The sequence below is a fragment of the Olsenella uli genome (assembly GCF_016900775.1).
GTDB lineage: Bacteria > Actinomycetota > Coriobacteriia > Coriobacteriales > Atopobiaceae > Thermophilibacter > Thermophilibacter uli_A.
The window spans coordinates 1-47,894 of record NZ_JACJKN010000019.1 but is presented as its reverse complement, the minus strand read 5'-3'; the positions used below and the strand labels follow the sequence as shown (position 1 = coordinate 47,894).

Annotated in this window: 37 protein-coding genes and 1 riboswitch; of the genes, 31 read left to right on the top strand and 6 right to left on the bottom strand. The window is 69.5% G+C overall.

Annotated elements, in window-relative coordinates:
* From H6A23_RS10200 to H6A23_RS10185, 4 genes are all read left to right on the top strand, one after another.
* The coding region (locus H6A23_RS10200) for an N-acetylmuramoyl-L-alanine amidase (RefSeq protein ID WP_204832067.1) at positions 1–1,056 on the top strand (1,056 nt) is incomplete at its 5' end.
* Between the two features lie 244 nt (positions 1,057–1,300).
* Positions 1,301–1,771: a MarR family winged helix-turn-helix transcriptional regulator gene (locus tag H6A23_RS10195; RefSeq protein ID WP_286165953.1), complete on the top strand. Its 471-nt coding sequence runs from the start codon at positions 1,301–1,303 to the stop codon at positions 1,769–1,771.
* Positions 1,768–3,561 carry an ABC transporter ATP-binding protein gene (locus H6A23_RS10190; protein WP_353653061.1) on the top strand — a complete coding sequence of 598 codons (1,794 nt, stop codon included), beginning with the start codon at positions 1,768–1,770 and terminating at the stop codon, positions 3,559–3,561. Before H6A23_RS10195 ends, H6A23_RS10190 begins: the two co-directional genes overlap by 4 nt.
* Entirely contained in the window at positions 3,554–5,437 is a 1,884-nt protein-coding gene (locus tag H6A23_RS10185) for an ABC transporter ATP-binding protein (protein WP_204832066.1), read from the top strand. Before H6A23_RS10190 ends, H6A23_RS10185 begins: the two co-directional genes overlap by 8 nt.
* Before the next feature lie 418 nt (positions 5,438–5,855).
* Here H6A23_RS10185 and H6A23_RS10180 read toward each other — a convergent pair whose 3' ends face one another.
* Entirely contained in the window at positions 5,856–6,086 is a 231-nt protein-coding gene (locus tag H6A23_RS10180) for an FmdB family zinc ribbon protein (RefSeq protein WP_204832065.1), read from the bottom strand.
* Positions 6,087–6,553: 467 nt separating this feature from the next.
* Here H6A23_RS10180 and H6A23_RS10175 point away from each other — a divergent pair, with 467 nt between their 5' ends.
* Both H6A23_RS10175 and rpmB read left to right on the top strand, forming a co-directional pair.
* Entirely contained in the window at positions 6,554–7,912 is a 1,359-nt protein-coding gene (locus tag H6A23_RS10175) for a thiamine diphosphokinase (RefSeq protein WP_204832064.1), read from the top strand.
* Between the two features lie 101 nt (positions 7,913–8,013).
* Complete coding sequence (gene rpmB, locus H6A23_RS10170; RefSeq protein ID WP_072371255.1) at positions 8,014–8,202, top strand: 50S ribosomal protein L28; 189 nt, start codon at positions 8,014–8,016, stop codon at positions 8,200–8,202.
* 241 nt (positions 8,203–8,443) lie between these two features.
* Here the strand turns inward: rpmB and H6A23_RS10165 are convergent, their stop codons facing one another.
* A complete protein-coding gene (locus tag H6A23_RS10165) occupies positions 8,444–9,595 on the bottom strand; it encodes an amidohydrolase (protein WP_204832063.1) in 1,152 nt (383 codons plus the stop codon).
* Between the two features lie 77 nt (positions 9,596–9,672).
* Positions 9,673–9,843, top strand: a riboswitch (Lysine riboswitch).
* 6 nt (positions 9,844–9,849) lie between these two features.
* Between H6A23_RS10165 and H6A23_RS10160 the strand changes: the two genes are divergently transcribed.
* The 18 genes from H6A23_RS10160 to ffh all read left to right on the top strand — a co-directional run bounded on the left by H6A23_RS10160 (position 9,850) and on the right by ffh (position 29,346).
* Positions 9,850–11,121, top strand: coding sequence for a diaminopimelate decarboxylase family protein (locus tag H6A23_RS10160; protein WP_204832062.1), 1,272 nt, complete (start codon positions 9,850–9,852; stop codon positions 11,119–11,121).
* Positions 11,122–11,164: 43 nt separating this feature from the next.
* Positions 11,165–12,055 (top strand): 4-hydroxy-tetrahydrodipicolinate synthase, encoded by an 891-nt coding sequence (gene dapA / locus H6A23_RS10155; protein WP_204832061.1) that lies wholly within the window; start codon positions 11,165–11,167, stop codon positions 12,053–12,055.
* Entirely contained in the window at positions 12,048–12,767 is a 720-nt protein-coding gene (gene dapB / locus H6A23_RS10150) for a 4-hydroxy-tetrahydrodipicolinate reductase (protein WP_204832060.1), read from the top strand. The genes dapA and dapB overlap by 8 nt, the downstream gene beginning before the upstream one ends.
* Positions 12,768–13,333: 566 nt before the next feature.
* Entirely contained in the window at positions 13,334–14,035 is a 702-nt protein-coding gene (gene dapD, locus H6A23_RS10145) for a 2,3,4,5-tetrahydropyridine-2,6-dicarboxylate N-acetyltransferase (protein ID WP_286165952.1), read from the top strand.
* Positions 14,036–14,385: 350 nt separating this feature from the next.
* Positions 14,386–14,733: an Asp23/Gls24 family envelope stress response protein gene (locus H6A23_RS10140; RefSeq protein ID WP_204832058.1), complete on the top strand. Its 348-nt coding sequence runs from the start codon at positions 14,386–14,388 to the stop codon at positions 14,731–14,733.
* A gap of 34 nt (positions 14,734–14,767) precedes the next feature.
* Positions 14,768–16,438, top strand: coding sequence for a DAK2 domain-containing protein (locus H6A23_RS10135; RefSeq protein ID WP_204832057.1), 1,671 nt, complete (start codon positions 14,768–14,770; stop codon positions 16,436–16,438).
* A 5-nt stretch (positions 16,439–16,443) separates the two neighbouring features.
* Positions 16,444–18,606: an ATP-dependent DNA helicase RecG gene (locus tag H6A23_RS10130; protein ID WP_204832056.1), complete on the top strand. Its 2,163-nt coding sequence runs from the start codon at positions 16,444–16,446 to the stop codon at positions 18,604–18,606.
* Positions 18,603–19,220 carry an RsmD family RNA methyltransferase gene (locus H6A23_RS10125; RefSeq protein ID WP_204832055.1) on the top strand — a complete coding sequence of 206 codons (618 nt, stop codon included), beginning with the start codon at positions 18,603–18,605 and terminating at the stop codon, positions 19,218–19,220. The genes H6A23_RS10130 and H6A23_RS10125 overlap by 4 nt, the downstream gene beginning before the upstream one ends.
* A 3-nt stretch (positions 19,221–19,223) precedes the next feature.
* A complete protein-coding gene (coaD, locus tag H6A23_RS10120; protein ID WP_204832054.1) occupies positions 19,224–19,733 on the top strand; it encodes a pantetheine-phosphate adenylyltransferase in 510 nt (169 codons plus the stop codon).
* Positions 19,734–19,879: 146 nt separating this feature from the next.
* Positions 19,880–20,377 carry an ATPase gene (locus H6A23_RS10115; RefSeq protein ID WP_204832053.1) on the top strand — a complete coding sequence of 166 codons (498 nt, stop codon included), beginning with the start codon at positions 19,880–19,882 and terminating at the stop codon, positions 20,375–20,377.
* 2 nt (positions 20,378–20,379) lie between these two features.
* Complete coding sequence (locus H6A23_RS10110; protein ID WP_204832052.1) at positions 20,380–20,961, top strand: YceD family protein; 582 nt, start codon at positions 20,380–20,382, stop codon at positions 20,959–20,961.
* Positions 20,962–21,084: 123 nt separating this feature from the next.
* Complete coding sequence (rpmF, locus tag H6A23_RS10105; protein WP_075280041.1) at positions 21,085–21,264, top strand: 50S ribosomal protein L32; 180 nt, start codon at positions 21,085–21,087, stop codon at positions 21,262–21,264.
* Positions 21,265–21,450: 186 nt separating this feature from the next.
* On the top strand, positions 21,451–22,440 hold the full coding sequence (gene plsX / locus H6A23_RS10100; protein ID WP_204832051.1) for a phosphate acyltransferase PlsX: 990 nt from the start codon (positions 21,451–21,453) through the stop codon (positions 22,438–22,440).
* 71 nt (positions 22,441–22,511) lie between these two features.
* The gene (locus H6A23_RS10095; RefSeq protein WP_204832050.1) at positions 22,512–22,751 is read left to right on the top strand and encodes an acyl carrier protein; all 240 of its coding nucleotides are present in this window, start codon (positions 22,512–22,514) and stop codon (positions 22,749–22,751) included.
* A 12-nt stretch (positions 22,752–22,763) separates the two neighbouring features.
* A complete protein-coding gene (rnc, locus tag H6A23_RS10090; protein ID WP_204832049.1) occupies positions 22,764–23,492 on the top strand; it encodes a ribonuclease III in 729 nt (242 codons plus the stop codon).
* A gap of 16 nt (positions 23,493–23,508) precedes the next feature.
* Complete coding sequence (gene smc, locus H6A23_RS10085; RefSeq protein ID WP_204832048.1) at positions 23,509–27,048, top strand: chromosome segregation protein SMC; 3,540 nt, start codon at positions 23,509–23,511, stop codon at positions 27,046–27,048.
* The gene (gene ftsY, locus H6A23_RS10080; RefSeq protein WP_204832047.1) at positions 27,049–27,948 is read left to right on the top strand and encodes a signal recognition particle-docking protein FtsY; all 900 of its coding nucleotides are present in this window, start codon (positions 27,049–27,051) and stop codon (positions 27,946–27,948) included.
* Positions 27,949–27,957: 9 nt separating this feature from the next.
* A complete protein-coding gene (ffh, locus tag H6A23_RS10075) occupies positions 27,958–29,346 on the top strand; it encodes a signal recognition particle protein (protein ID WP_204832069.1) in 1,389 nt (462 codons plus the stop codon).
* A 179-nt stretch (positions 29,347–29,525) separates the two neighbouring features.
* On the opposite strand, the gene H6A23_RS10070 is transcribed toward ffh, so the two are convergent.
* Positions 29,526–31,052: a L,D-transpeptidase family protein gene (locus tag H6A23_RS10070; protein ID WP_204832046.1), complete on the bottom strand. Its 1,527-nt coding sequence runs from the start codon at positions 31,050–31,052 to the stop codon at positions 29,526–29,528.
* 127 nt (positions 31,053–31,179) lie between these two features.
* Between H6A23_RS10070 and H6A23_RS10065 the strand changes: the two genes are divergently transcribed.
* On the top strand, positions 31,180–31,995 hold the full coding sequence (locus H6A23_RS10065) for a TrmH family RNA methyltransferase (RefSeq protein WP_204832045.1): 816 nt from the start codon (positions 31,180–31,182) through the stop codon (positions 31,993–31,995).
* A 431-nt stretch (positions 31,996–32,426) separates the two neighbouring features.
* On the opposite strand, the gene H6A23_RS10060 is transcribed toward H6A23_RS10065, so the two are convergent.
* The 3 genes from H6A23_RS10060 to H6A23_RS10050 all read right to left on the bottom strand — a co-directional run bounded on the left by H6A23_RS10060 (position 32,427) and on the right by H6A23_RS10050 (position 38,045).
* Complete coding sequence (locus H6A23_RS10060; RefSeq protein ID WP_204832044.1) at positions 32,427–33,407, bottom strand: hypothetical protein; 981 nt, start codon at positions 33,405–33,407, stop codon at positions 32,427–32,429.
* Between the two features lie 690 nt (positions 33,408–34,097).
* Entirely contained in the window at positions 34,098–35,999 is a 1,902-nt protein-coding gene (ftsH, locus tag H6A23_RS10055) for an ATP-dependent zinc metalloprotease FtsH (protein ID WP_204832043.1), read from the bottom strand.
* A gap of 153 nt (positions 36,000–36,152) precedes the next feature.
* Positions 36,153–38,045 carry a fructose-1,6-bisphosphatase gene (locus tag H6A23_RS10050; protein WP_353653059.1) on the bottom strand — a complete coding sequence of 631 codons (1,893 nt, stop codon included), beginning with the start codon at positions 38,043–38,045 and terminating at the stop codon, positions 36,153–36,155.
* Between the two features lie 216 nt (positions 38,046–38,261).
* On the opposite strand from H6A23_RS10050, the gene H6A23_RS10045 reads away from it, so the two are divergent.
* From H6A23_RS10045 to H6A23_RS10020, 6 genes are all read left to right on the top strand, one after another.
* Positions 38,262–40,358, top strand: coding sequence for a leucine-rich repeat domain-containing protein (locus tag H6A23_RS10045; protein WP_204832041.1), 2,097 nt, complete (start codon positions 38,262–38,264; stop codon positions 40,356–40,358).
* Positions 40,359–40,762: 404 nt separating this feature from the next.
* Positions 40,763–43,618 (top strand): isoleucine--tRNA ligase, encoded by a 2,856-nt coding sequence (gene ileS / locus H6A23_RS10040; RefSeq protein WP_204832040.1) that lies wholly within the window; start codon positions 40,763–40,765, stop codon positions 43,616–43,618.
* Between the two features lie 3 nt (positions 43,619–43,621).
* Complete coding sequence (lspA, locus tag H6A23_RS10035) at positions 43,622–44,134, top strand: signal peptidase II (RefSeq protein WP_353653058.1); 513 nt, start codon at positions 43,622–43,624, stop codon at positions 44,132–44,134.
* A gap of 73 nt (positions 44,135–44,207) precedes the next feature.
* A complete protein-coding gene (locus tag H6A23_RS10030; RefSeq protein ID WP_204832039.1) occupies positions 44,208–45,236 on the top strand; it encodes an RluA family pseudouridine synthase in 1,029 nt (342 codons plus the stop codon).
* A 49-nt stretch (positions 45,237–45,285) separates the two neighbouring features.
* Positions 45,286–46,581 (top strand): glycosyltransferase family 2 protein, encoded by a 1,296-nt coding sequence (locus tag H6A23_RS10025; RefSeq protein WP_435793494.1) that lies wholly within the window; start codon positions 45,286–45,288, stop codon positions 46,579–46,581.
* A gap of 168 nt (positions 46,582–46,749) precedes the next feature.
* Positions 46,750–47,894, top strand: a 1,145-nt coding sequence (locus H6A23_RS10020; RefSeq protein ID WP_204832037.1) for an ABC transporter transmembrane domain-containing protein, incomplete at its 3' end; no start/stop codon positions are given.

The following is a 47,894-nucleotide window of genomic DNA, read 5'->3' as shown; positions in this document are numbered from 1 at the left end:
GAGGACGGTAAGACCTACGTCTACCTGGCCGACAACGACGGGCGCCTCGCGGGCCCCGGCTGGGTGGTCTCCGACGCGTACGGCCAGGGCCTCCAGCGCTACTGGGTGGACGCCACTACCCATGGCGCGAAGACGGGCTACTTCGTTGCCGAGGGCTCTGCCTACTTCGGCACCGAGGCCGGCTACGTCCTGCGCGGGACGAAGCGCTTCGAGCTCTCAAGCTCCGGAAAGTTCGTGCAGGTTGCGGACAACGATGGCAAGCTGATTGAGAACTTCGTCTCAGGCGCTGGCTGGCAGGTGACGGGCGCAATGACCGAGGGAGCCCTCCAGCGCTACTACCTCACGAGCTTCGACGGTCACCTCTATGCTGAGGTTGACCTCTTCGAGGCCGATCTTGCTGGCAAGAAGAGCCTCTTCTATGGCGACGAGGCAACGGGTTATGTCGCGCGTAACGAGCGCGTCTCCGTCAACGGCAAGACCTACACGAGCGATAACGACGGGCGCCTCATCGTGGCCACCGTTCGCGTCTACCTTGACTCTGGCCACGGCGCGAGCGGCGGTGCGGGCTTTGACCCCGGCGCGAGCGGCTCGGGCTATCAGGAGTACAAGCTCACCGAGGAGCTCGTCAAGATGGTGGCCGACATCGTCCGCAGCAAGTATGGCCTTGACGTGGTGACGCACGGCGACACCAACTACAGCGATCGCCAGGACGAGGCCGAGGCCAACGAGTGCGACTTCCTCGTTTCCATCCACTTCAACAGCTTCAACGGGAGCGCGACCGGCTCCGAGAGCTACATCCACAGCGCGCATGCCGCTCCCGGCTCCGCCGAGCTTCAGGACATCATGCACAAGCATCTTGTCAATGGTACGGGTCTCTACGACCGCGGCCAGAAGCAGGAACAGTTCGCCGTCGTCGGCGGTGACATCCCCGCCGTCCTTCTCGAGATCTGCTTCATTGACAACTCGAGCGACATGGCCCAGTACCAGGCGCGCAAGCAGCAGATTGCCGAGCAGCTTGCTGCAGGCATCTGGGAGTACGCGCAGCGGATTTCATAACGGCAGCCCTGTCGGGCAACTCGAGCGGTAAAAAGGCGGCGCGATTTCATGAATCGCGCCGCCTTTGGCAGGGCCACGTGATTAACGCGCACTCGCGCACGTCCTTCTCGGCATTTGCCCTGTTGGGCAGCTCGGAGGCGTGCGCGAGTGCGCGTTAATGCGGACGCGCCGCCCCGCTTGACAAACGTCCGAACTCGGACTAACCTTGCCTTCCGCACGTTGGGAAGCACGACGGAGCGGGGCCATGGAGACAAACAAGCCCGAGGTCATGAGCGCACGAGAGCTCGACGTCCTCTACCAGAAGACCGACAAGGTCTACTACGAGCTCGCGCGCGGGTGCGGGCTCTCGGAGACCGCGTATTGGATCCTCTACGCGATCGAGGTCTCGGGCGGCAGCGCCACGCAGGCTCGCATCGCCGAGGAGTTCTCGTACTCGCGGCAGACGGTCAACTCCGCGCTCAAGACGCTCGAGGCGCGCGGGCTCGTGGAGCTGGCCTCGTCCGAGGGCGACCGACGCTCCAAGGTGGTGTCGCTCACGCCGGAGGGCCGCGCCTTCGCGGACGAGCGCATCGTGCCCGCCATCGAGGCCGAGGACCGGGCGTTCGGCACGCTCCTTCCCGAGGAGCGCGCGGAGTTCCTGCGCCTGGCAGATGCCTACGCGCGCGCCATAGACGACGAGCTCACCAGACTGAGGGAGAGGGGAGCAACCGAGTGAGCAAGAGACAGAGGAGGCGGGACTACAGCAAGCGCACCTCCGCGCGGCTTCTGCTGAGCCTCGTCTCGCCGTACAAGGGGCTTCTCGCCGCCATCTTCGCGGCGGCGATCTGCGACATGACGGGGATGCTCTTCATCCCGACGCAGCTCTCCGCCATGGTGAACGTCGCCGTCAACACGCGCGACATGTCGGCCCTCATGGGGCACGGCGTGGCCATGCTCATCGCCGCCCTCGTGGGGTCGGGCGGCTACCTCACCACCGTCTTTCTCGCCTCGCGCCTGTGCGCCAAGGTGGGGCGCGACCTGCGGACGCGGGTCTACGACGCGTCGCTCGCGTTCTCGGGCTCGGACTTCAACGCCTTCGGCACCGGCTCCATGATCACGCGCACGCTCTCGGACGCCAACGTGGTGCAGCAGACGCTGCTCATGTCCATCCTCATGATCTTTCCGGTGCCGCTCGCGTGCGTGATCGCGGTGGCGCTCGCGTTCTCCACGGACGTGGTCATGGGCTGGGTGCTCCTGGCCGTGACGCTCGTGGTCATCGGCATCTGCGCGCTCGCCGTGGCCAAGTCCGCGCCCATCTTCACGCGCCTGCAGGGCTTCATCGACAACATGAACACCCGCCTGCGCGAGTCCATCACCGGCGTGCGCGTAATCCGCGCCTTCGGCAAGGAGGCTCGCGAGCGCGGCCGCCTCGGGGAGACGTTCGAGGATTTCGCCACCAACGCCATCCGCGTGAACCTCGTCTTCGCGCTCACGGACTCCATCACGTTCTTCCTCATGAACGCCGTCGAGGCCGCGATTATGTGGGTCGGCGCGGACCGCGTGGGCGCCCACGCCATGCAGATCGGCTCGATCAGCGCGCTCGTGGAGTACGCGATGCTCATCATGATGTTCCTCATGATGGCGCAGTTCGCCATCCTCCAGGTGCCGCGCGCCCTGGCGTGCCTTACGCGCGCCGCCGAGGTGCTCTCCCGCGAGCCCGAGATCGAGGACGACGATGCCCCGGCGCGGCTCGCGCCCGCGGCGGGGGAGGGCGCCCCCGGGGACGAGGTCGCGCGCTTCGACCACGCGAGCCTGCGCTTCTCCGACGCCGACGAGGACACGCTGCACGACATCTCCTTCACCCTGCGCCGCGGCCAGACCACGGCCATCATCGGCAACACCGGCTCGGGCAAGTCCACGGTGGCCAAGCTCCTGCTGCGCTTCAACGACGTCACGGGGGGCAGCCTCGCGTTCGAGGGCGTAGACGTGCGCCGCCTCTCGCAGGACGAGCTCCGCCGTCGCATCGCCTACGTGCCGCAGAAGGCGTGGCTCTTCTCGGGCACCGTGGCGGAGAACCTGCGGCATGGGGACGCGGGGGCGGGCAACGACCGGCTCTGGCACGCGCTCGACGTGGCGCAGGCGGGCTTCGTGCGCGAGCTTCCCGAGGGGCTGGGGACGCGCGTGGCCCAGGGCGGCACCAACTTCTCCGGCGGTCAGCGCCAGCGCCTCGCCATCGCTCGTGCGCTCGTGCGCAGGGCCGACCTCTACGTCTTTGACGACTCGTTCTCCGCGCTTGACTACAAGACCGACGCCGCGCTGCGCCACGCGCTCGCGGGAGAGCTCGCCGGCGCGGCGACGCTCATCATCGCCCAGCGCGTGAGCACCATCCACGACGCCGACCAGATCGTCGTCCTGCACGACGGCGAGGTCGTGGGCCTGGGTACCCACGACGAGCTCATGGCCGGCTGCCCCACGTACCGAGCCATCGCAGAGTCCCAGTCCAGGGGGGAGGACGCCCATGCCTAGCAGCGAGAAGAACGTCGAGCTCGACGAGCTCGCAGAGCTCGAGCGGGGGAAGACGCCCTCCGGGCGCGACGCGGCGCCGGACGCCTCCGAGGAGGGGCTCGAGGTGCCCGAGGACGCGCTCGGGACCGCGCGGCGCCTCTGGGACGCCGCCCGCGGGCAGCGCTGGCGTCTCGTCGTGGCCGCCGCGTGCTCCGTGCTCTATGTGGCGGGGTCGCTTGGCGCCACCGCCTACAGCGCGGGGCTCATCGACCTGCTCTGGGGCAACATCCAGGCCACCTTCGAGACCGGGGCCCCCTTCGTGGTGACGCTCGAGAACGGCGGCCTGCAGATCCTCACGTTCCTCGGCATCTGGACGGCCGCGTGGGCGGCCTACACGGTGCAGGTGCTCGTCATGGCGAGCTTCGCGGAGCGGCTGAACCTCGGCCTTCGCCGCCGGATCGGCGAGAAGCTCTCGCGCCTGCCACTCGCCTACTACGACGCGCACCAGCCCGGGGACACCATCAGCCGCGCAACCAACGACCTCGACAAGGTCTCCGAGGTGCTGCAGCGCGGGCTCCTCCAGCTGCTCATCGCCGTGTGCATGGTCGGCGGCGCCGTCGTCCTCATGGCGACCTACGACCTCATGCTCACGGGCGTGTTCGTGGTCTTCGGCATCGTGGCGAGCGTGGCGACCAAGCTCGTGACCGCGCGCACCCTGAAGCTCGCCGCCGCCCGCCAGGCCGCCCTCGGCGACCTCACCGGGCGCGTGGAGGAGGCGTACTCGGGCCGCGCCGTCATCAAGGCCTTCGGGCGTGAGGACGCGAGCCTCGCGGAGGTGGCCGAGGCCGCCGAGCGCCTCGCCGAGACCTCGGGCGACGCCGACTTCGTGACCAACGCCATCGCGCCCGCCATCCGCCTGCTCATGCGCCTCTGCCAGGTGACCATCGGCCTTCTCGCGGGCGGCATGCTCGTGATGGGGCAGATCTCCGTGGGCGTCTTCCAGGCGTTCTTCCAGTACGTCATGCAGGCGTCCGAGCCCTTCACGCAGCTCGCCCTCACGGTGAACATGCTCCAGGGCGCGCTTGCCGCAGCCGAGCGCGTGTTCGCGTTCCTGGACGAGGACGAGGTCGTGCCCGACCCGGCGGTGCCCGCCGAGCTGCCCGAGCCCGTGCGCGGCCGCGTGGCCTTCGAGCACGTGCGCTTTGGCTACGCGCCGGACCGCCCGCTCATGCGCGACGTCTCGCTCGTGGCCGAGCCCGGGCAGAAGGTCGCCATCGTCGGCGCCACGGGCGCGGGCAAGACGACCCTCATCAACCTGCTCATGCGCTTCTACGAGGTGGACGGCGGGCGGATCACGCTCGACGGCGTGGACACCCGCGAGCTCACGCGCGCGGAGCTGCGCCGCCAGTTTGGCATGGTGCTGCAGGACGCCTGGCTCTTCGAGGGCACCATCGCGGAGAACATCGCCTACGGCAAGCCCGGCGCCACGCGCGAGGAGGTGGAGGCGGCCGCTCGCGCCGCGCACGTGGACTTCTTCGTGCGCACGCTCCCGCACGGCTACGACACGATGCTCTCCAACGACGCTGAGAACATCTCTCAGGGCCAGCGCCAGCTGCTCACCATTGCGCGCGCCATGCTCACCGACCCGGCGATCCTCATCCTCGACGAGGCGACCTCGAGTGTGGACACCCGCACTGAGCAGGCCATCGTTCGCGCGATGGAGGCCATCATGGAGAACCGCACGAGCTTCGTGATCGCGCACCGGCTCTCGACGATTGTGGACGCCGACCTCATCCTCGTGATGGAGAAGGGTACCATCATCGAGCAGGGCACGCATGCGGAGCTGCTCGCCGCGGGCGGGGCGTATGCGGAGCTCTACCGGTCGCAGTTCGCATAGCGGGGCCCCGGCGTCGTCGAACTGGGGGTTATGGCAGAAATCAGTTAGCCATAACCCCAGGAGTCGCAACGCATCGGGAAGAACGCCCTGTTGGCGTCCGACGGCGATTGCCATGGCTCCCCAAACAACAACGTGGGGCATCGCCCGGCTGCCACGTTCGAGCGCCTGCTCCGAGGCCGGGTCGCGCTCGGGATGAAGCGTGGCCCCTCAATGGATGTGGCCCCCAGCCTGCGGAGAGCTCGCTGGATTCCAGCGAGCTTTCGATTCGGCACGTCTCCTTCTCGTTCTGTCTGGTATGACGCTCACTCATCGAGGTCTCCCTGCGGTCGGCACGTGCCTGCGGCCGAGCGGCCGACAAACGACGAGCGCGACCGTCGGGACGGTCGCGCTCGTCGCATCTCCGCGTTATTTGGCGGGGCTAGTCGCAGGCCCCGCAGCTCTCGCACTTCTCGCTCTTGGGCGCGCCGCCCTTGTTGCGCTGGTCGGTGTTGTAGAAGCCCGAGCCCTTGAAGACGATGCCGGAGGGGTCGAAGACGCGCTCGGCCTCGCGACCGCAGCTGGGGCAGCTGACCTTGGGGTGTGCACTCATCGGGTGCTCGACCTCGAACGTCGCGCCGCACTCAGGGCAGTGATAGTCATAGCGTGCCATGGTTTCCTCCGTGAAGCTCCAGATGTCCAAACGCATGTTACTTTACCCAAACTCGCAGCTCGCATGCTCGGCGTTTTGCCCGTACACGCGCTTCTCGCAAACGGCGGACGCATGACACGGGAACGTCTTTCGCGCAGTCAGCCCCTTGGTGCGAAAAGGCGGCTCGATTCCGCGCAGTCAGCCCCTTGGTGCGAGCAATTTCCGGGTTTGCCAAGCATGGCGGGCCTCTGGGCCAGAAGAACCCCAGCTGGCTGGCGGGCGAGAGGGGATGTGTGGGCGAAAGGGCCGGAAAGTGCTTCGCACCAAGGGGCCAACTGCGCGTTGCGGGCTCATTTTTTTCGCACCAAGGGACCAACTGCGCACGATTCGGCGTCGGCGTGCCACGATTCAGTGGCGCGCCCTCTGGGCGCGGGCCCCTCAGCTTGCTATCATGCGCCTGTGAGCTCATTCGAACGGACGGGGGAGCAATGGAGATCACGGGCGCGATCTTTGACTGTGACGGGACGCTCGTCGACTCGATGGGGATGTGGTCGCACGCATTCGTGTGGCTCTGCGAGCGCTACGGCGTCGAGGGGGTCTCGATGGAGCGCGTCGAGTCCATCTCGCTGCGCGACGGCTGCGCGCTTCTGCACGACGAGTACGGCGCGGGGTCCTCGGTCGACGAGGTCTACGAGGCCATGTGCGCCCACGTGCGTTACGCCTACGAGCACGAGGTCCCGCTCATGCCCGGCGCCCGCGAGTTTCTTGACGAGCTGGCGGCGGCGGGGGTTCCGATGGTCCTCGCCTCCTCGACGCCGGTCCGCGAGCTGCGCTGCGCGCTTGCGGCGAACGACCTCGCGGACTACTTCGCCGACGTTGTGAGCACCGAGGACGTGGGCGGCCGTGACAAGGAGTTCCCGGACGTCTACCTCGAGGCGGCTCGCCGCCTGGGCACGCCGCGCTCGTCCACCTGGGTCTTCGAGGACGCCCCCTTTGGGGTGCGGACCGCGCGTCGCGCGGGCTTTCCCGTCGTCGGCCTCATGAACGACCACGACGGCCGCCGCGAGGAGGACGTCCGCCCGTGGTGCGACGTCTTCGTCCACGGCTACGCCGAGCTCTCGCTCGCCCTCCTGCGCGACTACGAGCGCCCCGCCCGCGCGGCGGGGGACCCGCTTCGCGCGCTCGTGGTGGCCGGCTCCCCGGAGCCGAGCGCGCCTGCCCTCGTCGCCCGGCTCGCCGAGGCGTCCGACTACGTCATCTGCGCCGACGGCGGGGCGGATGCCTGCCGCGCGGCGGGCGTCGCCCCCGACGTCTTCTGCGGCGACGGCGACTCCGCGTCCTCCGTCGCCGAGGCGTGGGCGTCCTCTGCCGCCCGCACGTGCGTCTCCTTCCCCTCGGAGAAGTACGCGACCGACCTCGCCCTCGCGCTCGACTGCGCGCACCACGAGGCCTCCCGGCACGAGGCCCCGCTCGCCCTCACCGTCACCTGCGCCTCGGGCGGCCGCCCGGACCACGCGCTTGCCGTCGTGGGCCAGCTCGCCAGCTCCGGGGCGGCGTCCGCGCGCATCGTCGAGGACGGCTACGAGATGAGGGTCGTCTCCGAGGCGGGGGAGCGCGCGTGGAGGCTCGGCCCGGATGCCGTGGGGCGCACCTTCTCCGCCGTCGCCGTGGCCCCCGGCACGCGCATCGACGAGCGCGGCATGCGCTGGGAGCTCGACGACAAGCCGATGGGCCTGCTCGACGACCTCGGGATTTCCAACGTGGTCACCAGCCCGGACGCCGAGGTCGTCTGCCGCGCCGGCGCCGTGGCGGCCTTCCTGCTCGACGCGACAAAAAAGCCACAATAAGTTGGGGTTTCTTGTTGCAGCCGCCACCGCATGTGCTATATTCGTACGGCTATGAAAGATGCGGGCGCGAGAGAGCGCCGCGCCCCCGAGGAGGTACGAGCATGTCCAAGGTCTGTGAGTTCTGCGGCAAGCACGCCGTTGCCGGTCATTCCATCAGCCACTCCCACCGTGTGGTGAACCGCACGTTCAAGCCGAACATCCAGCGCGTCACCGTCGTCGTTGACGGTCACCGTCGCAAGGCCAACGTCTGCTCTCGTTGCCTCAAGTCCGGCAAGATTGCCCGCAGCTAGTCCTGCGCACATCGAACGAGCAAGGGGAGGTCGCCTCGGCGGCCTCCCCTTTTGCGTGCATGTCTGAGCCCCTATCGCCCGCATTCGCGAGTGCCCTCCACAAGTGCGCCCGCACTCGCGTGAAAAAGGCGAGAAGTGCGGCCTGAAACCCCGGCGGGGCGTACGAGTGCGGCCACAAGACCGCTCGTCCGACCGCACTCGCGAGTGCCCCCAAGCGCCCCTCCCGGGCCCCGGGGCCGCGCTACGCCATCCGCAGCAGCCGCCGGTACGTCTCCACCCCCGCAAGCAGCACCCGCTCGTCGAAGTCGAACGTGTCCGCATGGAGGGGCGTCCCCGTCCCCGTGCCGAGCAGCAGGAACACCCCCGGCAGGCACCGCTGGTAGAACGCGAAGTCCTCGGCGATGAGCAGCGGCTCCTCGACGCGCGCAATCCCCGGCAGCGTCCGCTCCACGAGCGAGAAGAGCGCCGCGTCGTTGGTCACGGGCGGGTAGCCCTCGGAGAAGGTCAGCTCCACCGAGCATCCCTCGGTCCTCGCGGCGCCCTCGGCAAGCGTGCGCAGCGCGCCTCGCGCGCGGTCGAACATCTCGTCCGAGAAGACGCGCAGGCTCCCCTCGGCCCGTGCCTCGCCGGCGATCGCGTTTCTCACCGTCCCGGCCTCGAGCCGCCCGAAGCGCAGCAGGCAGGGCTCGCCCTTCTCGCGCGCGAGCCGCCCGCACATGGCCTCGGCCGACGGCACGAAGCGCGTGACCGCGGCCAGCGCGTCCGCGCCCTCCTGCCAGCGGGCGATGTGGCTCGAGCGCCCGTGAAAGCGCGCCGTGGTCTCGCTCGAGCGCGCGAGGAGCGGGCCCGGGCGGGAGGCCAGCGCGCCCGCGGGCAGGTCGGGCCAGAGGTGGAAGCCAAAGATCCGCGTGGCGCCCACGCGCCCGAAGACGCCGCTCTCGCAGACGACCCGCGCGCCGCCCGTGGTCTCCTCGGCGGGCTGGAACACGAGAAGCACGTTTCTCGGCAGGTCCTCGGCGCGCGTCCCCGGCTCGCGGCCCGTCATCACGCGCCCCACCCACGCCGCGGCGCCGAGCGCCATCGCCATGTGGCCGTCGTGCCCGCAGGCGTGCATGCGCCCGGGATGCTCGCTCGCGTACGGGGCGCCCGTCGCCTCCGCCACGGGCAGGGCGTCCATGTCCGCGCGCAGGGCCACCGTCTCGGGCCGGCCGAGGTCGAAGTACGCGCAGAGCGCGCCCGGGCACGGCTCCCACACCTCGCAGGAGAGCCCGTCGAGCACGCCCCGCACGTAGGCCGTGGTCTCGGGCAGCTCGAAGTCGAGCTCGGGAATGCGGTGCAGGTCGCGTCGCCAGCGCGTGAGGGCGGCGAGCTCCGGGTTCTTCTCGTCAGGCATGGGTCCTCCAATCGTTACGAGAGTATATCAGCCGCGCATTTCCGGGCGTGCGCGGGCGCGCTCGTGCTAGAGTGACCTCACTCGATAGAGGCGCGGGCGAGAAGATCCGCGGGGCAGCCGGCAGGCGTCACGACCCCGCGGGGAGGCGAGCCCGCCGAACTCGGCGCCCGGGCGCGGGCGCGGGGTGGGCCTGCGGGAAAGACCCGCAGGACTGTCTGCATGAAACCTGCAGGAGCGCTATCAAGGGAGCTTGCATGACGTGCATGAAGCAGCCTTTTGTGGCCACCGACCAGCTCGTTGGCATCGCCGAGCGGTACCCCACCCCCTTCCACCTGTATGACGAGGCCGGCATCCGCAGAAACGCGGAGGCGGTGCTCGACGCCTTCTCGTGGAACCCGGGCTTCAGGGAGTACTTCGCCGTCAAGGCCAACCCCAATCCCGCGCTTATCAAGATCTTGCTGGAGTACGGCTGCGGCTGCGACTGCTCCAGCTACACGGAGCTCCTCATCGCCCGCGCGCTCGGCGTGCCGGGCGAGAAGATCATGTTCTCGTCCAACGACACCCCGGCCGAGGACTTCCGCCTCGCGCGCGAGCTCGGCGCCATCGTGAACTTCGACGACATCTCGCACATCCCGTTCTTCGAGGAGGTCGCCGGGCCGGTGGCTGAGGTCGCGAGCTGCCGCTTCAACCCCGGCGGGCTCTTCCGCCTGGCCAACGGCATCATGGACAACCCGGGCGACTCCAAGTACGGCATGACCGAGGAGCAGCTCTTCGAGGCGTACCGCATGCTCGTGGGGCGCGGCTGCACCACGCTGGGGCTGCACGCGTTTCTCGCCAGCAACACCCACGGCAACGACTACTATCCCGCGCTCGCGCGTATCCTCTTTGGGCTGGCGGTCCGCCTGCGCGATGAGACCGGGGCGCACGTGGGCTTTGTTAACCTCTCCGGGGGCGTGGGCATCCCGTACCGGCCGGACGAGGAGCCCTGCGACATCCGCGCCATCGGCGAGGGGGTGCGGCGCGCCTTCGAGGAGGTGCTCGTGCCCGCCGGCATGGGTGACGTGGCCATCTACGCGGAGATGGGTCGCTTCATGATGGGCCCCTACGGCTGCCTGGTCACGCGCGCCATCCACGAGAAGAACATCTACAAGGACTACCTCGGCGTGGACGCGAGCGCCGTCGACCTCATCCGCCCCGCCATGTACGGCGCCTACCACCACATCACCGTGATGGGGCAGGCGGGCGGCCCGGACAAGTCCTCGTGGCCCGCCACGCGCACCTACGACGTCACGGGCTGCCTCTGCGAGAACAACGACAAGTTCGCCGTGGACCGAGAGCTTCCCGAGGTCGAGCGCGGCGACCTGCTCGTCATCCACGACACCGGGGCCCACGGCTACTCGATGGGCTACAACTACAACGGCCGGCTTCGGTCCGCGGAGGTGCTGCTGCGCGAGGATGGCTCCTGCGAGCTCATCCGCCGCGCCGAGAAGCCCTCCGACTACTTCGCCACCCTCGTGCAAAAGTGACCGTCCCCTTGCACGCCCCTTCGTACAGGAGAAAGGAATCGCCATGGACATGACCAACCTGACCGGATCGATCGTCGCGCTCGTCACGCCGTTTTCCGAGGACGGCTCCGTCGACTTTCCCGCGCTCGAGCGCCTCGTGGACTTCCACCTGGCAAACGGCACCGACGGCATCCTCGTGCTCGGCACCACCGGCGAGTCCTCCACGATGACCGACGAGGAGGACCTCGAGGTCGCCCGCTGCGTGGTGGAGCGCGTGGCCGGCCGCGTCCCCGTGATCGGCGGCGCCGGCTCCAACGCCACCTTCGAGTCCGAGCGCAAGGCCGCGGGCCTCGTGAAGGTGGGCGTGGACGGCCTCTTGCTCATCACGCCGTACTACAACAAGTCCAACGAGGAGGGCATCTACCGCCACTTCACCGCCGTCCTCGACAAGGTGGACGTGCCGTGCATCCTCTACAACATCCCCGGCCGCACCGGCTGCTCCATCAGCGAGAAGAACCTCGCACGCCTTGCCGCCCACCCCAACGCGTGGGGCCTCAAGGAGGCCTCCGGCTCCATCAGCTACGCAACCATGGCCGCCCGCTACCTCACGGACGACTTCCGCATGTTCTCCGGCAACGACGACATCGTGGTGCCGCTCATGAGCCTCGGCGCCAAGGGCGTCATCTCCGTGTGGGCCGACGTCGCGCCCGCCACGGTGCACCAGATGTGCGCGGACTTCCTCGCCGGCGACGTCGCGGCCGCGCGCCGCGCGCAGCTGGAGAACCTCGAGCTCATCCACGCCCTCTTCTGCGAGGTCAACCCGATCCCGGTCAAGTGCGCCCTCGCCGAGATGGGCATGATCGGCGAGCACTACCGCCAGCCGCTCTGGCAGATCTCCGACGCCGGCCGCGAGCGCCTCGTCGCGGCCATGAGGGGGGTCGGTCTCCTTGGCTAGCGCGATCGTCATCGGCGGCGCCGGGCGCATGGGCCGCCTCGTGCTGGAGGAGCTGGCCGCCCGCGGCTTCGAGCTTCTCGGCTCCTATGACGTGGATACCGTCGACGAGCTGGATGAGGCGGCGCCGGCGGCGGACGTGGCCGTGGACTTCTCCGCGCCCGCGTCGCTGCCGCACACGCTGGCCTACGCCCGCCGCACGGGCGCGGCGGTGGTCTCCGGCACCACGGGCCTCTCGGAGGGACAGCTGGGCGAGCTGCGCGCGCTCGGCGAGACGAACCGCGTGATCTGGGCGTCCAACTACTCGCTCGGCGTCGCGGCCCTGCGCCACGCCACGGCGCTCGTGGCGAAGGCCCTGCCCGACTGGGACGTCGAGATCGTGGAGACCCACCACAACCAGAAGGTCGACGCGCCCTCCGGCACGGCAAAGGCGCTGCTCGCGGCCATCGATCCGGAGGGGGGGCGCCGCGTGGTGAACGGGCGCGCCGGCCAGGTGGGCGCGCGCGTCCCCGGCGAGATCGGCATACACGCCATCCGGGGCGGCACCGTCGCCGGCACGCACGAGGTGCACTTCTTCGGCGTCGACGAGGAGGTCTGTCTCACGCACCGCGCCGCGAGCCGGCAGATCTTCGTCACCGGAGCCGTCGCGGCGGCCGCCCGCCTGCTCGAGCAGCCCGCGGGGTTCTACGACTTCGACGAGCTGATGTTCGGCTGATCGTCCTTCTCGCCCTGGGGCGAGAAGGACGGCGCGCCGGCGGGGCGTCGTCGCGGCACTCAGTTCCGGATTTGCGCACGGCGGCGTACGCAGTTCCGGAACTGAGTGCAGGTCCCGACTCAAATCCGGATTTGAGCCGCCGTTCGGCGCGAAGCGGACGCGCAACCCGCGATTTGGCGTAGCCGGGGAGCATGGCCGGCGCTCAAATCTGGAACTGAGTACGAGCCGCTGCTCAGTTCCGGAAATGAGTAACGACCCGTACTCAGATTCGGATTTGAGTGCCAGGCTACGAGGCCTCGCCGGCGGCGCGCGACCTCGACCTGCGTGAACGTGACCGGCCGGAGGACCGACATCCTGGCGTGCCGGCGCCTGCGGGAACGTCGGGGTTGCACGGGCCGCGGGGCAAGCGGACGCGAGGCGCCACTCAGTTCCGGAAATGTGCGCTGGCTCGTGCGCAGTTCCGGAACTGAGCGCTCGCCCGACGAACGGTCCGGCCCGGCCCGGCGCCGGGAGCCGCTACCATGGAGGAGACGAGACGCGGCAGGGGCCGCCACGGAAGGAGACACATGGACGCGCAGGAGATCATCGACTTCATCGCGACGGCGCCAAAGAAGACGCCCGTCAAGCTGTATGTGCGCGAGAAGGACGGCGCGCGCCTGGACTGGGGAGACGCCCACGTCTACGGCGGGCCCGAGGGCCGCGTCGTCCTCGGCGAGTGGGCCGAGATCGAGCCCGTCCTTCTCGCCAACGCGGATGCCATCGAGTACGCGGACGTGGAGGCGGACCGGCGCAACTCCGCGGTGCCGCTCCTCGACCTCAAGGACGTGAACGCGCGCATCGAGCCGGGCGCCATCATCCGCGACCGCGTGGAGATCGGCGACAACGCCGTCATCATGATGGGTGCCGTCATCAACATCGGGGCCGTCATCGGCGCGGGCACCATGATCGACATGGGCGCCGTGCTCGGCGGCCGCGCCATCGTGGGCCGGAACTGCCACGTGGGCGCCGGGACCGTGCTCGCCGGCGTGGTGGAGCCCGCGAGCGCCACGCCCGTCGTCGTGGAGGACGGCGTCATGATCGGCGCCAACGCGGTGGTGCTCGAGGGCGTGCGCGTGGGGGAGGGCGCCGTCGTGGCGGCTGGCGCCGTCTGCGTGGAGGACGTCCCCGCGGGCGCCGTCGTGGCCGGCGTGCCGGCGCGCGTCATCAAGATGCGCGACGAGCGGACGGACGGCAAGACCGGGCTTGTGGAAGCGCTCCGCCAGCTGTAGGGGCGCCGGACGAAGAGCGTCGCCTCGGCCCCGCGCGGCGGGTGCGCGGGGGTCTGGCGACACCTCCGTAGGTGGGATCGTCGCCTCGGCCCCGCATGACGTGCGTGCGGGGCCGCGGCGACAGTTCTGAAGAGAGGATCGTCGTTTCGGCCCCGCGGAGTTGCCGCGCGGGGCCGAAACGACGCTTCTGGAGGGAAAACCGTCGCCAAGGCCCCGCATGCCCGCCGTGCGGGGGTCCCGCGACGGATTCCGGTCGGCGCCGGCCCCCGCGCCGCCCGCGTTCTTCTCGCCCGCGCTATAATCAGATGGATTCCGAGAAGGCGCACTTCCTGCCAGCGAGAGGAGACCACATGTCTGGTGTCGTTCCGGGAACGCTGAGGGTGTCAAACGACTGCATCGCCGACCTCGCCGGCTACGCCGCGCTCGAGTGCTACGGCGTCGTCGGCATGGCCGAGATCGACGAGCAGGCCGGCGTCGCCCGCTTGCTGCCGTCCTTCCGCCTGAGGAAGGGCATCGACGTCGCCTCGGCGGGCGGCCGCGTCGCGGTGGACCTCCACGTGATTGTGGAGCAGGGCGTCAACATGTCCTCCGTCGTGAGCAACCTCACGAGCTCCGTGAAGTTCCTGCTCAAGCAGATCGCCGAGCTCGAGAGCGTTGACGTGAAGGTGCACATCGTGGGACTGCGCAACGCGCGCTAGGCGCCCCCGTCGAGAAGAACCGAGGTACCCCAAGATGATTTCGACCGTCATCCGCACCTGCTTCCCCGTCGCCGCCAAGGTCGTGGCCGACCGTGCGGAGGAGATCAACAAGCTCAACGTGTTCCCGGTCCCCGACGGCGACACCGGCACGAACATGTCCCTCACGCTCAACACTGTGGTCAAGGAGGTCGAGGCCCTTCCCGCGAGCGCCTCGATCGACGACATCGCCAAGGCCATCACGCACGGCTCGCTCATGGGCGCGCGCGGCAACTCGGGCGTCATCACGAGCCAGATCCTGCGCGGCATCGCCGAGGGCCTCTGCGACGCCAAGAACCAGGAGCACCCCACGCCGGCCGACATCGCGCACGCCTGGCGCCGCGGCGTGAAGGTGGCCTTCAAGGCCGTGCGCAAGCCGGTCGAGGGCACCATCCTCACGGTCCTGCGCGACGTCTCGGCCAAGGCCGACCAGCTGGAGAAGCGCCGCGACATGACCTGCCACGAGATGCTCGACGCGCTCGTCGTCGAGGCTTACGAGTCCGTGGCCCGCACGCCCGAGCTGCTGCCCGTCCTCAAGGAGAACGGCGTGGTGGACTCGGGCGCCTTCGGCTTTGCCACGTTCCTCGAGGCCTTCGTGAACGCCGCCACCGGCAAGGCCGGCGAGCTCACCGACTTCAAGACCACCGTCGACGCCAAGGCCGACGTCTCCGCCAAGGTGCAGATCGAGCTCAACGACGACTGGGAGGGCTCGGAGTACCGCTACTGCAACGAGTTCCTCTTCAAGGCCGAGAAGGACTTCGACGTCGACGTGTCCCTCGCCTACCTCGCCACGCTCGGCGACTGCGAGCTCATCGTGGGCGCCTACCCCGACTTCAAGGTGCACGTGCACTCCAACGAGCCCAACCGCGTGCTCGAGTACATGCTCCAGTTCGGCCAGGTCTACGAGGTCTTCATCCACAACATGGACATGGAGTCCCACGACCGCACGGCCAAGATCGCGGCCGACCAGGCCGGCGCGGCGGGCGAGAAGGACGGGCCGCGGAAGGCCCTCGGCTTCGTGGCCGTGGCCGCGGGCTCGGGCGAAGAGGAGATCCTGCGCTCGCTCGGCGTGGACGTGGTGGTCTCCGGCGGGCAGACGATGAACCCGTCGACGGCCGACATCCTCGCCGCCATCGAGCAGGTGAACGCCGAGAGCGTGATCGTGCTTCCCGGCAACGGCAACATCCGCATGGCCGCCGAGGCGGCCGCCTCGGCCTGCGAGGACGCCAAGGTGGCCGTGGTGCCCACCAAGACCGTGCTCCAGGGCTTCTCTGCCATGTTCGTCGTGGACCCGGAGGGCACGCTCGAGGACAACGTGGCGGCCATGACCGAGGCCATCGCCGACGTCCGCGGCGGCGAGGTCACCACCGCGGTGCGCGACTCGCAGGCCGCCGACGGCAGCCCCATCCACGCGGGCGACGTCATGGGCATCCAGGATGACTCCATCGACGTGGTGGGCTCCGACGTCGCGCAGGTGACGCTCGACCTCATCGCCAAGATGCAGGACGAGGAGGAGGGCGACTCGCTCACCATCCTCGCCGGCCAGGACATGGACGACGAGTCCTTCGAGGCGCTCGTCGCTGCCATCGAGGAGGCCCAGCCCGACCTCGAGGTCGACCCGCACCGCGGCGAGCAGCCCCTCTACCCGGTGATCTTCTCCATAGAGTAGGCGCTTTGGGGGGCCGCCCGTCCATACCGTCAGCCGCGGAGAGGGTGCAGCGAACCTGCGCCCTCTCCGACTCTGTGTCGCGGCTGCGCTACGTCTCGGGCGCGCGCGAGGAGGCGCTGCGCCGCCTCGGCCTCGCGCGCGTGCGCGACCTCATGCTGCACGTGCCGCACCGCTACCTCGACTTCACGCGGGTGACCACGATCGCCCTGGCCGACGTGGGTACGGACGCCACGATCGTGGCCACGGTCGACCGCGTGGAGCTCAAGCGCCCCCGCCCCCGCATGCAGATCGTTGAGCTCTCGGTGGTGGACGAGACGGGCGTGCTCGTGGCCACCTTCTTCCGCCAGCCCTGGATCGCCGAGCAGGTGCACGTCGGCGACCGGGTGGCCCTCTCCGGCAAGGTGGAGTTCTCCTACGGCTTCAAGCGCATGAAGGCCCCCTTCCACGAGGTTCTGGGGCCGGCCGCCGGGGCGGGCGGCTACGCGCGCGTGCTGCCGATCCACCCGGTGGGGGAGGGCGTCAGCGCCTCGTGGATGCGCCGCATCGTGGCCGCGGCCCTGGCCGACGTGGGCGACGTCTGCGACTGGCTGCCGGCGGGCCTTGCCGCCGGCCACGGCCTCATGACGCTCGCCCGCGCCCTGCGGGAGGTGCACTTCCCCACGTCGGTGGCCGCCGCCGGCCGCGCCCGGAGGAGGCTCGCCTACGACGAGCTCCTCTGCCTGCAGCTCGCCCTGCTCTGCCGCCAGAGCGTGGAGCTCGCCGGCGTGGAGCCGGTCTCGCACGTGACCTCGGGCCCGCACATGGACGCCCTTCTCGCCGCGCTGCCCTTCTCGCTCACCGCGGAGCAGCGCGCCGCCGCCGACCAGATCCTGGCCGACATGGCGGCCCCCCGCGTGATGAACCGCCTGCTGCTGGGAGACGTGGGCACCGGCAAGACCGCCGTGGCCGCCGTGGCGCTCGCCGCCGTGGCGGACACCGGGACCCAGGCCGCCGTCATGGCGCCCACCTCCGTCCTCGCGCGGCAGTACGCCGAGAAGCTCGGCCCCGTGCTCGACGAGGCGCGCGTGAGCTGGGCCCTCGTGACCGGCTCCACGCCCGCCGACGAGCGCGCCCTCGCCGAGATGGCCGCCGCGCGCGGCGAGCTCACGGTGCTCTTTGGGACGACGGCGCTGCTCTCCGAGGGGGTGGAGTTCGCCGCGCTCTCGCTCGCGGTGATCGACGAGCAGCACCGCTTTGGCGTGGACCAGCGCGCCGCGCTCCGGCGCAAGGGGGCCGGCGCGGACCTTCTGGCCATGACGGCCACGCCCATCCCGCGCACGCTCGCGCTCTCGCTCTACGGGGACGTGGAGCTCTCGGAGATCCGCCACCGCCCGCGCCCGGGGGCCGGCATGGAGACCCGGCTCGTGACGCCGGACAACCTGGACCTTGCCTGGGGCGCCATCCGCGAGGCCGCGGCGGCGGGGCGCCAGGCCTACGTGATATGCCCCCTCGTCGACGACGCGGACGACGGCGCCGAGCTCGACGACGTCCCCGAGGGGCTCACCTCGGCCGCGCCGCGCCTGCGCTCGGCCACCTCGACGCTTGCCGACCTGCGCTCGCACGTCCTGCCGGAGCTCTCGTGCGACCTGCTCACGGGCCGCATGGCGGCGGGCGAGAAGGACCGCGCCATGGAGCGCTTCCGCGCCGGGAAGACGCAGGTGCTCGTCTCCACGACGGTCGTCGAGGTGGGCGTGGACGTGCCCAACGCCACCGTCATGGTGGTGCTCGACGCCGACCGCTTTGGCCTCGCGACCCTGCACCAGCTGCGCGGCCGCGTGGGCCGCGGCGACGTCGCGGGCACCGTCTTCCTCTCGAGCGCCGCCAAGCGCGGCTCGCCCGCGAGGCGCCGCCTCTCCGCGCTCGAGCGGACGTCTGACGGCTTCGAGCTCGCGGAGCTCGACCTGCGCCTGCGCCACGAGGGGGAGGTGCTCGGCTACCGCCAGCACGGCGGCGTGACGCTCAGGATCTCCGACCTCGAGGCGGACCGCGACCTTGTGGAGGCCGCGCACGCCGACGCCCGCGCCATCGCCGATGACGACCCGCGCCTCGCGGCGCCCGCCCACCGGGCGATGGCGCTTGAGGTGCGAGACCGCTTCGGCGCCTACTTCGAGGAGCTTGATCGCGCATGAGGATCGTGGGGGGAAAGTGGCGCGGCCGCGCCATCGAGGCGCCGAGGGGGCGCGACGTCACGCGTCCGACGACGGACCGCACGCGCGAGCGCGTGGCGTCGATGATCCTCTCGGCCATGGGGCTCGACCTTACGGGCCGCTCGGTGCTCGACGCCTTCGCGGGGTCGGGCGCCATGGGCCTCGAGCTGCTCTCGCGCGGGGCCGCCCGGGCGACCTTCGTGGACCGCGACCGCAGGGCCGTGGCGCTCGTGCGGCGCAGCGCGGCCTCGCTCGGCGCCCGCGCGGACGAGTTCTTCTCGCTCGCGGGCGACGTCTGCGCGCTCGCGGGCAGGAGGCTTCCCGGCGCCCCCTTCGACGTGGTCTTCCTCGACCCGCCCTACGCCATGGGGGCCGACGCCGTGGGCGGCCTCGTCCGCACGCTCGCGGGGACGGGCCAGCTCGCGCCCGGCGCCGTCGTGGTGTACGAGCACGCCGCGCGCACGCCCGGGCTCGCGTGCGCGGGCCTTGGCCTCGTCCGCTCCAAGACGCACGGCGTCTCCACGGTTGACCTGCTGACCTATGACGCCCCGGGCGCGCTCGCGCGCGACCCCGCCCGGGGCCCGGAAGGGGAGTGAGCCATGGGCTCTGAGACCATCACCCACGTCGTCGTCCCGGGGACCTTCGACCCGGTGACGCTCGGCCACATCGACGTCATCCGCCGCGCACGGCGGCTCTTCCCCCGCGTGACGGTGGCCGTGGCGGCCTCCGTCAACAAGAACGGGCGCGGCACCGCGTTTACCCTCGAGGAGCGCGCGGAGATGATCCGCGAGGCCATCGAGCTCGAGGGGCTGCCCGCCGACATCGAGGTCATGCCCTTCACCGGGCTGCTCGTGGACTTCTGCAAGGAGCTCGGCGCGGGCGGCGTGGTCAAGGGCCTGCGCGCGATGACCGACTTCGAGTACGAGCTCCAGCAGGCGGACCTCAACTTCCACCTCTCTCCCGACATCGAGTCGGTCTTCGTCATGTCGAGCCCGGAGTACGGCTACGTCTCGTCCTCCATCGTGCGCGAGATCGCCTCGATGGGCTCGGACGTGAGCAGCCTCGTCCCCGCCAACGTGAACGCGCGCCTGCGCGCCCACTACGCCTGACGCGCCCGCCCGCGGCGGCCGGACCTGACGTTCTCGTTGAGCAGGGCGCCAGCTGCGTCCGCCCTGCCCGAATCTGCTACCATGCTGAGAGATATAGCTCGACCATCGGGCCCGGCGCCCGACGAATCACGCGAAAGGAACCATAGATGCAGCCAGGTGAGGAGATCGAGAGCTTGGTCGACGAGCTCGAGCAGATCGTGACCGAGGCTAAGTCCCCGATCATGGACAGCGGGCAGAAGAAGATCGTCGACGCCCAGGACATCTACGAGATCCTGGACGAGATTCGCCGCGTCTTCCCGCAGGAGTTCTCGGACGCGCGCCGCATCCTCAAGGAGGAGCAGGAGACCATCGACCGCGCCCAGCAGCAGGCGAGCTCCATCATCGCCGACGCGCAGCAGCAGGCGATGATCCTCGCGGGCGACCAGGAGATCGTGCGCCTCGCCCAGCAGCAGGCCGACGGCATCCGCGACCAGGCTGCCCAGTACGAGCGCGACACCCGCTACAACGCGGAGGAGTACGCCGACACCGTGCTCGCCCACCTCGAGGAGAACCTCAAGAGCCTCACGAGCTCGGTCACGCGCGTGCGCCAGACGCTCGACGAGAACTCCGGCCCGCGCAACACCACCAACAACGTGCCCTGGTAGCCATGGACGCAATCATACTGCCCATCGACGAGCGCCTCGCGGCCGCGGGCGACACCTGGTCGCTCGCCGGGCACCTCGACGAGCCCGGCTACTCCCTCGGCGACCACGACTTCGCCCTTCCCTCCGGGATCGACTACGACGTCGTGCTCACCAACTCCGGCGAGGGCATCCTCGTGACGGGCATCCTGCGCGCCCACGTGGCGGGCACCTGCGACCGCTGCCTCGAGGACGCCGAGTTCGACGTCGACGCCGAGGTGGACGGCTACTACCTCTTCGAGGAGCCCGAGCGGCTCTCGGACGACGAGGACGAGGCCGACTTCGAGCTCGTCTCCGCGGACCGCACCATCGACCTCTCGGGCGCCCTCGCCTCGGCGCTCGTGATGGAGACGCCCTTCGTGGTGCTCTGCCGCGAGGACTGCGCGGGGCTCTGCCCCGTCTGCGGCGCCAACCTCAACGAGGGGGACTGCGGGCACGCCGCGCAGATCGAGGCCGAGCGCGAGGCCGACCGCATGGCGTCCTCGCCCTTCGCCGCGCTCGCGGGGCTCGACCTCGGCGAGGACGTGCCCGACGGCGGCGCGGAGTGAAGAATTGCTGATGAGGTGTTCTTTGTCTCGTCCAGTCGTGCTATAGTGTCTCTTCGCATGACTGGCGATACGCCATCTCCGTGCATGCGGAGGGGCAGAGGTTTGTGAACAGGAGAGTCTGACATGGCAGTACCCAAGCAAAAGAAGGGCCGCGGCGCCACCCACACCCGTCGTTCGGCCAACAGCAAGCTCGAGGCCTCGGCCCGCTCCGTGTGCCCCCAGTGCGGCGCCCCCAAGCTCCCGCACCACGTGTGCCCCAACTGCGGTCACTACAAGGACCGCGAGGTCATCGTCACCGAGTAGGCGACGTCCGGCACCCATCAAGCGTTGAGCCTTCGGGGCCGTCCCATTCGGGGCGGCCCCGTTTCCTTGCCTAAAAGGGGACAGTCCCCTTTTAGGCAAGTCCCAGCGAGAAGAACGCGTGCCTGCTACTTGCGGCATAATGGAGGGGTATGTGACGGGGCGGGAGCGCCCCACTAAGGAGGAAGCATGACCACCATCTGCGTCGACGTCATGGGTGCGGACAAGGAGCCGCCCGTCCTTCTCGCGGGCGTCGAGGCGGCGCTCGCCGCCGACCCGGAGCTCGAGGTGCTCGTCGCCGGGGCGGCCGAGGTCGTGGAGCCCTTCGCGGCCTCGCACGGCCGCGCCCGCGCGCTCGTGACCACCGAGGTCATCGCCATGTCCGAGCACCCCGCCAACGCCGTGCGCGTGAAGAAGGACGCGAGCATCGTGCGCGCCGCCGCCGCCGTGCGCGCGGGCGAGGCCGACGGCCTCTTCTCGGCCGGCTCCACCGGCGCCGTGCTCACGGCCGCGACCTTCGGCGTGGGCCGCCTCAAGGGCATCAAGCGCCCCGCGCTCTCGCTGCCGTTCCCGGGCATCTCCGGCAAGCCGACCGTGTTTCTCGACATGGGGGCCAACGCCGACGTCAAGCCCGACGTCATGGTGCAGTTCGCCCACATGGGGCGCGCCTACAGCCACGCGGTCCTCGGCGTGGAGAGCCCGCGCGTGGGCCTGCTCTGCAACGGCTCCGAGGACACCAAGGGCTCGGAGATGGCGCTCGCCTATCACGCGGCGCTCGCGGCCGGCAACTGCGGCTTCGCGGGCAACGCCGAGGGTACCGACCTTCTGGCCGGGACCTTCGACGTCATCGTGGCGGACGGCTTCACCGGAAACGTTGCCCTGAAGTCCATCGAGGGCACGGGCAAGTTCGTCATCAAGCGCCTGAAGGCGGCGATGGGGGAGTCCCTCGGCAACAAGCTCGGCATGGCGCTGCTCGCCAAGTCGCTGAAGTCGCTCGCCGCCGAGATGTCCGGGGACGAGTACGGCGGCGCCATCCTGCTGGGCCTGCGGGCGCCCGTGGTGAAGGGCCACGGCGCCACGAGCGAGCGCGCCGTCTGCCAGGGCACGCTCGCCTGCGCGGCCGCCGTGCGCGCCGGGCTCACGGAGAAGATCGCCGCCGCCTGCGAGATCGCGGGCTAGCTCCGGGCGCGCGGGCGGCGCGCGCGGATGGGTAGAATCACGGGGGAGAGACCCCCTGGGAAGGAGACACCATGGATCATGAGGCCACGCTCGCAAAGGTCATCGAGGTCGTCGACGACACGCTGCAGCTCGGGGAGGGCGTCCAGCTCACCGAGGACACCAACCTCAAGGAGCTCGGCGCGGACTCCTTCGACCTGCTCGAGCTCGTGACGGCGCTCGAGGACGAGTTCGGCATGACGTTCGAGGACGACGCCGTGGGCAGCATCGTCACGGTGGGCCAGGTCGTCGCCGCCATCGAGGCCGCCAAGTAGGGGGCCCGTTCATTGAAGATGCACCAGAGGGTGGTCGCGGCCGAGGAGGTCTGCGGCCACCACTTCGAGAACCAGGACCTCATCGTGGCCGCGCTCACGCACCCCTCGGCCGCCGAGGGCAAGTCGCACGCGGCCTCCTACGAGCGCCTCGAGTTCCTCGGGGACTCGGTCCTCGGCGCCATCGTGGCCACCGACCTCTACGGGCGCTTCCCGGACATGGACGAGGGCGAGCTCACGCAGGCCAAGATCAGCCTCGTCTCGGGCAGGATGCTCTCGAGCGTGGCCGAGAAGATCGGCGTGGCCCCGCTCATCCTCATGGGCGAGTCCGAGCGCGGCACGGGCGCGCGCGGCATGCACTCAGCGCTCGAGAACGTCTACGAGGCCATCGTGGGCGCGCTCTACCTGGACGCGGGCTACGGCGTCACGCACGAGTTCGTCATGCGCACCCTCGGGCCCGAGGTCTCCCCGGCGCTCGCGAAGAAGCCCATCAGCCCCAAGTCGCGCCTGCAGGAGGTCGCCCAGCGCGACATGCACTGCGGGCCCGAGTACAAGCTCGTCTCGGAGGACGGCCCCGCCCACGACCCCACGTTCACCTCCGTGGCCATGGTGGGGGGCAGAAGGATCGGCCGCGGCTCCGGCCCCTCCAAGAAGTCCTCGGAGAGCGCCGCCGCGATCGACGCCCTCGTCCGGCTCGGCTATGCCGAGCAGGACGACTTCGAGGGCGCCGGCATCACCAACTAGCACGAAGGCAGGCCCCGTGTACCTCAAGTCGCTCACGCTCAAGGGTTTCAAGTCCTTCGCGGACAAGACGCAGATGGTCTTCGACCCCGGCCTCACCGTGGTTGTGGGCCCCAACGGGTCGGGCAAGTCCAACGTCTCCGACGCGATCCTCTGGGTCCTCGGCGAGCAGAGCGCCAAGCAGCTGCGCGGGCAGGCCATGGAGGACGTCATCTTCTCCGGCTCGTCGGCGCGCGGCGCCGTGGGCGTGGCCGAGGTGACGCTCGTGCTGGACAACTCCGACCACACGCTGCCGATCGACTTCGCCGAGGTGGGCATCACGCGGCGGATGTATCGCTCCGGCGAGTCCGAGTACCTCATCAACGGCGCACCCTCACGCCTCATGGACGTCCAGGACATCCTGCACGACTCGGGCCTCGGCAAGGACACGCACTCGATCATCTCCCAGGGCAAGCTCGACTCCATCCTCTCGAGCCGCCCCGAGGAGCGCCGCGCCCTCATCGAGGAGGCGGCCGACATCTCCAAGCACCGTCGCCGCAAGGAGCGGAGCCTCCGCAAGCTGGCCTCCATGGACGAGAACCTCTCGCGCGCCAAGCTCCTCTCGCGCGAGATCTCCCGCCAGCTCAAGCCCCTCGAGCGGCAGGTGGACAAGGCCAAGCGCGCCCACGACCTCGAGGACGAGCTCAAGGGGCTCAGGGTGCAGCTCGCCGTCGACGACCTGCGCACGCTCCAGGAGGGCTACAACCGCCTCTCCGCGCGCGGGCGCGAGGCCGACGCGGCCATCGAGCTCGCCCAGTACCGCTTCGACGAGAAGAGCGCGGAGCTCGAGAAGCTCCAGTCGCTGCTCGAGCAGAAGGGCCTCTTCGTGGGCGACCTCGGCGAGCAGCGCCGCCGCATGCAGGACCTCCTCGGCCGCATGGACTCAGACATGCGCCTGCTCGAGGAGAAGGGCAAGAACATGGTCTCGCGCCTCTCCGACATGCGGATGCAGCTCTCCGCGATGGAGAAGCAGCGCGCCGACGCCGCCTCCGAGCACGAGCGGCTCGCGGCGGAGCTCTCGGACACCGCGGTGCGCGAGGAGGACCTCAAGCGCCGCGCCGCCGAGCTCGCGTCCGCCTCGCACGAGGCCGTGGCGCGCCGCCGGGCGCTCGACGCCGAGATCGGACGCATCACCGCCGCCGAGCGCGCCGCCCGCTCCGAGGCCGACCGCGAGACGCTCGCCTACGCAAAGCTCGAGGAGCAGATCTCGAGCGCCGAGGTCGAGGACCAGATGTTCGTCTCGCGCATCGACCAGCTCGACGAGACCGCCCGGACCGCCGAGGAGGCCCTCGAGGAGCGCGCCTCGGCGGCGGAGCGCCTCGGGGGCGAGCTCGCCGCCGCCCGCGACCGGGCCGACGCGCTCGCGCGCGAGATCGCGACCCACGACGCCGCGCTCGCGCAGGCGCGCCGCGAGGAGTCCGCCGCCCGCGCCGAGCTCTCCTCGGCCGAGGCCACGCTCGAGGCGCTGCGCGCGGTCGACGCGGACGTGGAGTCCGCGAGCCCGCTCGTGGCCGCGCTCGCCGAGCGCGCCGCCGAGCGCGTCGAGTGCCGCCTCGCCGACCTCATCGACGCCGAGCCCGCGGTCGAGGAGCTCGTCGAGCGGCTCCTCGGCGACGACCTCGCGGCGCTCGTGGTCCCGGAGGGGGCGGACGCCGCGGAGCTCGCCGCCTCCGCACTCGGCCTCGCGGACGCCGGCGGCAGCGCGACCATCCTCGCCCGCGCCGCGGCCGCCCCCGCGCGCGGGGACGCGGGCGCCCCGGGCGAGCCGCTCCTCGCGCGCCTGCGCGTGCCCGACGGCGCGCGGGCGCTGCTCGAGGCCCTTCTCGGCGACGTCCGCCTCGTCGGCGGCGCGGCCGAGGCGGTGTCCGCGCACGCGGCCGACCCCACGCGCACCTACGTCTCCGCCGACGGCGTGACCGTCCTGCCCGACGGGCGCGTGCGCGTGGGCGACGCCCCCTCGGGCGAGGCCGGCGCGCTCGAGCGCAAGCGCCGCATCCGCGGGCTCGAGGGGGGCATGGCCGCCCTGCGCGCGGCGCTCGCCGCGGCGAGCGAGGGGGTCGCGGAGGCCGAGCGCGCGCTCTCCGCCGCGCGCGAGTCCGCGGCGTCCGCGAAGGGCGAGGTGGCGCGCCTCTCGGCCGAGCTCTCCTCGGCCACCTCCGAGCGCGGCCGGCTCGAGGCGCAGCTCGCGAGCGCCCGCTCGGAGCTCGCGCAGGTGGAGAAGCGCCGCGCGGCGTCGCGCGAGCGGGCCCGGGAGGCGCGCGAGAAGATCGACGGGCACCGCGCCGCCGCGCGCGCCGCCCGCGAGCGGGCCGACGAGCTCGCCTCCGAGCTCTCCGAGCGCTCCGAGGCCCACGAGGAGGCCATCCGCGAGCAGGGCAGGGCGAGCCGCGAGCTCTCCGACGCGCGCCTGGAGCTCGCCATGGCGTCCGAGCGCCGGGGCAACCTCGCCACGCGCGAGCGCGAGCTCTCGAAGCGCGTCGCGGAGCTCGACGAGCGGATCGAGGCCACGGAGCGCGGCTCGCGCTCGCTCGAGGTCGTCCGCCTGCGCGTGGACCCGCTCCACGACCGCTACGACGCCATCCGCTCGCGCGCCCTCGAGTGGGCCGCGCGCCTCAAGGACCGCGCGTCGCTCGCCGAGGCGGACTCCGACTCCCTCAAGCGCACGATCGGCGACGCCAAGGCGGCCGTGGGCGCGGCCTCCGAGGAGCTCGAGCGCGCGCGCAGCGCGGCCAACGAGGTCAAGGTGGACCTGGGCAGGCTCGAGGTCCAGGTGGAGACCGCGATCAACGCCATCACGGCGACCGGCGCCGTCCTCGACGACGCGCTCGCGATCCCCTCGCCGGAGGACCGCGACGCCGCCGAGCGCCGCGTCGCCGAGATCGTCCGGCAGCTCGAGTCCATCGGCCCCGTGAACGAGGTCGCCATGGACGAGTACCTGCGGCTCAAGCAGCGCCACGACTACATCGCCGAGCAGGTCGAGGACCTCGAGAGCGCGCGCGGCTCGCTCAAGAAGATCACGGCGGCGATCGAGCGCAAGATGCGCAACCGCTTCCTCGTGGTCTTCGACCAGGTCAACGAGAACTTCTCAGAGATCTTCTCGCTGCTCTTCCCGGGCGGCCAGGCGCACATCGAGATGACCGACCCGGACAACCCCTCCGAGACGGGGATTGAGATCGTGGCGCAGCCGCGCGGCAAGCGGCTCGCCAAGATGATGCTCATGAGCGGCGGCGAGAAGTCGCTCACGGCGCTCGCGCTGCTCTTCGCGGTCTACAAGGTCCGCACGGTGCCGTTCTACGTCTTCGACGAGGTCGAGGCGGCGCTCGACGACTCCAACCTCTCCAAGCTGCTCGACGCCATCGAGCGGCTCAAGGAGAGCACGCAGCTCATCGTGATCTCGCACCAGCGGCGCACGATGGAGCAGGCCGACGTCCTCTACGGCGTGTCGATGCAGGCCGACGGCGTGAGCCGGGTGGTCTCGCAGCGGCTCGACCGCGCGACAGGAAAGGTGGTAGATGCATAGATGGGCTTTCTCGACAGCCTGAAGAGGGGCCTCCAGCGCTCGCGCGAGGCCATCAATGAGATCTTCTACATGGGCGGCGAGGTCGACGAGGACTTCTGGGAGGACCTCGAGGACACGCTCGTCATGGGCGACATGGGCGCCGAGGTGGCCATGCGCGTGACCGACGACCTGCGCGAGCAGGCGGCCCGCGAGAACCTCTCCCGCGCCGAGCAGCTCCGCGACGCCCTCGCGCGCCGTCTGGCGGCGGAGTTTCCCGAGGCGGGCCGCGACCCGTTCTCCGACCTCCCGAGCACGGTGCTCTTCGTGGGCATCAACGGCGCCGGCAAGACGACCACGGTGGGCAAGCTCGCCGGGCGCGCCCGCGAGGCGGGCGTGACGTGCGTGATCGGCGGGGCCGACACGTTCCGCGCCGCCGCGATCGAGCAGCTCGAGGTGTGGGGCCAGCGCGCGGGCGTGGACGTCATCACCCGCGAGCGCGGGGCCGACCCGGCGAGCGTCTGCTACGACGTGGTGGACGAGGCCGAGCGCCGCGGCGCCCAGCTCACGCTCATCGACACCGCCGGGCGCCTCCACACCTCCTCCGACCTCATGCGCGAGCTCGCCAAGGTCGTGAACGTCACCAGGAAGCGCTCCGCCGCCCCCGTGGCGGTGGTGCTCGTCATCGACGCCACCACCGGCCAGAACGGCCTCAACCAGGCGCGCGAGTTCAACGACGCCCTCGAGCTCGACGGCCTCATCGTCACCAAGCTCGACGGCACGGCCAAGGGCGGGATCGCGCTCGCCATCTCCAGCCAGCTCGGCCTGCCGATCTACCGGATCGGCGTGGGCGAGTCCATCGACGACCTCCAGGCCTTTGACGCGCTCGACTTCTGCCGCGCGCTCGTGGGTGAAGGGATGTAGACCATGGCAGTGTTCAGCTCTCTCTCAGACCGCCTCCAGGACACCTTCGACTCCCTGCGCGGCAAAGGCCGCCTCACGGAGGACGACATCAACGTCGCCATGCGCGAGATCCGCATGGCCCTGCTCGAGGCCGACGTCAACTACCGCGTGGTCAAGGGCTTCGTGAGCCGCTGCAAGGAGCAGTGCCTCGGCGCGGACGTCCTCGACTCGCTCACGCCGGCGCAAAACGTCGTGCGCATCGTCCTCGACGAGCTCACCGTCCTTCTCGGCTCCACGGACTCCAAGCTCACGCTCGCCCAGAACCGCACGCCCAACGTCATCATGCTCGTGGGCCTGCAGGGCTCGGGCAAGACCACCGCCGCGGCCAAGCTCGCCTACCTCCTCAAGTCCCAGGGGCACAGCCCGCTGCTCGCCGCGTGCGACACGCACCGACCGGCCGCCGCCGACCAGCTCGCCACCCTCGGCGGCGAGATCGGCGTCTCGGTCTTCCGGGGCGACGGCAGGGACGCCGTGGCCGTGGCCGAGGGCGCCATCCGCGAGGCCGTCGACCACCTGAACGACATCGTGATCGTGGACACGGCCGGCCGCCTCCAGATCGACGAGGAGATGATGCAGGAGGCCGTGGCCATCAAGCAGGCCGTGCGCCCCGACCAGATCCTCATGGTCGTGGACGCCATGACGGGCCAGGACATCGTGAACGTGGTCACGGAGTTCGCCAACCGCGTGGACTTCGATGGCGTCATCATGTCCAAGCTCGACGGCGACGCCCGCGGCGGCGGCGCGCTCTCCGTGCGCGAGGTCACCGGCAAGCCGATCAAGTTCGTCTCGATGGGCGAGAAGCCCGACTCGCTCGAGGTCTTCCACCCCGACCGCATGGCCAAGCGCATCCTCGGCATGGGCGACGTGGTGGGCATCATCGAACAGGCCCAGAAGGTCGCCGACGAGCAGCAGATCGAGGACGCCGAGCGGATGCTGCGCGAGGGCTTCACGATGGACGACCTGCTCGCGCAGATGCAGCAGATTCGCAAGATGGGCGGCCTCCAGAAGATCATGGGCATGATCCCGGGCATGGAGCGGGCCCTCGCCCAGGCCCCCCAGGCCGTGGACGACTCCCAGATGACGCGCATCGAGGCCATCATCCGCTCGATGACCCGCGAGGAGCGCCTGCGCCCCAAGATCATCAACGGCCAGCGCCGCCGCCGCATCGCCGCCGGCTCGGGCCGCACCGTGCAGGAGGTCAACCAGCTCATCAAGCAGTGGGACGAGATGAACAAGATGGTCGGCCGCATGAAGGGCATGATGCAGCAGGGCGGCGGCCGTAAGGGCGCCAAGAAGGGGCGCCGCGCCATGCAGCAGATGATGCGCAACATGGGCGGCGGCAACGGGATGCAGTTCTAGGGCGCGTGCCCGCCGCGCCGGAGGAGATGTCGCCGGGCCCCGCAGCATGAGGTTGCGGGGGCCCGGCGACGTTTTTCGGGCTCAGAACGTCGCGAGTCCCCCGCAGGAAGGCTCTGCGGGGGACTCGCGACGGTTCTTCTCGCCAGGCCGCGGCCCGACGGGGGTGATGGGCTCGCCGCCTAGTAGTGGACCACCACGACGTCGCCGACCTTGGTGAGGTCGTAGAGCTCGGCGGCCTTGGAGACGGGCAGGTTCACGCAGCCGTGGCTGCCGTTGCCCTGGTAGATGGTCCCGCCGAAGTTTCTGCGCCAGTCGGCGTCGTGGAGCGCCACGAGGTTGCCCACGAAGGGGATCCAGTAGTTGACGTGGCTCTCGTAGTCGGGCTCGCCGTCCTCGTCGTAGTCAAGCCCCTTGAGCGTCTGGTCGAGCGCCTTGTAGGAGTTGATGGGGTTGACGCCCGTGGGCGTGTCGTAGCCCTGGGTGGGGTCGCCCGTGACGCAGGCGGACTCGAAGATGAGCGAGCTGTCGTCCCCGTACATGCGCACGTACTGCTCGGAGATGTCGATGTCGATGTAGCGGCTGCCCCAGTCGCGGCCCCCCTGGTCGGGGGCGAAGCCCGTGCTCTGCTTGAGCGGGATCTCGATCGCCTGCGCGGCGCCGCCCTGGATGGCGGAGACGAGCGCCGTCGTGGTCTCGGCCTCGTTGGTGACGATGCCCCACGATCCGCCGGAGACGCTCACCTGCTTGCCGTCGGCGCGGGTGTAGGTGCGGGTCTTGCCCACGGTGTCGAGCGCGCCCACGTTCTCGTGCACCCACTGGCCGATGGCCTCCTCGTCAAGCGCGACCGAGAGGTCCTCGCCGATCCTCACCCAGCTCGAGATGAGGTCGGGGCCCACGTCGAGCACGAGCTGGCCGCTGACGAGCAGGGTCGTACCCGCCGAGGCGAGGTAGGTGTTGGCGGCGTCCGCCGCGGCCTGGAGCGCGCTCGCGTCGGAGAGGCACTCGTCGCCGATCTCGACGGTGGGGGAGAGCTCGGCGACGGCCTGCCTCACGCGCTCGCAGACGGCGCCGGCGTCGAGCAGGCTCGCCGAGGCGTGCTCGTCCACCACGTAGGCGCCCGCCTCGGCGCTGTAGGAGACGCCCAGGCCCGTGGCCTCCTCGGCCGCGCGGACCCGCTCCTCCACGGCCGGCGTCACGATCTGCGCGAGCTTGTCGGCGTCGAAGGCGGGCTCGGCCTCGGGCGAGAGGTTGCGGGTCCCAAAGACTTCGAGGGGCCAGGCCCACGGGCTCACCTGCGCGAGCGCGGCCTCGGCATAGGCGGCGCCGTCGTAGGAGAGGCCGATCTCGGGGGCGGAGACGGTGAGGTCGAGGCCCTGCCCCGTGACGTGGAGGGAGTATCCGTCGAGCGACGCGGTCTTCTCCGCGGCGACCTCGTCGGCCGAGCGAAGGGAGACGTCCTGCCCCTCGAGCGTGGTCCCCGGCATGAAGCGCGACTGGAAGTAGACGGCCCCTCCCACGTAGGCCCCGGCGAGAAGGACGATGATGACGACGGGGATGACCCACAGCAGGCGCCGGCGGGGTCGCCCGGGCTCCGGGCCGTCGGCGAGGGGGGAGACGAAGGTGCTCTCGGGTCCGGGGACGAAGCACGCGTCGGGGGCGTCCTTCTCGGCGGGACGCGCGTTGGTCTGCTTCATGTGACTAGGCATGCGATCACCCTAGATGGTAGATGGCTCGTGTGCGGTTGCGTGGCGGCCGGCGGCCGTCTGGGCTATCGTACCCTAGAGGCGCGACACATTCTGCCCACATCGCGCGCTGGCATCAAAAGGGGGAGGAATGGCACACACCGTTCGGCTCGACACGCTCGACGACCCGAGGCTTGACGCCTTCGCCCGGCTCACCGACCACCAGCTGCGCGCCGGCGTCGAGGCGGGGCGGGGCCTGCTCGTGGCGGAGTCGCCGCTCGTCGTGGAGGTGGCGCTCGACGAGGGCGTGGAGCCGGTGTCGTTTCTCGTCGACGAGCGGCACCTCTCGACCTGCGGCTCGCTGCTCGAGCGCGCGGGGGACGTGCCCGCCTTCGTGCTTCCCGGCGCGCAGATGGAGCGGCTCTGCGGCTACCGGGTGACGCGCGGCTTTCTCTGCGCGATGCGCCGGCCGCGTCCACGCGCGGTTGAGGACGTGCTCGCGGGCGCCCGCAGGGTCGTCGTGCTCGAGGACCTGGTGGACGTGACCAACGTGGGGGCGCTCTTCCGCTCCGCCGCCGCGCTCGGCGCGGACGCCGCGATTCTCTCCCCGCGCTGCGCCGACCCCTACGTCCGGCGCGCCGTGCGCGTGTCGATGGGCTGCGTCTTCAAGCTCCCCTGGGCGCGGGCCGAGGCGGCCTCCTGGCCCGAGCTGACGCTCGACGCCCTGCGCGAGCGGGGTTTCTCGGTCCTGGCGCTCGCGCTTGAGGAGGACGCCGCGCCCCTCGACGACCCGGCGCTTCTCGCGAGCGAGAGGCGCGCCCTGCTCTTTGGCAGCGAGGGCTACGGCCTCTCGCACCGGGCGCTTGCCGCCTGCGACCGCTCGGTCATCATCCCGATGGCCCGCGGCGTCGACTCGCTGAACGTCGCCGCGAGCTCCGCCGTCGCGTTCTGGCAGCTCTTCCGCTGAGGTCGCGGCGCCCGCGCCTCTTTCGCGGCCCGCCCTGCGTCCGGCGTTTCCGGCGTGCTCTCCGCTTCGTGCTCATTTCCGGATTTGCGTACCGCTTCGTGCTCATTTCCGGAACTGAGTGCGCCCAACTGTCCCGGGGATGCTCGGATGCGGATTTGAGCGCCATCGGTCGCCCGAGTGGGCACTCAGTTCCGGAACTGCGTGCCACCTCGTGCTCAGTTCCGGATTTGCGCGGGGTCCCGTACTCAGATCCGCAACTGCGTGGGCCCGAGCGGCCAGGACGCGCCCGCCTCGGCAATGCGAGGCGCATCCTCGGGCGGCGAGGGCGCTCAGTTCCGCATCTGCGCACCGGGCGATACTCAGTTCCGCATCTGAGCACGGCCTGGCACGCAGGTGCGGGCCGGGGTCGCGGGCCTGGCCCGCGGGGCAAATCAGGGCCCCGTCCCCTCTGCGAGCAGCCGCGACCCCTCCATGAGCAGCGCGTCGGAGCGGCCGGTCCACGTGAGGCCGTCCGCCTGGTCGAGCTCCCGGCGCAGGCGCTCGCGACGCGCCCTTCTCGCCTCGCGGGCCCGCGCGTCGAGGCGCGGCTCCTCGATCCCGAGGTCGCGCCGTATGCGCGAGACGAGCCAGTCCAGGTAGCCGGGGTCGTCGTAGTGCTCCCTTGCGATCTCGTACGGCTTGATCCCGCAGGCGAGAAGCTCGTTTCTGCGATTGGTGTCCTTCCCCTCCTGCAGCTCGTCGCGATGGTAGCCTCCCTGGTAGTCGAGGGCGCACCCGCGAAACGGCATGGACCCCGCGGGGGCGTCGGCGGGCGCGAGCAGCATGATGTCAGGCTTTCTGATGCGCTCCCGCGCCTCGCCGAGCACGGCGCCGGCGCGCTCCACGAGGACGGGGTCGTTGAGCCCCACGACCTCGAGCCCATAGCCGCCGAGCCGCGGGCAGAACTCGAGCCGGTGCACGGTCCTGCTCTCGCGGGGCGACCCCGATTGGGCGCGCGCACGCAGGAGCGCCCGGCGGAGCTTGGCGGCGCCGCGGCAGGGCCCCATGAGGTCGAGGTAGCCCTCGATCCTCTCGATGCTCGTGAGCGGGTCGCGGCGCTTGACGAGCCCCTTTGCGGCGCGCGGCTGGATGCCGTAGTGGCCGCACAGCTCGTCCACGAGCAGGAGCAGCTCAAGGTCACTCGCGTACTCCGCCATCTGGAGCGCGACGAGCTCCGGCGTCGCGCAGAGGGCGTCGGGCGCGAGCGAGAAGAACGAGCCCGGTGGATACGAGGGCCGCGCCTGGTGCGCGACGAGGAGCTCGGAGCGGTGGCGGGCCGTCTCGCCGGAGACGATCACGTGGTGGGGCGGCCTCACCGAAGAGAGAGGCTCGAGTCGTGCCAGGATCGCCGCGGCCCCTGCGGGGTCCGGCATGCGCTCCGGGGCGGGGAGGGCCTCGCGGCGCCGGCCCCGTTCGAGGAGCCGCGGCGCGCTCCAGCAGCGGAGCACATCAAGTGCGGTGGTATGAGAAAGGCAGATGGTCATCATGGCACGAGCGTAGCGCGCGTTCGGGCCGTGGGCGCGGCGATTGCCCGATTTCTCGCCAGCTCGCTGCCACGAGGCGGACGCCGCGCTGACCAAATCACATATCCGCGCAGGTCGCGTTGGTTGACATAAGGTATGCGCCGCGAAAGTTTGCGCCATGGGAGGACCGCTCACGCCGCATGTGCGACCGCCTGCGGCGCCTGACGGCCCCTGGGCGGTCTGGGGCCGCGCGGACGGGTCCCAGACCGTCGCGGCGCGCCGCGCTCAGATGCGGAGCCGAGCTCCGGCGGCCACGCAGTTCCGCATCTGAGCGCGGGAGGTCGCTCAAATCCGGATGTGCGTCCCTCCCGGCCCGTCTTCCGATGGCAAAGGGACGCTTTTGGCGAGAAGAACCGGCGACCTTACGAAAGAGGGGACCCTCGGGCTTTGGTCGGCCACGCAGTTCCGCCCCAGCCGCAGCTCCGTCGAGCCTGCGGCCCTGCCCGCACGCAAACGCCGAGCCCCTCCCCCACGCGATTTCTGCGAAGCAGTGAGCGGTGAGGGAGGGGCTCGGCGTTTGCGTGCGGGCTTGCGGTGCCGCTACTCGGCCGGCTTGGGCATCTTGGGGGCGAAGCCGTCGTCGCGGGTGAGGATGTTCATGAACTCGTCGCCCGTGATGGTCTCCTTCTTCTGAAGGTAGTGGGCGATCTCGTGCAGCTTGAAGCGGTTCTCGCGCAGCGTCCTGAGCGCGGTCTGATGCCCCTCCTCTACGAGGCGCTGCACCTCGGCGTCAATCTCCTGGGCGGTGCCCTCGGAGCACGTGAGCTGCTGGCCTCCGCCGAGGTAGCGGCTCGCGGGCTGGCCGAGCTGGACCATGCCGAACTTGTCCGACATGCCGTACTGCGTGACCATGGCGCGCGCGAGCTGCGTGGCCTTCTCGATGTCGTTGGAGGCGCCGGTGGTCATCTCGCTGAAGATGAGCTCCTCGGCGGCGCGTCCGCCGCAGAGCACGGCGATCTTGTCCTTGGCCTCCTGGCGCGTGGTGAGGAAGTGCTCGTCCTCCTCGACCTGCATGGTGAAGCCAAGCGCTCCCGAGGTGCGCGGCACGATGGTGATCTTCGAGACGGGCGCCGAGCCCTTCTGCATCGCCGCAACGATGGCGTGGCCGGTCTCGTGGTAGGAGACGACCTCCTTCTCGTGCTGGGAGAGCACGGTGGACTTCTTCTTCTCGCCCGCGATGACCACGTCGACGGACTCCAGCAGGTCCTCCTGCGTGACGCGGCTGCGGCCGAAGCGCACGGCGCGCAGTGCGGCCTCGTTGATGATGTTCGCGAGGTCGGCTCCCGAGGCGCCGGGCGTGGAGCGCGCCACGACGCCGAGGTCGATGCCCGGCTCCATCTTCACGTCGTTGGCGTGGATCTTGAGGATGGCCTCGCGGCCGACGAGGTCGGGGAGCTCCACCGGGATGCGACGGTCGAAGCGGCCCGGACGAAGCAGCGCCTGGTCGAGCGTCTCCGGCCGGTTGGTGGCGGCCAGGACGACGATGCCCTTGTGGTTGTCGAAGCCGTCCATCTCGGAGAGGAGCTGGTTCAGGGTCTGCTCGCGCTCGTCGTTGGAGCTGAGCGAGGAGTCGCGGCGCTTGCCCACGGCGTCGATCTCGTCGATGAAGACGATGCAGGGGGCCTTCTCGCTCGCCTGCTTGAAGAGGTCGCGCACCTTGGCGGCGCCGCGGCCGACGAACATCTCCACGAAGGCCGATCCGGCGATCTGGAAGAACGTGACGCCCGCCTCGCCGGCGACAGCCTTGGCCAGGAGCGTCTTGCCCGTGCCCGGAGGGCCCACGAGCAGGGCGCCGCGGGGGCAGCGCGCGCCGATCTCGTTGTACTTCTCGGGGTTCTTGAGGAAGCTCACGATCTCCTCGAGCGACTCCTTGGCCTCGTCCTGGCCGGCCACGTCCTTGAACGTGACGCCGGTCTCCTCGCCCTTGATCTCCTTGGCGTTGGACTTGCCGAGGCCGCCGCCCATGCCGAAGCCGCCCCCGCCGAAGTTCATCGAGGGGCCGTCGTCGCCCATGGCCTTCTTCATGCGGCGGTTGAGCCACCAGCCGATGCCGAGGAAGATGAGGATGGGCAGGCCGTAGGAGATGAGCAGCATGAGCCACACGTCCCCGGAGGTGTCCGGGATGTTGGCGTCGGCGTCCACGTTGTGCTCGTCGAGCCGCTCGATGAGCGTGCTGTCGCCCGGCCACATCGTGGTCTCGTAGATCTTCTCGCTCTCGCCCTCACCGGTCGTGAAGGTGAGGGTGTTGTCCCCGGTGTTGAGGTCGACCTTCTTGACCTGGCCCTCGTCGACCATCGTGAGGAACTCGGTGTAGCTCACGTCCTGCACCTGGCGCGCGGTGAGGTTGGTCCCGAGCGTCTGGCTGATCGCGAGGTACGCGATGATCGCGATCAGGACGTAGAGCAGCATCGAGCGCCGCCTCTTGTTCTCGTTCATGTCCATGAGTTGCGGTTACCCTTCGTGCGTGTCCTTGCTTGGATTCTTTGATACCCAGTTTATCGGCCCTTAGTTCCGGGACAGACAATCTCCCGCTTTTGCCCTGGTGGGGGGCGACCTGACAAAGGTGACAGGGCAAACTGTCATGAAGCGCGGGGCTCAGGGCCGCGCCCCGGCGCGCTCCGGCAGCTCGCCCGTGCGGTACGCGTCGAGCAGCGCCCGCAGGTCAGAGATCTGCTCGCGGATGTCGGCGCCCGTGTCGGTGTCGTTGATCGTGAGCGGGCGCGGGTTCACCTCGAAGCGGTCGTCGTCGCTCATGATGTCCGTGTTGAGGTCGAGCACGTCGGCGATCGAGCCGAAGGGGCGGTGCGCCTTGATGCGCATGCCGTGCGGGTCGGCGATGAGCGTGTAGCCGGCGATCCCCGTCGTCTTGTGGTAGGCCTGGCAGAAGCCGCCGTCGATGACGATGAGGTGCCCGCCGGCCCGCACGGCCTTCTCGCCGTCGGCGGCGTGGACCGGCGTGTGGCCGTTGATGATGTGGCCGCGCTCCGGGTCGACGCCGAACTCCTCGAGGATGCGCCGGCAGACCCGCGCGTCGTCCGTGAGGGCGTAGTAGGGGTCGCGCGGCTCGGCCCAGGTGGAGCGGTCGCGGAAGTAGGTGCGCTCGAAGGTCTTCATCACGCGGCCCGACAGCGGCGAGTAGCGGCCGCACCAGAGGTACCACATCCAGTCGAGCGAGACCTCGTCGTGCTCGTGCCAGGCGCGCCGGGCGAGGCGGTCGGCGTAGTCGTAGTAGGCCTTGCCGGCGAGGAGCTGCCCCTGGTGGTTCACGGGGTGGAAGGTCCCGTCCTCGTTCATGGGGACGCACGCGTGGAAGAGCACGTCGTCGTTGTGGACGAGGTAGGCGCTGCCGCGCTCGTAGAGGAAGTTCACGTGCGCCTGCAGCTTGTACGAGGTGCGCACGGCCTCGAGCAGGTTGTCCATGACGCGGACCTCGTCCTCGGAGAGGGCGTAGGGGTCGGACCAGTCCACGGTGGGAAAGTCGCTCGAGACGAGCTCGTAGGCGCGCCCGCCCACCACGCACACGCCGCGCGCGGGGTCCACGCGCCCGAGCAGCAGCCGGTCCTCCATGTGCCAGTTGGGGTGGCGCTGGATCGTCTGCCCCTCGAGCTTGAAGAGGATGACCGAGATGGCCTTCTCCATCGGCGTCATGGCGTCGTCGGCCGCGTACGTGGCCTCGGCGAACAGGGCGAGCTCGCGCAGGGAGACGCCGTAGGCGCTCTCGAGGATCTTGAGCGAGTCGTAGCGGATGTTGTTGCGGATCACGGCCGCGAGGCACGTGGCCGAGCCCGCCGCGGCGCCCATCCAGACGATGTCGTGGTTGCCCCATTGCAGGTCCACGGAGTGGTACTCCATCAGGCGGTCCAAGATCTTGTCCGCGTGGGCGCCCCGGTCGAAGACGTCGCCCACGAGGTGGAGGTGGTCCACGGCGAGCCGCTTGATGAGCGAGGCCAGGCTCACGATGAAGTCGTCGGCCGAGCCCGTGTCCACGATCGTGTCGATGATGCGCTGGTGGTAGCGCTGGCGCTGCTCGCCCTCGCCGGGCGCGGCGTGGAGCAGCTCGTCGATGATGTAGGCGTACTCCACCGGCATGGCCTTGCGGACCTTGGAGCGGGTGTAGGAGTCGGAGAGGTAGCGCGCCAGGCGCACGAGCCGCATGAGCGTGATGGCGTACCACTCCGCGCTCACGACGCCCGCGGCCTTGAGGCGGCGGAGCTTGCGGTGCGGGTAGTAGATGAGCGTGCAGAGGTCCGCCTGCTCGTCGTGGGTGAGCTCAAAGCGAAACGTCGCCGCCACGCGCTCGCGGATGACGCCCGAGCAGTTGTTGAGGATGTGCTTGAAGGCGTCGTACTCGCCGTGGACGTCGGACACGAAGTGCTCGGTGCCCTTGGGCAGGTTGAGGATGGCCTCGAGGTTGATGATCTCCGTGTAGGCCGACTGCGCGGTGGGGAACTTCTCGGAGAGCAGCTCGAGGTACTTGCGGTCAGGCATGCGGGTCCCCTCTCTGTGTGTAACCCCTTCATCATGGGCGCGCGGCATCGATCGGGGCAACCAGTTTTCGGCGAGCAGAACCACGGGATGCCTTGCGCGCCGCACGCCCGCTGACCGACGTTTGGGGAGTGTTCAGAATGTTGTAGCAACAAGTGCACAGGGGGGCTACGTATATTAATGCTCATCTTGATTTTGCATTTATAGAGGAGGCGTGTCATGAGGGCGAACGGGCGCGGGCTGTTGGGCCGCCTTGCCATTCTCACGATTGTTATCGGTCTGCTGCCGCTGGGGCTAGGGGCCGCGGTTCCCGGGGCACTCCCGTGCGCATACGCCGAGGAGCAGGGCGACATGCCGCCCGTCGCCCCCGAGGACGTGGTCGATCAGGGAACGTGCGGGGAGAGCGTGGAGTGGTCCCTGGACAGGTTCGGCGTGCTGAGAATAACGGGCGAGGGTGCGATCAGCTTCGAGGGGACCACCGCTCCCTGGAACGTCTCGCATGAGGACGACATCCGCTTCGTCATCGTGGGGGAGGGGATTACTCACTTCCCGGGGTTTTGCTTCACGTCACCGGATATCAAGGCGATATTCTTCACGGGTCCTTTTGTGCCGGGTTACGAGAAGTACTTCTCGTCGAATACGTTTATCACGTTCGAGGGAACGGGCTATTTCCGTAAGGGAGACACCACGTGGGATGACGCCTTTCTTGTTGGCAGCCAGTCCCCCAAGGCATATCCGCCCGGAATGACTACCGTCGACTGGAGTGAGGTTGAGGACATCGGGGTCTGCGGTGAGGATGCGTTCTGGACCTACGGCAACGGGACGCTCACAATCAAGGGCTCCGGCGCCGTGGACTCGAGCGGCTGGTATGACCACCGGGAATCAGTTGCTTCAATCGTGGTCGAGGAAGGCGTCACGTCAATCGAGGATTTCAGCAATTTCCCCGAATTGACGTCCGTCTTGCTGTCCTCGACGATCGTTGAGATGGGCGAGGGCGCCTTCCGAGGATGCGAGAAGCTCGCCGAGCTGACGCTTCCTGCTGGGCTCAAGAGTCTTCCTGCGGACTCGTTCCATGGTTGCTCCGCCCTGGGATCGGTGACGTTTGGCGAGTCGCTTGTCTCCATCGGAAGCAACGCGTTCTACGACTGCTTCTCGCTCGAGGGCGTCGAGCTTCCGAGCGGTCTCAAGACGATTGGCGAGGATGCGTTCCGCAACTGCGGCGAGCTCACGACGATCGAGATTCCCGGCTCCCTCGAATCGATTGGGAGTGGAGCCTTTTCCGGTTGTGCCCAGCTGAATCGTATTGACTTTCTTGGTGCTCTGCCTCAAATCTCCTCTGATGCCTTCAGGGACGTAACTGCCTCCGTGGTACACCATCAGGGTGGCGAGGACTGGGATGGCCTCAACAAGGCTAACGACTTTGGCGGTAACCTCACGTGGTACGGCGTCGCGGAGGACGGATCCCTCGTCGAGGACTCGTACGTGTGCCCCGGCTACTACGATCCGATTGAGCTGGCTCCAAGCACCTGGGACACGCAGTCAAACTATCCTACCGAGTACGTTGCTTGGCACTTTACCGTTCCAGAGGATCAGAGCGTAAAGCTTGCGTACAGCTATGACTACGACGAGGGTTGTACTCATCACATGGGCAGCCTCAGGCTGATGTCAACCGTGGGAAACGAGGGAAACGAACTCTGGCTTGAGGTGTTCTCGCCCGTGCTCACGGAAAACGGTGAAATCTATTACAAGACGTTCACGCTTGAGGCGGGGGACTACTACCTGCTTGGCTCGCTGGATAACACCCATGGTAACGCCTATTCCTCGTTCAGTGTGAAGTTCACGCTCGAAGGGAAGGGCGGCTCGCCGACCCCCTCTGGATCACAGCCAATGTATCGCTGCTACAACCCTTGGACCGGCGAGCACTTCTACACGGCCTCGGGCGAGGAGTACTACAACCTTTGCTTCGCGCCCGGTGGCGGTTGGAACGCCGAGGGTGTGGGCTGGACCGCTCCTGCGTCCGGCGCTCCGGTCTATCGTCTCTACAACCCATTCGCCGAGGGTGGCGATCATCACTACACGCTCTCCTGGGACGAGTGCGTCCACCTCACCTCTCTTGGGTGGCACTACGAGGGCATTGGCTGGTACTCAGCGAGTGACTCCATGGGCAACCCCAAACCTGGTGCGAAGCCGCTCTACCGTCAGTACAATCCCTACGCGAGGACCGGCACGCACAACTACACCGCGAGCAAGGAGGAGAACGACCACCTCGTTTCCGTTGGCTGGCGCGAGGAAGGCATTGGCTGGTACGGTCTCTGAAATATACGTTCCTGATCTTACGCGCGCGGGGCATGGCATTTCGGCCATGCCCCGCGCTCTTATTTTGAGAAGAGCGGCTGGTCGGCCGGTCCCCGCCGTCTAAACGTGCTACCATGCTGCAACAGGCGTTGACGGGGAGAGTACCCGGGGGCGCGCGACCAAGAGAGAGCGGGGACGGTGGGAGCCCGCGGTCGCGTCCCGGCGAAGATCACCCCCGAGCCGCGGCCCCAAAGCGTGTCGGGAGGACGTTCTTCTCGGTGCGCGAGTAGGCGTCGCCGGAGTGGCCGCCGACACAGGCCAGCCGAGTACGGCGGATGTCCGCTCGCTGGGTGGTTCACAAGCGAAGTGCCTTGGAAGCGCTTCGTCCCAGCACGTGGGACGGGGCGCTTCTCGCGTTCCGGAGGATGGGAAGAGAGGAAAGCGTGGCCAAGAACGAGTACAAGAAGACGACCAACCTGCCGAGCACGGGCTTTCCCATGCGCGCCAGCCTGGCCCAGAACGAGCCCAAGCGCCTGGCGATGTGGGAGGAGAACCACGTCTACGAGCAGATGATCGCCAAGAACGAGGGGCACGAGAAGTTCGTCCTGCACGACGGCCCCCCGTACGCCAACGGCCCCATCCACCTGGGCCACGCGCAGAACAAGATCTCCAAGGACATCATCAACCGCTACTGGTCCATGCGCGGCTACCAGACGCCGTACGTCCCCGGCTGGGACTGCCACGGCCAGCCGATCGAGCACAAGGTCGAGACCATGCTCGGCACGGAGAAGTTCAACCAGCTCCCCACCGAGAAGGTCCGCGAGCTCTGCCGCACGATGGCCGTCGAGCAGGTGGACACCCAGCGCCAGGGCTTCAAGCGCCTGGGCGTCCTCGGCGAGTGGGACAACCCCTACCTCACCTACGTGAACGACTACGACGCCACGGACGTGGAGATCTTCAAGGCCATCTTCGACGCCGGCGCCATCACGCAGGGCTCCAAGCCCGTGCACTGGTGCAGCCACTGCCACACGGCCCTCGCCGAGGCGGAGATCGAGTACTCCGACGAGGTCAGCCCCGCCATCTTCGTGCGCTTTGAGATGACCACGGTGCCCGCGGGCCTCGAGGAGTGGGCCGGGCGCCTGTGGGTGGACATCTGGACCACCACGCCCTGGACGCTTCCCGCCGACGACGCCGTGATCTGCCACCCCGAGGCCACCTACGTGGCGCTCGTGCACGACGGCCGCGCCGAGATCGTGGCCGAGGCGCTGGCCGACCGCCTGGTCGAGAAGTTCGGCTACGGCGAGAAGGTCCTCGTGGCCGGCGCGGACGGCACCCCCTGGCGCGCCACCGGCGAGGCCCTCGCGCACAACCGCTACAAGCAGCCGATCTTCGGTGAGCAGGGCGAGACGGGCGAGTTCATCTACGCCGACTACGTCACCCTCGATGACGGCACGGGCATCGTGCACTGCGCGCCCGGCCACGGCGTGGACGACTACCTCGCCGGCCAGAAGTTCGGCATCCCCACGGTCATGCCGGTGGATGACGACGGCCGCTTCTTCGTGGGCGACGGCATGGGCACGGGCGGCCCGTGGTCCGGCATGGAGGTGAACGAGGCCAACCCCAAGATCATCGAGTGGCTGCGCGAGCGCGGCACGCTGATCCTCCACGAGGACATCAACCACAGCTACCCGCACTGCTGGCGCTGCAAGGAGCCGGTCATCTTCCGCGCCACGAGCCAGTGGTTCGTCTCGATGGACAAGCCCCTGCGCGGTGGCAAGAGTCTCCGCGAGCAGGCGCTCGAGGAGCTCTCCAAGGTGAAGTTCTACCCGAGCCACGCCATCAAGCGCATCGGCTCGATGGTCGAGGGTCGCCCGGACTGGTGCATCAGCCGCCAGCGCAACTGGGGCGTGCCCATCCCCGCCTTCACCTGCGCCGACTGCGGCGAGACCGTCATGAACGACGACACGCTCGACGCCGTGATCAAGCTCTTCCGGGAGAAGGGCTCCGACGCCTGGTTCACCGACGACCCGGCGAGCTACCTGGGAGAGGCCTGCGTCTGCCCCAAGTGCGGCGGGCACCACCTCAAGGCCAACAGGGACATCCTGGACGTGTGGTGGGACTCCGGCGTCTCCCACACGGCCGTCTGCCGCCACCGCGACAACCTCACGTTCCCGGCGGACATGTACCTCGAGGGCTCCGACCAGCACCGCGGCTGGTTCATGAGCTCGCTCATGACCTCCGTGGGCGCCTATGGCGTGGCCCCGTACAAGTCCGTGGTCTCCCAGGGCTTCACGCTCGACGGCCAGGGGCGCAAGATGTCCAAGTCGCTCGGCAACGTGATCGACCCCAACAAGGAGTGCGACACCCGCGGCGCCGACATCCTGCGCCTGTGGGTCACCTCCGTCGACACCTCCAACGACATCCCCTGCGACGGCCAGATCCTCGACCACGTGGGCGAGGCCTACCGCCGCTTCCGCAACACCCTGCGCTTCCTCCTGGGCGAGATCGAGGGCCAGTTCGACCCGGCGACCGACGCCGTGCCCTACGACGAGCTCATGCCCTACGACAAGCTCACCCTGGCGCGCCTCTGCCAGGTCCACGACCAGGTGAGCGCCGCCTATGAGTCCTACCGCTTCAACGTTGTCTACCGCACCCTCTACGACTACGTGATCACGGAGCTCTCCAACGGCTACCTCAACGCCACCAAGGACCGCGTCTACTGCGGCGAGAAGAACTCCTTCGAGCGCCGGAGCGCCCTCACCGTCTGGGCGCAGATCCTCTCCATGCTGGTGCACGACCTGCAGCCCATCCTCGTCTACACCACCGACGAGGCCATGAGCTACCTCCCCGAGAGCCTGCGCGACGGCCAGGAGTACGCCGCCCTTCTCGACTGGTACCAGGCGCCCTGGACCGCCGAGGAGTACGGGCCCTACCTGGCCGCCTATGACGCCGTGGTGGAGGCGCGCGCCGCCTTCACCAAGGCCTACGAGGCCGCCATCGCCGACGGCACGCTCGCCGAGAAGACCACGCAGGCCGCCCGCGCCGCCCTCACGGTGCCGGCCGAGGCCCATGCGCTTCTCTCCGGGCCGCTGGGCTGCGACCTCGCGGAGCCCTTCGTCTGCTCCGAGGTTGAGCTCGCCCGGGGCGAGGAGCTCTCCTGCGCCGTGGAGCCCGCGGCGGGCGAGAAGTGCCCGCGCTGCTGGAACTTCCGCGAGCTCGGCGAGGACGGCCTCTGCGAGCGCTGCTCGCACGCCGTGGCCGCGCTCGGGGACGCGGAGTAGCGCGTGGCCGCGGCCGACCCCTCGGCTTCCGCCCGCGCGCGGCGGCTGGCGCTCTTCGCGCTGGTCGCCGCCGCGGTCGTGGCGCTCGACCAGCTGAGCAAGGCCGCCGCGCGCGCCGCGCTCGTCCCCGGCGAGCCCGTCGCGCTGATTCCGGGCGTGATGGACCTCTCCCTCGTCTACAACACGGGCGCCGCCTTCTCGCTCGGGGAGGGCGGCGGCCCCGTCTTCGTGCTGCTCGCGGCGGCGATCCTCGTGGCGGGGGCCGCGGTCGCGTGGCGGCGCGCCGACGTGCCGCTGCCGCTCGTGCTCACGGTGGCCGCCGTCGCCGGCGGCGGCGCGGGCAACGCGATCGACCGCGTGGCGCTCGGCGCCGTCACGGACTTCTTCAAGACGACCTTCGTGGACTTCGCCGTCTTCAACGTGGCCGACATCTTCGTGACCTGCGGCGTTGCGGCGGCCGTCGTGCTCTACTGGCGCTGGGATGCCGCCCGCGAGCGCGCCCGCGCGGGGGAGTAGCGCCCGCGCCGCGCCGCCGCGCGTGCTACGATAGCCTGCCAGCAGACCCCGTCCCGCCGCCGAGAGGAGCCGCATGGCGCAGCGCATCGCCAACCTGCTCGTGGACCCCGCCGCCGACGGCATGCGGCTCGACGCGTTTCTCGCCACGGGGGAGGGCATGCCCTCGCGCTCGGCCTGCGCCCGGCTCGTGGAGGAGGGCGCCGTCACCATCAACGAGACGCCCGCCACCTCAAAGTCGGAGAGGGTCCTGCTGGGCGACCGCGTCCGCGCCACGCTCGACGAGCCGGACCCCGAGCCCATGGGCGGCCTCATCGCCCCCAACCCCTACATCCCGCTCGACGTGCGCTTCGAGGACGACTACCTCATCGTGCTCTCCAAGCAGGCGGGGCTCGTCTGCCACCCGAGCCCGGGGCACGTGGACGACACCCTGGCCAACGCGCTCGTGGCGCACTGCGGCTACGCGCACCTCGGCATGCTCCAGGGCGAGGAGCGCCCGGGCATCGTGCACCGCCTGGACATGGACACCTCGGGCCTCATGGTGGCCGCCAAGGACGACGCCACGCAGAGGGCCCTGCAGGACCTGATCCGCCTGCGCGTGCTCGACCGCCGCTACGTCACGCTCACGCACGGCTACGTGGCGCACGACGAGGGCACCGTCGTCACCGGGATCGCCCGCTCCACGCGCGACCGCGTCCGCATGGCGGTCTCGGACGCCCCCGGCGCGCGCGAGGCCATCACCACCTTCCGCGTCCTCGAGCGCTTCGAGGCCGGCCGGCGCGACGAGGGCTACACGCTCATGGAGTGCCACCTCTACACCGGGCGCACGCACCAGATCCGCGTGCACATGCGCCACATCGGCCACGCCCTCGTGGGCGACCCGCTCTACGGGCGCGGCGACGAGCGGCTGAACCTCGGGCTCGCGCGGCAGTTCCTCCACTCGTGGCGCATCGGCTTCGACCACCCGGCGACGGGCGAGCGCATCGCGATCGCCGACCGTCTGCCGGACGACCTTCTCGCTATACTAGAGGGGCTGGAAGAGCGCTCGATGGGCCGGACCGCGGCGGGGGATGAGATCTGCCCCGCGCTCGGCGCCGGGGCGTAGGGGCGCGAGAAGGACCGCGAGCAGACCGCGAGGGGTGGCCATGCCCATGATGGAGTTCAACAGACTCGGCCTCACGCCGATCGTCATCTTCAACCTGATCATCTGGCTCTTCTTCACGCTCGCGTACTTCTACCAGATCGTCTACGTGGTACGCGTCATGTTCCGCGGGACGGTGACGCTGCCCAAGGCCAAGAAGCAGCATCGCTACGCGTTCTTCATCTCGGCGCACAACGAGGAGCTTGTCATCGGCAACCTCGTGCGCTCCATCCTCGCGCAGGACTACCCGCGCGAGCTCATGGACGTCTTCGTGGTCTGCGACGCCTGCACGGACAGCACGCACGAGGAGGCCGAGAAGGCCGGCGCCATCGTCTGGGACAGAAACGACCTCGCGCGGCGCGGCAAGAGCTGGGCGCTCGACTACGGCTTCGACCGCATCCTCAACGAGTACGGCGACAAGTACGAGGCCTTCGTCGTCCTGGACGCGGACAACCTCGTCTCCAAGGACTTCATCTCCGTGATGAACCAGGCCTTCGACGCGGGCTACCTCGTCTGCACCGGCTACCGCAACTCCAAGAACTTCGACTCCTCCTGGGTGAGCGCCGCCTACGCCCTCTGGTTCATGCGCGAGGCCAAGTTCCTCAACAACGCCCGCATGATGGTGGGCACGAGCTGCGCCATCTCCGGCTCCGGCTGGATGGTCTCCGAGCGCATCGTGCGCGGCATGCACGGCTGGGACTTCCACACGCTCACCGAGGACATCCAGTTCTCCACCTTCTGCTGCGCCAACAACGTGCAGATAGGCTACGCGCCGGCCGAGTTCTTCGACGAGCAGCCCGTTACCTTCAAGGCCTCCTGGACGCAGCGCATGCGCTGGACCAAGGGCTTCTACCAGGTGTTCTTCTCGTACGCGCGCGACCTTGTGAAGGGCATCTCCAAGGGCCGCTTCGCGAGCTACGACATGCTCATGACGGTGGCGCCGGGCATGATCTTGACGCTGCTCTCGTTCTTCGTGAACGCCACGTACCTCATCGTGGGCTCGCTCTCCCACGGCTTCATCGCCACCCAGGGCGAGCTCAACATGTGCGTGGGCTCGCTCATCATGACCTTCGCGTCTATGTACGTCGTGTTCTTCATCCTTGCGATTATCACCACGGTCTCCGAGCGCAAGAAGATCCACGCCAAGAAGAAGTGGCGCGTGGTGGCTAACCTCTTCACGTTCCCGCTCTTCATGATGACCTACATCCCCATCACGGTGGCGGCGCTCTTCAAGAAGGTCGAGTGGGTCCCCACCAAGCACGACATCGCCGTCAACGTGGACGACATCGTGAGCGGCTCCGGCGCGTAGCCAAAGGGGGGACGTGTTTTTTCGCCCCGAAGATCCGGCGCGCTCTCGCAGCGGGAGTGCGCCGGATCTTCGGGTTGCGGGTGATGCTCCTTCGGCCGTGGCGCGTTTCTGACCTGCGGCGTCCTTCTCGTTCCTACGATGGTTCCAACCTCGTGGAAGGAGAAGGGCATGGCGAGAAGAACATCGGAGGAGAGGGCCTACCCCCTCTTCAGGCCGAGCGCGCGCAACCTCGCGCTGGCGCTCGGCGTGGCGTCCGGGACCGTGCTGTCGGCCGGTGCGGCGTACCTGCTGGGCGCGATCGTGGACGGGCTGGCGTCGGGCGCGCCTGCGCTCGGGGAGACGGCAGGGAGGTTGGCGGCGTTTCTCGTGGTGTCGCTTGCGGCCGCGCTCGCGAAGTTCGCACTTGACGACTGGCTGCCGCTCAAGGCCAACCTCCGCGCGGAGGTGGACGCCTCGGACGAGGCTATCGACCAGCTGCTGGCCATGCCGCAGCGCGCCTTTGAGCGCCACGACGCCGGGCACTTCCTCAACGTGGTCAACGCCGCCGCGTTTGGCTACGGCTCGATGTCCGTCTACCTGAGCGTGAACGTGGTGGGGTGCGTGATCGCGGTCGTGGCGCTGCTGGGCTGCGCCGCGGCGATCGACGTCCTGCTCGTGCCGGTCTTTCTCTGTGGCCTGGTCGTGTACTTCGCGGTCAACTGGGGCCCCATGCACTCCGCCGGGCGCCTGCTCATGGAGATGATGCCCGTGAGCGAGGCCTGGCAGGAGGAGGTCCGCCGGCTCGTGGAGGAGAAGCGCGTCGCCAACGCGGCGGGTGCCGAGGGGTTCTACGAGCGGCGCTTTGCAAAGAGCACGGACGCGTACCGCGCGTTTCTCCGCCGGTACCGCCTCTCCGACACCGCGCAGACGACGCTTCCCGCCGCCGTGTCGCCGGCGCTCCAGGTCGCGGCGCTCGCCGTGTGCGTGGCGCTCTGGGCCGCGGGACAGATCACGCTCGGGGCGGTCGTCGCGGCATGGCAGCTCTTCTCGCTGCTGCAGTCGCCCATGGCGGACCTCTGCTCGTTCGTGAGCTTCTACGTTGCCAGCCGACCGAACCTCGTCCTGCTGCGCGAGCACGCGGGGGAGGCCGAGGAGCCCTCCGGCTTCGGGGCGCTCGCGGCGCGCGCCGACGCGGGTCCCGTGGCGTGCGTCGACGGGACCCTCTGGGCCACGCCCGAGCGCGGCGAGGGAGGCAAGCGCCTCTTCGCGGGGGAGCTCGAGGTGCGTCCCGGCGAGCTCGTCGTGATCAAGGGCGCCAACGGCACGGGCAAGTC

What these genes read in the sequence shown, in the direction of transcription:
- rpmF (WP_075280041.1), top strand. Translation starts at nt 21,085, where the DNA reads ATGGCAGTACCCAAGCAAAAGAAGGGCCGCGGCGCCACCCACACCCGT.
- H6A23_RS10050 (WP_353653059.1), bottom strand. Translation starts at nt 38,045, where the DNA reads ATGCCTGACCGCAAGTACCTCGAGCTGCTCTCCGAGAAGTTCCCCACC.
- plsX (WP_204832051.1), top strand. Translation starts at nt 21,451, where the DNA reads ATGACCACCATCTGCGTCGACGTCATGGGTGCGGACAAGGAGCCGCCC.
- ileS (WP_204832040.1), top strand. Translation starts at nt 40,763, where the DNA reads ATGGGAAGAGAGGAAAGCGTGGCCAAGAACGAGTACAAGAAGACGACC.
- ftsH (WP_204832043.1), bottom strand. Translation starts at nt 35,999, where the DNA reads ATGGACATGAACGAGAACAAGAGGCGGCGCTCGATGCTGCTCTACGTC.
- H6A23_RS10165 (WP_204832063.1), bottom strand. Translation starts at nt 9,595, where the DNA reads ATGCCTGACGAGAAGAACCCGGAGCTCGCCGCCCTCACGCGCTGGCGA.
- H6A23_RS10160 (WP_204832062.1), top strand. Translation starts at nt 9,850, where the DNA reads ATGACGTGCATGAAGCAGCCTTTTGTGGCCACCGACCAGCTCGTTGGC.
- ftsY (WP_204832047.1), top strand. Translation starts at nt 27,049, where the DNA reads ATGGGCTTTCTCGACAGCCTGAAGAGGGGCCTCCAGCGCTCGCGCGAG.
- H6A23_RS10045 (WP_204832041.1), top strand. Translation starts at nt 38,262, where the DNA reads ATGAGGGCGAACGGGCGCGGGCTGTTGGGCCGCCTTGCCATTCTCACG.
- rpmB (WP_072371255.1), top strand. Translation starts at nt 8,014, where the DNA reads ATGTCCAAGGTCTGTGAGTTCTGCGGCAAGCACGCCGTTGCCGGTCAT.
- H6A23_RS10140 (WP_204832058.1), top strand. Translation starts at nt 14,386, where the DNA reads ATGTCTGGTGTCGTTCCGGGAACGCTGAGGGTGTCAAACGACTGCATC.
- H6A23_RS10125 (WP_204832055.1), top strand. Translation starts at nt 18,603, where the DNA reads ATGAGGATCGTGGGGGGAAAGTGGCGCGGCCGCGCCATCGAGGCGCCG.
- coaD (WP_204832054.1), top strand. Translation starts at nt 19,224, where the DNA reads ATGGGCTCTGAGACCATCACCCACGTCGTCGTCCCGGGGACCTTCGAC.
- H6A23_RS10070 (WP_204832046.1), bottom strand. Translation starts at nt 31,052, where the DNA reads ATGCCTAGTCACATGAAGCAGACCAACGCGCGTCCCGCCGAGAAGGAC.
- H6A23_RS10175 (WP_204832064.1), top strand. Translation starts at nt 6,554, where the DNA reads ATGGAGATCACGGGCGCGATCTTTGACTGTGACGGGACGCTCGTCGAC.
- H6A23_RS10185 (WP_204832066.1), top strand. Translation starts at nt 3,554, where the DNA reads ATGCCTAGCAGCGAGAAGAACGTCGAGCTCGACGAGCTCGCAGAGCTC.
- H6A23_RS10180 (WP_204832065.1), bottom strand. Translation starts at nt 6,086, where the DNA reads ATGGCACGCTATGACTATCACTGCCCTGAGTGCGGCGCGACGTTCGAG.
- H6A23_RS10025 (WP_435793494.1), top strand. Translation starts at nt 45,286, where the DNA reads ATGGAGTTCAACAGACTCGGCCTCACGCCGATCGTCATCTTCAACCTG.
- H6A23_RS10135 (WP_204832057.1), top strand. Translation starts at nt 14,768, where the DNA reads ATGATTTCGACCGTCATCCGCACCTGCTTCCCCGTCGCCGCCAAGGTC.
- H6A23_RS10115 (WP_204832053.1), top strand. Translation starts at nt 19,880, where the DNA reads ATGCAGCCAGGTGAGGAGATCGAGAGCTTGGTCGACGAGCTCGAGCAG.
- H6A23_RS10095 (WP_204832050.1), top strand. Translation starts at nt 22,512, where the DNA reads ATGGATCATGAGGCCACGCTCGCAAAGGTCATCGAGGTCGTCGACGAC.
- dapA (WP_204832061.1), top strand. Translation starts at nt 11,165, where the DNA reads ATGGACATGACCAACCTGACCGGATCGATCGTCGCGCTCGTCACGCCG.
- H6A23_RS10110 (WP_204832052.1), top strand. Translation starts at nt 20,380, where the DNA reads ATGGACGCAATCATACTGCCCATCGACGAGCGCCTCGCGGCCGCGGGC.
- H6A23_RS10030 (WP_204832039.1), top strand. Translation starts at nt 44,208, where the DNA reads ATGGCGCAGCGCATCGCCAACCTGCTCGTGGACCCCGCCGCCGACGGC.
- H6A23_RS10060 (WP_204832044.1), bottom strand. Translation starts at nt 33,407, where the DNA reads ATGCCGGACCCCGCAGGGGCCGCGGCGATCCTGGCACGACTCGAGCCT.
- H6A23_RS10195 (WP_286165953.1), top strand. Translation starts at nt 1,301, where the DNA reads ATGGAGACAAACAAGCCCGAGGTCATGAGCGCACGAGAGCTCGACGTC.
- H6A23_RS10065 (WP_204832045.1), top strand. Translation starts at nt 31,180, where the DNA reads ATGGCACACACCGTTCGGCTCGACACGCTCGACGACCCGAGGCTTGAC.
- dapD (WP_286165952.1), top strand. Translation starts at nt 13,334, where the DNA reads ATGGACGCGCAGGAGATCATCGACTTCATCGCGACGGCGCCAAAGAAG.